38 protein-coding genes and 1 pseudogene (1 of these 39 running past the window's edge) are annotated in these 47322 nt (G+C 60.5%); 22 read left to right on the top strand and 17 right to left on the bottom strand.

What is annotated here, in order from left to right; genetic code table 11:
* The first annotated feature begins 401 nt into the window (after positions 1 to 401).
* The 3 genes from RYH80_RS19815 to RYH80_RS19805 all read left to right on the top strand — a co-directional run bounded on the left by RYH80_RS19815 (position 402) and on the right by RYH80_RS19805 (position 2730).
* On the top strand, positions 402 to 1259 hold the full coding sequence (locus RYH80_RS19815; RefSeq protein ID WP_370905852.1) for an ABC transporter permease: 858 nt from the start codon (positions 402 to 404) through the stop codon (positions 1257 to 1259).
* Positions 1260 to 1261: 2 nt separating this feature from the next.
* Positions 1262 to 2107, top strand: a complete 846-nt coding sequence (locus RYH80_RS19810) for an ABC transporter ATP-binding protein (RefSeq protein ID WP_370905851.1) — start codon at positions 1262 to 1264, stop codon at positions 2105 to 2107.
* A 170-nt stretch (positions 2108 to 2277) separates the two neighbouring features.
* The gene (locus RYH80_RS19805; RefSeq protein ID WP_370905850.1) at positions 2278 to 2730 is read left to right on the top strand and encodes an ArsR/SmtB family transcription factor; all 453 of its coding nucleotides are present in this window, start codon (positions 2278 to 2280) and stop codon (positions 2728 to 2730) included.
* Between the two features lie 11 nt (positions 2731 to 2741).
* Here the strand turns inward: RYH80_RS19805 and RYH80_RS19800 are convergent, their stop codons facing one another.
* From RYH80_RS19800 to RYH80_RS19775, 6 genes are all read right to left on the bottom strand, one after another.
* The gene (locus tag RYH80_RS19800) at positions 2742 to 3602 is read right to left on the bottom strand and encodes a hypothetical protein (RefSeq protein WP_370905849.1); all 861 of its coding nucleotides are present in this window, start codon (positions 3600 to 3602) and stop codon (positions 2742 to 2744) included.
* Positions 3603 to 4528: 926 nt separating this feature from the next.
* Complete coding sequence (locus RYH80_RS19795) at positions 4529 to 5335, bottom strand: transcriptional regulator TbsP domain-containing protein (protein WP_370905848.1); 807 nt, start codon at positions 5333 to 5335, stop codon at positions 4529 to 4531.
* A gap of 709 nt (positions 5336 to 6044) precedes the next feature.
* Entirely contained in the window at positions 6045 to 6614 is a 570-nt protein-coding gene (locus RYH80_RS19790) for a hypothetical protein (protein ID WP_370905847.1), read from the bottom strand.
* Positions 6611 to 6979 carry a hypothetical protein gene (locus RYH80_RS19785; RefSeq protein WP_370905846.1) on the bottom strand — a complete coding sequence of 123 codons (369 nt, stop codon included), beginning with the start codon at positions 6977 to 6979 and terminating at the stop codon, positions 6611 to 6613. Before RYH80_RS19785 ends, RYH80_RS19790 begins: the two co-directional genes overlap by 4 nt.
* 110 nt (positions 6980 to 7089) lie before the next feature.
* Complete coding sequence (locus tag RYH80_RS19780; protein ID WP_370905845.1) at positions 7090 to 7821, bottom strand: bacteriorhodopsin; 732 nt, start codon at positions 7819 to 7821, stop codon at positions 7090 to 7092.
* 12 nt (positions 7822 to 7833) lie between these two features.
* Entirely contained in the window at positions 7834 to 10137 is a 2304-nt protein-coding gene (locus tag RYH80_RS19775) for a methyl-accepting chemotaxis protein (protein WP_370905844.1), read from the bottom strand.
* A 498-nt stretch (positions 10138 to 10635) separates the two neighbouring features.
* Here RYH80_RS19775 and RYH80_RS19770 point away from each other — a divergent pair, with 498 nt between their 5' ends.
* Entirely contained in the window at positions 10636 to 11202 is a 567-nt protein-coding gene (locus tag RYH80_RS19770; protein WP_370905843.1) for a DUF7342 family protein, read from the top strand.
* Positions 11147 to 11623 (top strand): toxin-antitoxin system TumE family protein, encoded by a 477-nt coding sequence (locus RYH80_RS20190; RefSeq protein WP_489753341.1) that lies wholly within the window; start codon positions 11147 to 11149, stop codon positions 11621 to 11623. The genes RYH80_RS19770 and RYH80_RS20190 overlap by 56 nt, the downstream gene beginning before the upstream one ends.
* 145 nt (positions 11624 to 11768) lie before the next feature.
* On the opposite strand, the gene RYH80_RS19765 is transcribed toward RYH80_RS20190, so the two are convergent.
* Together RYH80_RS19765 and RYH80_RS19760 are read right to left on the bottom strand one after the other, a co-directional pair.
* The gene (locus RYH80_RS19765) at positions 11769 to 13121 is read right to left on the bottom strand and encodes a cytochrome P450 (protein ID WP_370905842.1); all 1353 of its coding nucleotides are present in this window, start codon (positions 13119 to 13121) and stop codon (positions 11769 to 11771) included.
* A 74-nt stretch (positions 13122 to 13195) separates the two neighbouring features.
* A complete protein-coding gene (locus RYH80_RS19760) occupies positions 13196 to 14977 on the bottom strand; it encodes an L-aspartate oxidase (protein WP_370905841.1) in 1782 nt (593 codons plus the stop codon).
* Positions 14978 to 15149: 172 nt separating this feature from the next.
* Between RYH80_RS19760 and RYH80_RS19755 the strand changes: the two genes are divergently transcribed.
* Positions 15150 to 16631 carry a lipopolysaccharide biosynthesis protein gene (locus RYH80_RS19755; protein WP_370905840.1) on the top strand — a complete coding sequence of 494 codons (1482 nt, stop codon included), beginning with the start codon at positions 15150 to 15152 and terminating at the stop codon, positions 16629 to 16631.
* Positions 16632 to 16695: 64 nt separating this feature from the next.
* Here the strand turns inward: RYH80_RS19755 and RYH80_RS19750 are convergent, their stop codons facing one another.
* The 5 genes from RYH80_RS19750 to RYH80_RS19730 all read right to left on the bottom strand — a co-directional run bounded on the left by RYH80_RS19750 (position 16696) and on the right by RYH80_RS19730 (position 21529).
* Complete coding sequence (locus tag RYH80_RS19750) at positions 16696 to 17580, bottom strand: NAD(P)H-binding protein (RefSeq protein ID WP_370905839.1); 885 nt, start codon at positions 17578 to 17580, stop codon at positions 16696 to 16698.
* Positions 17581 to 17797: 217 nt separating this feature from the next.
* Positions 17798 to 18601, bottom strand: a complete 804-nt coding sequence (locus RYH80_RS19745; RefSeq protein ID WP_370905838.1) for a transcriptional regulator TbsP domain-containing protein — start codon at positions 18599 to 18601, stop codon at positions 17798 to 17800.
* 192 nt (positions 18602 to 18793) lie between these two features.
* The gene (locus RYH80_RS19740) at positions 18794 to 19162 is read right to left on the bottom strand and encodes a cytochrome P450 (protein ID WP_370905864.1); all 369 of its coding nucleotides are present in this window, start codon (positions 19160 to 19162) and stop codon (positions 18794 to 18796) included.
* A gap of 47 nt (positions 19163 to 19209) precedes the next feature.
* The gene (locus tag RYH80_RS19735; RefSeq protein WP_370905837.1) at positions 19210 to 20481 is read right to left on the bottom strand and encodes an RNA-guided endonuclease InsQ/TnpB family protein; all 1272 of its coding nucleotides are present in this window, start codon (positions 20479 to 20481) and stop codon (positions 19210 to 19212) included.
* Positions 20482 to 20551: 70 nt separating this feature from the next.
* Positions 20552 to 21529 (bottom strand): cytochrome P450, encoded by a 978-nt coding sequence (locus RYH80_RS19730; protein WP_370905835.1) that lies wholly within the window; start codon positions 21527 to 21529, stop codon positions 20552 to 20554.
* A 403-nt stretch (positions 21530 to 21932) separates the two neighbouring features.
* On the opposite strand from RYH80_RS19730, the gene RYH80_RS19725 reads away from it, so the two are divergent.
* On the top strand, positions 21933 to 22976 hold the full coding sequence (locus RYH80_RS19725) for a hypothetical protein (RefSeq protein ID WP_370905834.1): 1044 nt from the start codon (positions 21933 to 21935) through the stop codon (positions 22974 to 22976).
* A gap of 83 nt (positions 22977 to 23059) precedes the next feature.
* Complete coding sequence (locus tag RYH80_RS19720) at positions 23060 to 25291, top strand: hypothetical protein (RefSeq protein WP_370905832.1); 2232 nt, start codon at positions 23060 to 23062, stop codon at positions 25289 to 25291.
* A gap of 49 nt (positions 25292 to 25340) precedes the next feature.
* Here RYH80_RS19720 and RYH80_RS19715 read toward each other — a convergent pair whose 3' ends face one another.
* Positions 25341 to 26147: a transcriptional regulator TbsP domain-containing protein gene (locus tag RYH80_RS19715; protein ID WP_370905830.1), complete on the bottom strand. Its 807-nt coding sequence runs from the start codon at positions 26145 to 26147 to the stop codon at positions 25341 to 25343.
* Positions 26148 to 26263: 116 nt separating this feature from the next.
* On the opposite strand from RYH80_RS19715, the gene RYH80_RS19710 reads away from it, so the two are divergent.
* The 6 genes from RYH80_RS19710 (at position 26264) to RYH80_RS19685 (ending at position 32270) form a co-directional block, all read left to right on the top strand.
* Positions 26264 to 26974, top strand: a complete 711-nt coding sequence (locus RYH80_RS19710) for a hypothetical protein (protein ID WP_370905828.1) — start codon at positions 26264 to 26266, stop codon at positions 26972 to 26974.
* A 119-nt stretch (positions 26975 to 27093) separates the two neighbouring features.
* The gene (locus RYH80_RS19705) at positions 27094 to 27849 is read left to right on the top strand and encodes a double zinc ribbon and FHA domain-containing protein (RefSeq protein WP_370905826.1); all 756 of its coding nucleotides are present in this window, start codon (positions 27094 to 27096) and stop codon (positions 27847 to 27849) included.
* Between the two features lie 39 nt (positions 27850 to 27888).
* Positions 27889 to 29064 carry a vWA domain-containing protein gene (locus RYH80_RS19700; protein ID WP_370905824.1) on the top strand — a complete coding sequence of 392 codons (1176 nt, stop codon included), beginning with the start codon at positions 27889 to 27891 and terminating at the stop codon, positions 29062 to 29064.
* 33 nt (positions 29065 to 29097) lie between these two features.
* Positions 29098 to 30435: a protein kinase domain-containing protein gene (locus RYH80_RS19695; RefSeq protein ID WP_370905822.1), complete on the top strand. Its 1338-nt coding sequence runs from the start codon at positions 29098 to 29100 to the stop codon at positions 30433 to 30435.
* Positions 30436 to 30437: 2 nt separating this feature from the next.
* Positions 30438 to 31688: a PP2C family protein-serine/threonine phosphatase gene (locus tag RYH80_RS19690; protein ID WP_370905821.1), complete on the top strand. Its 1251-nt coding sequence runs from the start codon at positions 30438 to 30440 to the stop codon at positions 31686 to 31688.
* A 33-nt stretch (positions 31689 to 31721) separates the two neighbouring features.
* Complete coding sequence (locus RYH80_RS19685) at positions 31722 to 32270, top strand: CAP domain-containing protein (RefSeq protein ID WP_370905819.1); 549 nt, start codon at positions 31722 to 31724, stop codon at positions 32268 to 32270.
* Between the two features lie 38 nt (positions 32271 to 32308).
* On the opposite strand, the gene RYH80_RS19680 is transcribed toward RYH80_RS19685, so the two are convergent.
* Positions 32309 to 33502, bottom strand: a complete 1194-nt coding sequence (locus RYH80_RS19680) for a protein kinase domain-containing protein (protein WP_370905817.1) — start codon at positions 33500 to 33502, stop codon at positions 32309 to 32311.
* A gap of 121 nt (positions 33503 to 33623) precedes the next feature.
* Complete coding sequence (locus RYH80_RS19675; RefSeq protein ID WP_370905815.1) at positions 33624 to 34703, bottom strand: FHA domain-containing protein; 1080 nt, start codon at positions 34701 to 34703, stop codon at positions 33624 to 33626.
* A 130-nt stretch (positions 34704 to 34833) separates the two neighbouring features.
* Between RYH80_RS19675 and RYH80_RS19670 the strand changes: the two genes are divergently transcribed.
* Both RYH80_RS19670 and RYH80_RS19665 read left to right on the top strand, forming a co-directional pair.
* On the top strand, positions 34834 to 35472 hold the full coding sequence (locus RYH80_RS19670; RefSeq protein WP_370905813.1) for an outer membrane protein assembly factor BamB family protein: 639 nt from the start codon (positions 34834 to 34836) through the stop codon (positions 35470 to 35472).
* Positions 35473 to 35531: 59 nt separating this feature from the next.
* Positions 35532 to 36893, top strand: a complete 1362-nt coding sequence (locus RYH80_RS19665; protein ID WP_370905812.1) for an outer membrane protein assembly factor BamB family protein — start codon at positions 35532 to 35534, stop codon at positions 36891 to 36893.
* Between the two features lie 18 nt (positions 36894 to 36911).
* Here the strand turns inward: RYH80_RS19665 and RYH80_RS19660 are convergent, their stop codons facing one another.
* Positions 36912 to 37739, bottom strand: coding sequence for a hypothetical protein (locus RYH80_RS19660; protein ID WP_370905810.1), 828 nt, complete (start codon positions 37737 to 37739; stop codon positions 36912 to 36914).
* Between the two features lie 301 nt (positions 37740 to 38040).
* Between RYH80_RS19660 and RYH80_RS19655 the strand changes: the two are divergent.
* From RYH80_RS19655 to RYH80_RS19630, 6 genes and pseudogenes are all read left to right on the top strand, one after another.
* A pseudogene (locus tag RYH80_RS19655) lies at positions 38041 to 38250 on the top strand (cold-shock protein); the annotation flags it as partial.
* Between the two features lie 276 nt (positions 38251 to 38526).
* Positions 38527 to 39084: a metallophosphoesterase gene (locus RYH80_RS19650; protein WP_370905808.1), complete on the top strand. Its 558-nt coding sequence runs from the start codon at positions 38527 to 38529 to the stop codon at positions 39082 to 39084.
* A gap of 232 nt (positions 39085 to 39316) precedes the next feature.
* Positions 39317 to 40252 (top strand): ATP-binding protein, encoded by a 936-nt coding sequence (locus RYH80_RS19645; RefSeq protein ID WP_370905806.1) that lies wholly within the window; start codon positions 39317 to 39319, stop codon positions 40250 to 40252.
* Between the two features lie 5 nt (positions 40253 to 40257).
* Complete coding sequence (locus RYH80_RS19640) at positions 40258 to 42147, top strand: VWA domain-containing protein (RefSeq protein WP_370905804.1); 1890 nt, start codon at positions 40258 to 40260, stop codon at positions 42145 to 42147.
* Positions 42148 to 42150: 3 nt separating this feature from the next.
* A complete protein-coding gene (locus RYH80_RS19635) occupies positions 42151 to 46701 on the top strand; it encodes a HEAT repeat domain-containing protein (RefSeq protein ID WP_370905802.1) in 4551 nt (1516 codons plus the stop codon).
* A 122-nt stretch (positions 46702 to 46823) separates the two neighbouring features.
* On the top strand, positions 46824 to 47322 hold the 5' portion of the coding sequence (locus RYH80_RS19630; RefSeq protein WP_370905800.1) for a hypothetical protein. The gene runs 74 nt beyond the window's last position; the window shows 499 of its 573 coding nt (coding positions 1-499); its start codon is at positions 46824 to 46826; its stop codon lies off the right edge, out of view.

The raw sequence follows: 47322 nt of genomic DNA, 5'->3' as shown, positions 1-47322 counted from the left end.
ATGTGACCGTGCGGGGGCTATGAGTAAGCCAGTTTTTGCGTCCCAGTTAGCCTCTTTATTACCAGGCCCGTTCAACTCCGAGCGTGTCGAACCACAATCCAAGATACTATCGGAACCGTATCAACCCGAACCCGATCGCGATGGAGTAACGTTCACCTGGATGAGTGCGGCGCCACCCAGAGCCCGGAGTACGAGCTCGTGTGGCCCGCCACCCAGTCGTATTCATGCGCGAAAAGTCACACGAGGTAAGCGCTTGAATTCCGGAGGATCCGGTCAACGCATCTGTCCCGAACCACCTGCGTAGACATAGACGGAACGTACCATGACTGCCCTGGGGAACGCTAAAAACTCGTTTTACCCTATCCAAGGCGCCTTGCAACACCCTCCCGTTCGATAAAGCGATGGCAGATCAATCACTCACTGGTTCCGACACCGGACTCGTCGGGACCCGTGCTGGAAGGAGACGGTGGCTTGGACAGGCTGGTGCGTTCGCCAGACGTCACCTGCGAGTAACGATCAGAAACAAGATTGCCGTCGCGTTACTCATCGGGTATCCAGTCGCGTGGTTCGTCTCAACGCTGTGGTTGTTTCTTGATGACCCCGCAGCAGCTGCTGTCACCGCGCTTGGTGTCGGCTTCGGGTTGTTCGGGGCCTTGACCGCAACGCTCGCGGTTTTCGCCGGCGCATTCGCTCGCGACCTCCAACGCGATAGATACGCGAAGTTCCGTGCGTTGCCACACGCCCCGTCCGCAGACCTTGCCGGACGGTTTGCTGCCGGCACAGTTGTCGGATCAACGTCGTATCTCGTGACGTTGGCTGCCGCAGCCGCCGCCGGTGGGACGTTCAACGGATGGGCTTCTCCCGCGGTCTTGGGACTGGTCTCGTTGACGTTGTTGTCGTTTTGTCTGATCGCCACATCATTAGCGATCTTAATCGGGGCCGCGTTGCCAAAACCTGAGTACATGACCGTCCTGTCGATTGTGGCTGCGTTGATCGCGTTTTATTTGACCGGACAAAATGGGATGGTCCCGTGGATGATCGTCGGTGATGGGCAGTACGTTAACTGGCTGCCGAACTCGTTGGCGACACGATTGCAGGTCGTCGGGTGGGTCGAAGCCAGTGGCGAAGGGACAGATTTCCTAACGCCTCCGAAGGCTCCGAGTCTGGTTCAGCACGGCGGTATACTCATCGGTGAGATGGTGTTGCTCGCCGGTGCCGCGTTCGGCGTCGTCAGATCCGTGGCGTACGGGGGTGACTGACTATGGTTCTTCTCGAAGCGACCGGGGTGCGGAAGACGTTTGAGGGGAGACCGGTCCTTGACGGGATTGATCTCAATGTCGGTCGCGATGAGATTGTCGCGTTGCTCGGTCCCAATGGCGCTGGCAAGTCTGTACTCCTTTCGTGTTTGTCCGGTGATTCGTCTCCAGACGGCGGCCATGTCCAGGTGTTCGACCAGTACGCCCCGTCAGAGCGGCCGGTCCGACTCCAAACGAGCGTTCTACCGCAAGGACGAACTGCCGATCCAAACCTCACAGGACGTGAGAATATCGCGTTCTACAGCGACCTACATCCCCAGTGGACAGATCGGTGGCAGGAACTCGTCGAACGGTTCGACATCGCGGCGGAGTTAGATCGGCCTGTCGCCGAGTACTCCGGCGGGATGGTTCGCAAACTTGAGTTGACAATCGCGCTGGCCCCCGACGTACCATTATACCTGCTTGACGAGCCGACCGCAGAGCTTGACCTCTCAGTGATGGCGACGGTTCGAGATGTGCTCGCCGGACTGCGGGCCGACGGGCGGACGATTATTCTTGCGAGCCACGCGCCCCAGGACGCGGAACTCGCGGATAGGATCGCTTTTGTTACCCAGGGAAGTGTCGTCACCGAAGGCTCACCGGAGTCGCTGCGTGAGGCTGTCCCGCCGGTCGTCCAATCCACCGGCGACACCCCCATTGACACACTCATTCCCGAGGATCGGATCTTCGCCGACGGGTCACAACGGCGCGGGTTCCTCGACAAGATGGGGACCGACGCCGAACAGAACGTGACTACCGTTGACCCAACGTATACAGACATGTTCAATTACTACGCACATGTTATAGACTGATCTTATTATTCTGATGTCTTAACTTCTTATTTCCCTGGCTATTCAGGTGCGAATTCACCATCGCTTGCGCGTACGTCCAGCATCGCCCGCTCAAACTCGCCGGCGGCGTAGGTTCGAAAGGGTTTGAACCAAAACAACCAGATATTTGTGTTCCGTTCCTTGGGGTGGCTATGGGGCTACTCGGAGAACGACCGGAACTCACGATTGACCGTGACGAAGACCCACGACTGCTTTGTTTAGATGACGAGTACACCGAGGAAGTACTTCGACAACTCTCCTCGGAGACGAGCCAAGCGGTGTTTCGCGCGGTGAACGAGGAACCGTTGTCGGCACAAGATGTCGCGGAGGAACTGGATATGTCGGTTCAAAATGCGATGTACCATCTGGATAACCTCGAAGAAACGGGGTTAATAACGGTGCTGGACACACACTACTCCAAGCGAGGCCGAGAAGTGGACGTTTACGGACCGCCGGATCAACCGCTGTTGGTCTTTCTGGGGCCCTCACGAGACTGGCCCGGACTTACTGCCGCGTTTAAAGAATTCGTCAGTGCCGTCGGCCCGGTTGCGATTCCGTTGGCGATTGCACAACTCCTGAGCCGTCTGCTGGGTGCCGACGAGTGAGATCGTGTCGGTCAGTGATCGACGACACTCCGGAGGTAAATCTGTGTCCCAACAGCGAACCAGACGATATATAATAACACTTGCATGATGGCCCCGATCACGCTCGGCACGACAAGCACGTTTTTAGATCCGATCGTAGCCAGTGCGTTCGCGAGTAAGTCTCCACCAAACACTGTAGCGGCAAAGCCGACAACGACGATCAACAGCCGGAGCCGGTGAGTCGGGGTGAGCGACCAACTCAATCGAAGTGCCGCCACCGGGCCATAGCCGCCGCCAACACAGATCTCGGGAGCCAACCAGAACTTGAACGCCGCAAGGGCCATCACAGACCCGAACATGAGCGTCGCAGATGCACCGGTGAACACACTGTCGTCTACCAGTGTGAGTCCAGTCAGCGCCCTGACGCCGAGAGCAAGTGCGAATAGAACCGTAGCACCGACAGACGCTACGCCGATGGCGGCAAACGAAGCAGCAATGATGCCAACAAGCGTTGCACACAGTGCTGGGAGGCGACTGACACAATACTGGATCGACTCCCGAGTCGAAACCGTCTGATCGCTCACTGACGCGGTAAACAATGTCACGGCGTACGCTCGAATCCCGACCGATAGTACGCCAAAGAAGAAGATTGCCTTCGCAGGCACATCTACGACCGGCACCGGTTGACCGATGCGAGTCCATAATGGATCAAGCAGTCCAGTCACGATTAGCAATCCGAGAGCCGCGACGACAACCGACGGATGTCGTTTCGTTAAAACGGCACCCACTAACAGGTCGCCGCCGACTGACTGGCGGATCAACTGCGCATCGACCGATCGGCACCGAACACAACCACAATTGTGAGTGTCTTCTCGGCGCCTGATCGGCTCCATACCCATCGTTTCGACAGTAAGTACTTCAACTTGGCCCAACCACCAGCACGAGACTAGATGTACGCATTCAGGCGTGGTTAAGCCGACAGAACAACCGGTGTAGACGTTGTAATTCTAACATCCTAGCTGGGATTCCAGCAGAAGCTTTCAACTATTTAGTAAATTAAAATTTAATAACTACAGTATGTTAGGAACTGACCGGTCACGTACTCGTGATTCGGGGGGGAAAACGTGCAGGCCATATCAGCTCATTGATAATTGCTCGTCAGCTCTCATCGTGAACAGACCCATTGCGGGTGAAGTGCCCTATGCCAGAGATCACGCACTGTACAGCATTCCAAGGAGTCGTTCAAGCGCCTTTCGACCACGGCTGACGTACGTTCGGAAATCACGAATTGCATCGTACGATTTCACCAAATAGTACACGAGTCGTGCGATGTCAGCCAGAGGGTGGCTGTCAGATCCACTACGTCCGCCGTCAGTATAAGCAGACATCGTCGGAACGCCGCCAAGACAGGCACCGCGGTCGTTCGGCGAGATGGTCGAACAGGAATTGCCGAACACCGGTCTCACAGAGACCCTCTCGGGAGCGATGTATAGGTGGGTGCCCGACCCTGACGGGCGTGTGCTGTAGCTGGAATGGACGCTCACCGGATCCGATTTCGAGTCGTATGGCCGGGCACGCGACGCGGAACTTCGTCTGGCGTTCGACTATGCAGGTGTCACCGACGGAAGTTCACCGGAGCCGGTCAGCTGAATCTCGGGTAACTGGCGAGTGACAGAACGACGGGCCACCTATCGGCGACGGCACCGTGATCATCGCCGCGACGGCGGCCGTCCTCAATGAGTCCGTCCTCACCCAGAATGGTAACGACTTCGAGCGTCTCGGTGTCGAGGTCGAGACCGACTGATCGCGTCTGAGTCGCCTACAGCTTTTCTTGTGCAACCGTCGCGAACGCGTCTACGTCCGCTGCGGCGAGCTCGTCGTCAGCGAGAAGCAGTCGCAGTCGCGGGCGGCCTACGTCAGTCGGCACCTTCTCGGTAGTGATCAGGACAGCGTTCTCAAGTTCGGTCTTCATCCGTGAGAACGTGGCTCGCGAGGCAAGTCCGACATCCTCGCCCCAACGACTGATCGTATAGAGTTGGGCCTCGTTGCGGGCAGTCACCAACAACGCGAGTGTCACCTCGTCGATCGTCTCGTCGGTTACCTCCTCGAGTGTGTCGAGAATGGCCTCGAAGTCCTCACGGACAGCGGTCCCGACATCAGCGCCAAGGCGGTCAAGGGCACGCGTTCGCCCTGGTGTCCGGAGATTGAACGACTCCGCCTCGCTGAACTGCTCACGGGAGGTCGCACACACGTCAGCAGTCACGCTTGTATCATCCTCGGGGAGCGCTACTGGGTCAAGCCCCTCGCCAACGATGATTGCGTGCAGTGTCTCTGGTGTCGCGAGCAGCGTCGTCTCGGGTGTGCCAGTGAACACCCGCAGAGTGAGGCGATCTGTCGAGACGTGATCAGCCAAGTCCGACGCGATCAGGAAGTCGTCGCGGACAGTCTTCAACACGCTCTCCCGTGCCAGTACGTCCAGCGTGGTCGGGAGCACGTCCGTTTCGACGTTCCCAAGTGCAGCGAGCAGCGACGCTGATGGATCGACAAGGATCGCGTCCTCATCTACCTCGGTAAACAGTTGCGTGAGTAGGTCTTCCTCAGTCTCTGCATCGATATGCGTTGACATATACAGCCTTGCTAACAACTCTGGTACTTATGATTGATGTTGTGCTTGGAAATATGTTGTATGCGGTAGTATCAGCTGGTCATATTGGAGGTGTGAAAGACCACATAGGGCTAACCAACAGTGCGTCACATTGTCTGGACTGTTGGTTAGCCCTGTCAGTTTGGGACTCTGAGCATCGGTGTGACCGGGTGGATCGTCAACCTGTGATACTGACGGCGGAGGGGCCACTGACGCCTTCCGGGGCTGGAGATGTTCCACTCGAGTCACGGTGGCAGAGCGTGCGTCACCTTCTGGACCGGTGCGTACGTTCGCTTCAGCCGTTCTTCCGACCGCTTGCCGAGGTCGTGGTGGGTGGGTTTCTGGAGCAACAACTGGAGGTCCGCTCAGTAGGCGGGTCCAAGCGTGTAGGAGCGCACTCGTCGTACGATTCACTACGTGAACCTAGAGCGCAAAGCACACGTTAGGAACCGGCTCGGTTCTCAGTTGTAGCCCTGCTATCAGATCGATAGCTTAGCAGACTCAAAAAGGCCGAAGCTATCCAGTGACTCCACGAACACCGCAAGCCAAGGCGTGCAGCGGCGTTCTTGTGAGCGCAGCGAACGAGGGCTAGGGAGACGTAGTCTCGTGCGGCCACAGGATGCAGAGCGGCCGAGAGCGTTCGGATATCGTCGCTGGCGCTGTGTGTTCGGCGTCGCCACTCGGAGATCAGTTACTCGTCGAGATGGCGAAGCAATTGTGTGACATACGGACTATTCTCCCAGCTCCGATATTGACTAATCGTCGTGATCAGCGTCTGAGCCTCTTCGTGGGTTAGGTGTCCGTTTCGAGCGTAGTCGACCATGAGCCGTGGTGTTGGGATGATCCGTGGCCCTTGCAGCACGGCGTGGATGAGTGGGAAGTTCGTCCCACCGAACTCGTCAGTGAGAAACCCATCGACATTGAGCGCGTTCGCGAGGACGATCCCGTCGGTTTCGCCGTCGTCGAGCCCGAACGTCGGCCGCGAGTCTGGTGTATCCTCACACTCGTACGGGTCTGTGACCGTGTAGTAGCTGCGGGCTGTGAGGACGTTGCTTGCGGCAGCCCCATGGATATCTTGATACTGCGTGATGTCACGAAGCTCTGAAGCGACTTCCGACGGCACGAGCACGTCACACGACGTGAGCAGATACTGAAACGGGTCAGGAGCATCGGTACCGACAGTTGCATCCGCACGAGGTACAGCGAGACTGACGAGCGCACTAGTGTCGGCGACGGCCGTTCGCAGTCGCCGGCCGCTCATTGCTCGTCGTCAGGCGTTGTCTCAACCGCCGTTGCGTCACCGTCGTAAACGTTGACATCGTCAGGAGCAGCGAGATCAAGCGGCTCATCTTCAAGATCGGCTTTGAGAAGACGGAGTCGCTGAGCAGTCTCAGCGCCGACGAGTTGCTTGACCGTCTCGAATGGAAGCTGATCGTTGTAGTACTTTGTTGCGACAAGCTCTTGGAAGGTCTCGCTATCGGTGGTATCCTCGATGTACTCGCGGATCGCCTCGACGAGGAGATCCGTTCGGTCCGTGTCGAAGAGTTCCGCAATCGCATCCAGTCGGTCAACAAGATACTCTGGCGACTGAAAATGAACCCGTCGAGGGTCATCACTTGCACTCATCCTATGTGCACAGTCTACACATAGACTCATAATCGTTCCGCCGTCTGCACAGACCTTGCACATCAACGTTATTTTCTTGTCTGAAATCCCCGCAAGAGTCAGAGCCTTCGCTACTGTGCGGCCGGATCGTCAGCCACCGCTCCAACAAGCCGGTCAACCACGCCAGCCGTGTTTACGACGATCGCAATCATCCCGACCTTGGCGGTCACATCGAGGTAGGTGATGATCACCGCCGTGGTCACGATGTCGGTCAGACCGAGCGCAGCTGGACTGACCGCCCAGACGATCGGATACACGAACCACAACACACCGATCAGATTCCGCAGCTTCGCGAACAGCGCGTACTGCTCGCGCGTCCGGGCCTTTGCAGAGTCCGTCAGTGGCCCGAAGAGGTAGTATACGAGCCCGAGGTACGCGGCCGTCGACAACACAAAGCCGACCCACACGAGGATACCCGTCACCAGAAGCGCTCCAAAGCCGATCAGGATCATCAGCAGATCCGCAATGATCGCGCCGGCGACCTCCCGCTGGGACGCCCCGCCAGCATACGCGATGAAGCCGATGATCAACGGTGTCGACAGCGCCCAGTCAAGATACCGGATTGACTCGACATAGGTGCCGTTCTGAACGAAGTCACCGATACCAAGTGTCATCACGAGGTATGCAACAGCGGCGACACCGACGAGTCCCGCAAGCATTCCGTAACCACGGGCGTCGAACGGCGCGTTATCGCCGCGGCCGAACCGCCATCCGACGAGTGTTGTCACCAGTCCGAGCGTCATCAGTACCGTTCCGAGTCCGTACACCAGCGGTCGCGTTAGCGTGAGTCCAAGGATGCTCATATCTGAGTACCTCTAGTCGTCGTCTGTTGTCGCAACCTGTTGGTCTGTGAGGGCGTGTGCATCGCTCGCCCGCACAGTGTCCGCGCCGCTCACGGAGAACTGGGCGAGCGACTCTTGAAGCGTCTCCGCTTCATCGCGAAGCTGTCGCGCACGATCCGTGACGGACGCAACAGCTTCGGACTGTTGGACAGTCGCGGACGTGACACTCTCGGCTTCTTCGGCAGTCGCCTCTCCGAGCGTTCGTACCTCATCGACGGTTGCAGATGCTGTCTGTGTCGACTGTGCCTGATCCTCAGTCGCGCTGCTGATTTCCGTCACGCTTTGATCAGTCTGCTCGATGCGATCGGCGATTGTCTCGAGTTCCGAGAGCGTGTCCTCAACGGTCGCAGACGCCGCCGTCACCTCGTCTTGGGCATCAAGGACCTCTGCGACTGCCGTGTCGGTCTGTGCCTGTACAGCGTTGATCTGTGCCTCGATGTCGTCGGCAGACTGCTTCGTCTCTTCAGCGAGGTCTTTCACCTCGTCCGCAACGACAGCAAAGCCCTGTCCAGCGTCACCGGCGCCGTCATTACCGTTCGCCCGGGCAGCCTCGATCGAGGCGTTGAGTGCCAACAGGTTCGTCTCGTCCGCGATGTCCCCGATCAGGTCCGCCACTTCCCCGATTTCCTCCATATCCTCGTCAAGCTGTTCGATCGTCTCGGCTGTCTCCGAGATCACCTCAACGACGCGGTCGATCTGCTGGATCGCCTCGCCGGCTGACTCCGCGCCGGCCGCGGCCGCTGACGCTGCCTCCGACGAGGTTGCCGACACGTCGTTACTGGACGCAGCGATCTCTTCGGCCGTCGCAGACAGACTCTCGATTTCCGCGCCGAGGTCTTGGAGTTGTGCCGTTTGCTCGTCGACATCCTCTGAGATTTCCTCGATAGCTGTCGACACGTTCTCGGCGGCCTCAGACGCCTCTGCAGCCTCTGTGGTAACGCTATCGGCACTCTCCGAGACGTTCGCTGCGAACTCTTCGAGCGCTTGGATAGACTCTTCGAATTCGGTGAGGACCTCATTCACCTCCGTCCCGACATCCTGCATCACCTTCCGACGGCCCTCCGTCTCGAGTCGACGAGTCAGGTTGCCTTCACTGACATCGTCAAGAACGATTGCGTATTCGGCAGCTGTCTGTTGGAGGTCTGTCGTCAATTCCTCGGCCTCCTGTTGTGCCTCTTCAGCCTCTGCACGAGCCGTCTCCACCTCGCTGATTCGATCTTGGAGGCTAGTCCGCATCGTATCCAGCGACGCGTACAGGTCGCCAAACTCGTCTGTCCGACGGGTGGAGAGATCCACGTCCAGGTTTCCGCCAGCCATCTCTTCAGCCTGTGCGCGCAACTGGCGGAGTCGGATGACCGTAGAGGAACCCACAGTGCCGCCGACAATCGCGAGGCCTGTCAGGCCAAGCAAGATGCCGCCGAGAATCGTCGCTTGAACGTTCTGTGCGACCCCGAGTGCGGCCGCTCGCGGCTCGTGGACCATCACGGTGTACTCGACACCCGACACCCCAGCGAACGCCATGAACATCTCCTCGCGCTCGCCACTATGGCCCATCTCCATCGTCATCACGCCACCAGATTGCTCACCGGCCGCGACGGCCGGGATCGTACCGCCCATTTTCCCGTGCGTCGAGCCAACACGGTCAGTCATCGACGCACCAACGATCTCCCGTGAGGAGTCAACCAGCACGATGTTCCCGTCGGTTGCACTCCCGGTGAGCTCACTAATGAACGCCGATGGTGCCACGTACGTCACGACCGCAGCGTTTGCTCCTTGAACCGGCGCAACGAGGGCGAGTACGTCCCGCTCTGCGAAGGGAACATTCACGAGTTCTGAGTGGCCAACATCACCAGCCGACGTCGCAGCGGCAGTGTCTCGGATCGCGGGCCCAGCCTCCCCGACGCGGTCGCCAGCGCCGATAGCGGCGACAGAAGTGGGTGTATCAGCCAGTTGGACGTACTGAACAGCGACAACGCCGTCATCAAGTCCGCCAGCCTGCAACTCGCCAAGTCGGCGTTGTACTCGATCCACCTCCCCAGAAGACGCGGCCGTTGAGGCAGCAACACTCCGAGTTTGTGCCTCAACGTTGTTGAACCAGATCTCAAGGGCTTCTCCGGTCTGGCCCGCGTCCGTCTGCAGTGTGTCGGTTGCAGACTCGCGGACAGCATCAGTCGTTTCAGCAGTCGAGATAATGGCGTATCCACTCACCACGCCGATCACGAGTGCGAAGGCAAGCCCGAGCTTTAGCGCATAGCTTTGTCTGAGTGTCTGAATCACGGAGCGAACAACCATACTCTGTACAATATTACGTCAGTCTCACGGATAGGTCTGACGGAGTAGAAACACCATTGTGAAACCCTCACACCACCGTTACCGGGCAGTACGGCGATTCGAATGTCATAAAGGTAGTGTGCTTGTGAACTACAACACACAGGCGTCTGTGGTACCAGGATCACAGGTCAAAATCTCGAATACTCACAACAGGATTTTTGTCGTTGGTGTGGCTGTCGACACGACGGCAACTGTCGTGATGCGGTGCTGGTAGTCGACACCCAAGACGAACAACTGACGTGTTCACAGAGTACACGCAAGGTTGATCAAGTATGCACTGTCCACTACTCGCGTTTACACAATTTCCAAACTAATATACAATATCGAAATAACCTAGTCGACTTCCACTTCCACTTCCAGCGACCGAGCCGTGCCTCTCGGACCACTTACCGAAATTATTCAGGATCCAAGAGATTCTTCACAGAGCAGCTTGTTACTGGGAGTATGGACATCACCGACACACCGGACAACATCCCCGCGTCCGATGAAGACCCCCCTGATTTCAGCGAATGGGATGACCCTGAAGAGGTGCTGAAAGGGGGCTCGACCAGAGAACGGCTACTGGATGTGGTCCTCCAAGTCCGTGAGCCGACAAAGGTAGCCGCTATTGCTGACCGTGCTGACTGCGACACTGAGACGGCTCGTGACTATCTTGAGTGGTTCACTGAGATGGGTATTGTTCGTGAACACGCCGGGCGGCCGGTACGATACGAACGCAACGAATCATTTCTCCAGTGGCGGCGAGTTGAGTCAATCCGGCAGGAGTACACTCAGTCTGAGATAATCGAGCGACTGCAAGAGACAGTCGAGCAAGTCGCCACGTACCGGGAACAGTTCGATGCTGACTCACCAGACGAGGTGTCGCTCGCCGATAGCGACAGTGGTGAAGCCGTCGCCAGTAGGTGGGAGGCCCTTTCACAGTGGTACACCCTCGAACAGCGAGCGAAACTCCTTGATGCGGCACGACGGGACACGACATCCAGCCAGCCAACAAGCCAGGTCGATGCCTGAGAAGGACGTATCCGGGACTGGCAGAATCGATGTTGACGTACTTGATCAAATTGCCCGCAGCCTTCGTGGGAACGTTCGGTTTGAGAACATCGAAGTTCGTCCAACGTACGCTCCAAACTCAGTTCTGACTGACTTCGATACTGGGTACTTCCCCAGAGCCGTTACCCGTGCGTACCTCCGTCTCCGGTGGTATGAGACAAACGACTTCAGCATTCACTATTCCGAGCAATATCAAGACGACAATCATTGGGAGGTGCGTTGGGATCGTCATCCGAACGACCACAATACGAGAGGCCATATCCACCCACCACCAGATGCGAAAACGCCCGGCGAGAATGCGGAGTTTGCCGATGATTGGCGAGACGTACTCTCGACTGTACTATCGCGACTCACAAAGCGGATTCGATCGTTCTGGCAGTGACCAGAGAGCCACCGTAGCTAAGCATAGCTCGGGCAAATTGTTGGATCCTTCGGCACCGCAACCGATAGTGGAGTATTAGTCGCTTCCCTAGCGATATGAGCCACTAAACTGTGTTATCGTCTACTTCATTCTGACTAACCACCAGTCACTCCCGCCGAGACACACCAGCAGACAGCCCGCCATACAACGCGAGCGTTGGCCCGCCGGAAACAACGAGGTCGTCACTCGGTGTGAGCCGATAGCGACTGCAGATCAAGGCGACCGCTGTCCGAAGCACGCGATTGGCCATCCGACGGCCGAGGCAACTCCGTGGACCGGCACCGTACGGCGCGTACGCGACAGCCGGACGATCGGAGTCAGTAAGCCTCCTCTCTGCGCCGCTCTCAGCGTCGTCACGAGCGTCCAGCCACCGCTCCGGGCGGAACGTCTCGGGGTCGTCCCAGAACTCCGCATCGTGGTGATACACCCACGGCGCAACTACGGTCGGCGTACCAGTTGACACTCGATACCCGCCGAGCGATACGTCGGTCACCGGCTCTCGAAACAGGACATACTGCGGTGGGTAGAGCCGAAGACTCTCGCGGAGGACTGCATCCAGCCGTCCACACGCAGACAACGAGGCGTCCGCGACCGACTCGTCGTCGACAGTCTGGAGAAGTGCCTGCACCAGCGATGCCTGCTGATCAGGGTTCGCCGCGAGCAGCCCGAGAGTACACGAGAGAGCAGTCGCGGTCGAGTCGAATCCAGCAAAGAGGAACGCGATCAACTCGTCACGAATCGTTTTCGTTGGGACGCCCGCAGCGACGAGTGTCCCCAGAAGGCCGCCGTCGTCGCCACTGTCAGCGCTATCTGCGCGCTGCTGGTCGACGATCGCGTCAAGCCGATCGTGTAGGGTCGCAACGGCACGCTGGAACCGGCGGTTGGTCGGCGTCGGTACCCACTCCGGGAGGTACGTCGACGGAGAATCGAGTCGGAGGCGAGCGAGAATGTCCGCAGCGGCAGCATGGATCGGCGTGTCTCCGCCCGTGAGATCCAGCCCGAACAACGCCCGTGCGAGCACGGCGAGTGTTAGGTCACGCGCCGTTGCTTGGAGGTCGACTGTCCCGTCGGACGGCCAGTCAGTAAGTACTCGGTCTGTGTGTGCCGCAGTGATGTCGTCGACGGCCGCGACTCGGTCGGTCGTGAACGCCGAGGTGAGCATCTCACGCCGCTCACGCCACGCGTCACCTTCCAGCAGGACGAGACTCCCGCCCTGGAGCGTGCCGAGCCGATCACGGAGCAACGCCGCTTTCCGATAGTCGTTCGGCGCGTCGACGAGGACCTGCCGGGCGACACGCGGGTCTGTGATGATCACCACCCGTCGCCCGGCGACCGATGCAGATACAATCGGATCGTCAGTGGTGCCCCACCGATCCAGCGTCGACAGCGGAGATCGAAGAAACGGGATGGTGTGTCCGACCACTGGCCAGTAGCCTGGCGCTCGCGGCGGCTGTGACACGGTCGACCTCTCGCGTGCCAGTCAGAAGTACGTGTGGTTACGACCAAGCACAGTCGCTCACGCGAGTGTGGCCGTTACTCCAACTGGTGGTAGTCGAGCTCGTGGCCCTCGTCGAGTGCCGCTTGGACCGCTTCACTCGGCTCACCGACGGCCTCTGTTGTCGTAGTCACGCCGACATCCGCGGCGTGGTAGTGGATATTCTGACGCCATTCCGGGTCACGCTCAGGGAAGTCCGTTCGGTAATGTGCCCCACGGGACTCCTCACGGTCGAGCGCTCCACGTAGCACTGTCTCCGCAACCGTCAGTGAGAACCCAACATCGATCGCGAACTCGAACGACCGACTCCCCAGCGGGCCGACAGCCATGTCATCGGCGGCATTGCGGACAGCCTCGAGTTGCTCCAGTCCTGCACGGAGCTGGTCGCCATCTCGGAGGAGTCCCGCGTGCTCCCACATCAGTGTCTGGAGGTCTGAGAGCACCTCACGTGGCGTGTAGTCGCCACTACTGTTGGCCAGCGTCGAGAGCCCGGTGATGTGTGGCTCAACGAGCGAGTCACGCAGTGTCGACGGCACGGTCCCCGGTTCAGGATCACGAGCAGCGATTTGCTCGCCTGCGACGGCACCGAACGCGAGCGTCTCCGCGAGACTGTTACCGCCCAGACGGTTGGCGCCATGGACGCCTGCCATCGTCTCACCGATCGCGAACAGGCCATCAACATCCGTCTCACCGTGGTCGTCGACGGCAACCCCACCCATCCCGTAGTGGGCTGTCGGCGCTACCTCGACGGGCTCCTCTGAGAGGTCGACACCCAGCTCCTGGAATCGCTCGTACATCCGCGGCAGTCGTTCACGGACAAACGACCGCTCGCGGTGTGAGATATCCAGGTAGACGCCACCGTTCTCCGTGCCACGTCCCTCTCGAACCTCCTGTGCAATGGCACGTGCAACGACATCGCGAGCGTCCAACTCCATCTGATCCGGCGAGTACCGCTCCATGAACCGCTCACCCTCGGCGTTGTACAGTCGACCGCCCTCACCGCGAACGGCCTCCGTGACGAGTCGGCCACGCCACGGCTCCCACTCAGGGTCTGATTCGTCGACAGCCATCCCAGTCGGGTGGAACTGGACGAACTCCGTGTCCATCAGCGACGCGCCGGCATCGAGTGCCAGCGCCGGACCATCGCCGTTGTTCTCGTCGTCACGCGATGTATGACGGTCGTAGATTGCGGCATAGCCACCGGCCGCGAGCACCACCTGTGAGGCTTCAATTAGCGTCGGCTGTCCGGTGTCGAGATCAACCGCGACGGCGCCATACACCTCATCGCCGTCAGCGACGAGCTTCGTTACCATCAGGTTCTCACGATATGGCACCGACAGTGACTGTGCTCTGGCAACGAGTGTGTCGAGTAACGACTCACCAGTATGGTCACCGGCGAAAGCGGTTCGACGGAATGATTGCGCACCGAAGTACCGCTGATCAATCTCGCCGTCGTCTGTTCGCGAGAAGTCCATGCCCCAGTCATCTAGTTCACGGAGATGCTCGGGCATCGCTCGCGTGACCGTCTCCACTTTCCCGGGATCGTTAACGAAGTGGCCTTCCTGAAGCGTATCCGCAGCATGGATCGCCCAGTCGTCGTCTGGGTCGTGTGTCCCGAGTGCGCCGTTGATACCACCGCGAGCCCATGTCGTGTGGGCGTCGCCGTGGCCGCGTTTCCCGAGCACAAGTTGATCCGTGACACCACGCTCCGCGAGTTCAATCGCTGCTCGAGCGCCTGCCGCGCCAGCCCCGATCACGAGGACACCAACTGACTCTGTCTCGTAGTCACTCGCATCTGCTGTGTCGTCTGATGTGCTCACACGTATTGTTGGTGTCCAAGCGGGATATATTGGGGTCGCGCGTGCGCGTGCACGCACACGCGACCCCGACCAGCGAGCAAGCTGTTCAACTCACCCGGGTCGGCACCGACTACCAACGCAGCAATCCACTGTCGGCACGTGCGTTTTGTCGCTGGAGCGCTTCCTGTAGATAGTGGTCGAAACCAGAGACGGCGACGAAATTGATCTGCTTGATTCGTCCATCCGGACAGGCGGGGGTGCGATCGTCTCGACGACTCTGTACGTCCTGACGGGTGTGGTCTACGCTGCGGTGACGAGCCCCGCTGCGACTGGAACGTATTTTTTTGCAGCTATCGGGATTGCACTGCTGCTCCGCCCAGTTCGTGGACTCAGCCAGACACTCCACAAAATCGGTAGTGAACCCGGCGAAGATGCGGCAGCATATCTTGGTGTGACCGTTCTGTTCACGGTTGCGTATCTCAGTATCGGCGGGCTTGTCACCGGGCTAGCGCTTGACGCACTCACAGCGCGGACGGTCCTCGAACCTGGGCTGCTCGTCCCGGCGGCACTCCTGGCCGTGTCGACCGCTGTCTCGGTCGTCACAGACAGCCTCTTTGGCGCGGTCGGGTACCCGAGCTACCAGACCTGGTTGAATGCTGGGCAGTCTGCCCTCCGTCTTGGAGTCCTACTCGCACTGAATCCATTTGTCTCGACTGCCGGCGACATCATGCTCGTCGTCGCAGCGGCTCGTGGCGTGACGCTCCTCCCTGTGTTAATACTGCTTGGTGTCCGCCCGCGTCTGCCGACGCGTCACCACATCCGACGAGCCTGGGACTTCGCGAAGTGGAGTGTCCCAGACCAGATTCTCGATCGGTTCTCGTACAATATGCCGACGTTGGTGCTGGGCATCGTGGCAACACCGGCAGCTGTCGGTGTGTATGAAGCAGCAGATCGCTTCGCCGATCTCGGAGCGACGATCTCGTGGCGTCTTTCTGCGCCACTGTTGAGCAAAGTGAGCGGTGATGCCGCCAGTGGCGAGTCAACATTTGCGTATCTTGACGGTGCGATCACCGGTGGGACCGGGGTCACCGTCATCGTGTTCGGCTACCTCCTCGGTGCGCACAATGTGGTCGCGCAGATTGCGTTCGCAGACGTGCCTACAGTGTTTTCGACGACAGTGCTCTTAGTTGGTGGCGTGAACGTTTTGCGTGGCTTCTGGACGCTGTTGTCACACGCAATTGAGGGCGCTAACCGGCCAGATCTGAGTTTCCTAACGAAAGTAGTGGGACTCGCTATCGCCACACCGATCCCGGCGGTGTTTGGTGCAAAGTATGGAGCGGTCGCCGGTGCAGCAGGGTACGTGGTGATGAACCTCGCCATCTTCGTGGTGGTCGCATACTACAGTCGGACGACATTCGGCCGAGTACCTCGTGATACACAACTCGTGGTGCGTCTTACGCTGACTTTCGTAGCGGCCGCGCTTGCGACTGTGGCGACGACACAGTTCCTCTCTCGTGTCGGCGTTGGACTGACATCCATTGCTATCAGTGCTGCGCTCGTCTGTCTGATCGTGTTTGTCGGGGTCCTCACAGCACTCTCACCCCAGACACGCCGAACGGTACAACGTGCCTATGGGTTAGGGACGCAGTGGGTCAAAGCCACACTCGAACCGTGAGCGGTCTTGCAGTTTTCTGGTTCCGACGGCGATGTTCGAGAATTACTCGATACCAACTCTTTCGTCACTTTTCGGCGAGCGCCCGCTGGACTGCAGTCTCAACGGACGTCTGTTTGATAGGCACGACTGACTGCAGGTCTCGTTCAGGATCAACAGTGACTGGGTGGCGCATACTTTCAGCCAGTGGCCGTGCAATAGCGTACTGCACATCCGTCGTGAGCCGGAGCCAGTGTGATGAGAGCCCGGGAGACATCACCGGCACCGGCACGATAAGCACACGCTTCCCCTTCTGCTCGGCGGTGACGCGCAATAGCGACTCGTATGACCACACGTCGGGTGCGCCGATGTCGTAGATGCTACCGCGAGTCTCGTCAACATCAAGGACGCCGACGAGGTAGGCGATCGCGTCGTCGATACCGATCGGCTGACACGGCGTCCGGACCCATTTCGGGACCGTCATCACTGGCAGTCGGTCGGTCAGATCGTCAACGATCCGGAAACTCGCGCTCCCAGGCCCGACGATGATCGCTGCCCGGAGTACGGTCAGATCGAACGTACCCGCTTCAAGCACCGACTCAACCTCGCGGCGAGATGCAAGATGTGGCGACAGGTCGCGTTCATCGCCACTAATCCCGCTCAGATAGACGACCCGATCAACACCAGCGGCTGAGGCCAGTTCGCGAAATCGACGCGCATAGGTCCGATCCAGGTCAGCGAAGTTCTCCGCTGTCAGCGAGTGGATCAGGTAGTACGCAACGTCAACTCCGTCACACAGGCCGTCCAGCGTGGCCGGGTCCTCAAGATCTCCTTCGAAGATTTCGATATCCTCAGCGAATGTCGATTGGCTTACACTTCGAGAGAACGCGACGACATCGTGGCCGGCGGAGTTGAGCGTCTTAACGAGTCTTCGACCAACGAATCCAGTGGCACCGACAACGAGAATACGCATTATCACTCATATGCACCGTGGTGGGAAGGGTGTTCGGCTCACAGCGTTTCACGATATGCTGATCAAGTATTCTCACAGCCCCACAGCGTGGAAGTGATGGTAGTACCCTGATTTACCTGGCGTTTTATAATCTGTTCAGTCAATAGAATAGTTTATAAATAAAATAATATGTTCAATTAGAGATGTTTATTAAGTGCAGAAGATCGGAGGAGTGCTATCAGATATCCGCGAGCTTCTCTTCAGCGACATCCGCAAATGCCTCGATATCTGCATCAGTCAGATCGGCATCATCGAGCAACAGCCGAAGGCGTGGTCGTCCCACATCGATCGGTACCTTCTCGGTGTCGAGAAGATCAATATCCTCAATGTTGGTCTTTGTTCGCGAGAAGGTTGCTTTTGAGGCGACGCCCGTATCCTCACCCCACTTCGATATATCGTAGAGAAGTGCTTGGTTCCGGGCGGCGACCAGAATCGCGAGTGACACCACATCAACGGTATCGTCGCTCACCTCAGTCACACTCTCAAGGATTGCCTCAAAGTCCTCTTTCGTCCCTGTTCCAACGTCCGTCTCCAACCGATCCAGTGCACGAGCTCGCCCTGGCATCCGAAGGTCAAACTGCTCTGCACTCTCGAATAGGTCGTTGTACGCGCCGAAGACATCCCCAATGACGGACGCATCGTCAGCAGGAATTGCAACCGGCTCCAGTGCGGCGTTGTTGACTATCGTATAGAGTGTGTCTGCAGTCACAACGAGTGGTGTTTCACCAGCGCCAGCCAGCACTCGCAAGCTGAGCCGGTCCGCTTCAACATGGTCCGCAAGGCTTGATGCGGTGAGGAAGTCATCTCGTGCATCCTTGAGCGGCTCCTCTTGAACAAGTGCATGAACCGTCTCCGGTAACACGTCGGTATCGAGACTTGCAAGTCCGTCTAACAGAGCAGGTGACGGGTCAACGAGGAGTGTTTCACCCTCTAGCTCTGTGAAGAGGTTTGTAAGTAGGTCCGTCGGCGTCTCAGCGGTCACATGTTCCGACATGATACCTCTGACTTGTTGGGTGGTGTATTTAGCATTATCGTTGCAGCTTTGCTGGTGTAAGCCACTACTGTCCATACATCTACGCTCTGAGAACACAGGCATGCTATCTATGATCCTAACTCAACAGCAACAGCTATCTAGTTGAATCCTCAGTTCGGTATCACCCGCCTGGTTACAAAGTCACCGTTTCGTGAACCGGGCGTGTACTGGATCCGCTGGTTGAGTCGTCATTTTTGGTGATACGACAAGATCATCCGGTGCGGTGACGCGATACTGGTTGCAAAGCGTCGCGAGCGTCGCTTTTGCCTCTAGTTGCGCAAAGTGGCGGCCAATACAGATTCGTGGCCCGCCACCGAACGGGATAAACGCATATCCGCGATCCCGTGGATCAGTATCGGCCCACCGGCTTGGATCGAACTGAAGCGGCTTGTCCCAGAAGCGTGGATCACGATGCAGACTCCACACACTACACAAGACCGGAATCTCTGCCGGCAGTGTGTAATCTCCGACATCAACCCGTTCAGTCGTCATGCGAGGAATCGCATGAATCGGTGGGTGAACTACAACGGGCGCGGTGGCCCGTGGTTTCCCGTGGATTAGTCTAACACACCCGCGACACCATCGGCTTGGTGGCCTGTAGCGGTGTCGTGGGTCACGGTCGGCTGGTTCACACAGCCCGATGCCTGCCGTCGCATCTTCCGCACGTTGGGAAGCGTCTTGAGAGCAGGCACATCTCGATTCAGTTTTTCCAAGCCTTTCTTGGCGACGTTGATGGCCGCATTCCGGTCGGCGTGGTCTTGTCGCCCACACTTCACGCACTTGAATCGCTTCTTGTTCCGGTTTGCACGAGTTGTATGCTTACACTCGGTGAGCGAACACGACTGACTCGTATATTCAGGGTTGATTTCGTCGGACGGGATACCTTGGAATGCAGCTTTGTACGTGATGAACTCCCGAAGTTTACGGAACGGGAGCGAGTGAAGGCGACGGTTCATCCGGGTGCCATAGTCGATACTCTCCCGCATCTCTTTGAGGTCTTCAAAGACGATGACAGGCTTCTCGAACCGTGACACCCACTCCACGACTTGCCGAGAGACTTTGTGGAGTTGGTCGTGGACGAATCGTTCTTCTTGGTGCCCGAACGCTCGGTCAAACGATGACTTCCCGTTGTTCTGCATCCGTTTCCGCATCGTGAAGTACCGATGCCGTTTTTCCTTTATTTCTGGGTAGTCGATGACCACCGAGTCAACGATGTCGTCTTCGTGAAGTACAGCGAGTGCAACGCAGTCTTCGTTGATGTCCACCCCAACAACTGTGCGTGAGTCCTGTTTGTCTCGAACTTCAGCCTCGGTGTGAGTGATGTTAATGTGGAGTTCGTAGTTGCCGTTCCGTTTCATCGCTTCCGCCGTCCCAACTCGCCACGTCTCGGACTCGATGGACGTTCGGAGTTGTTCGAGGGCGGCTACCGACCCCTGAAGCGTGCCCTTCACTGGGTTGTACGGTTTCGCGCTGATGCGGTAGCGGATTGAGTCGTCTTCGAGGAACAGGTTGTAGCCTTCCTCGTAGTTTGAGCGAAGCGGATACGCGCCGTCTTTGGTGTGGCTGGGTTGGTTGTAGTCGTCGTACTCATAGTAGTTCTCCATCGCTTCAAGCGATTTCTTCACGACGAGTTGCGCGGTATTGTTTACGAGGTCGGCGTCGGATTCCAAGTCTTGCCGAATCTCGTCCCAGTTGTCACCGTTCTTCGCCCGGCGAATGGTTTTGTTGTACACCACACGGGATTCGAGGAAGGCGTCGTCCAGAAGTTGCTGACCAGACTCGTCGGGGGCAAGTTGGAAGACGAGTGTTTTGGTCAGCGACTTCTTCATAAGTAAATTATGGTACTGCGGTCCTGTAAAGGTATTGACTGCGGTTAGTAGGTTGGCGAAGTGTCGGGCTTCACCCCCGACCACGGTGAGTCGGGGTACTCGCCCTTGTTCTTCTAGTATAGAGTCGAAAAGTCTCGTTGAGAACCTGATCCAGGTACTCGAGCTGTCGGAGATCAGCAGGTGTTGGTTGCCCGTCAATTACGGCGTCGAGTTCAGCGTACACCCGCTCTGCAACAGTCGGATGTGAGCCGATCTGATGAAGCGCATACGCCATAGTGAGCGCGGTTGTCTCGTGGCCGGCAAACACCATCCCGACAACTTGATCGAGCACCTCCGACTCGGTGAATTCTGAGTCTGGCGCATCACGCAGTGCTGCGAGTCGGGCAAGCAGACTCTCGTCGGCATCTTTTGTCTCCCCATCGGACAGCAAGGTCTGTGCGATGCTGCGGAACTCTGCGGACCCACGCTGAAACCGTCGCCGTGCCGGGGTTGGGAGCCATTCAGGAAGAGCCCACGAGGATGGCTTGAACCAGAGGTTGAGTGTGTTTGCTGTCTCGACGAGTTCAGTGAGTTGTGGCTCGGACACTGAATGACCGAGAACCACCTCAAAGAGATTCTCAAGTGCGATTGCCTGCATCAGCTGATCGATTTGGATGTGTTCCTCATTCCCCCAGTCGGCGATCCGCGCAGCAGCGACACTCGTCATCGTCTCTGCATGCTCGGCGATTCGAGCCGGCGAGAAGAATTCCTCCATCGCGTGACGCTGACGCTGCCACTGGTCACCATGGACTGAGAGTAGTGCGTCTCCAAAGGCGATTTTGAAATCATCCAGCTTGACAAACGTATCTCGATCCAACAGCGCGGTTTCGACATACTCTGGGTGGGCCAAAATATACACATCCTTCCCGAGCAGCTGCATGCGAAATACATCGCCAGTGTCCGCGACAGACTCGCGGACGAACCCCAACGGATCACGAACGAAGTCAATCGTATTTCCAAGAAGCGGTAGTCCACGTGGTGTCGGCGGTCGTTGATTCGTCTGTGACATTTACCAATCAACTAGCGGCCTACTCACAAATATATTGGTTCCGTGGCACAGCTTCGTTGCCGGGTCACGACACACACAGTGGCTAAGTGACTCACTCAATGCCGGTCCTCCATGGAAAAGTCAGTGTGCAGGTCTGTGCTGATACCGTATATGCTCACCTCGACCAGTCGGATATACTCCGACGTGTTCACCGGCGATACGAGGCAGATGCCCCGACCCTTGAGGTCGGGGAGGAAGCCAACACTCGATGACACAACCCACGCATAACATAGCGTATTAAACAGTACCTAAGTGTACTGAATGAAGAATCGCAGGCTAAAACATCAGGCATAGTCTAATGTTGGCTGTTACAGTCAACAATATTACAATACATAGATGTCTCGCTATTCCCTTGGTGTATTGAATGCCAGAAACGGTTGACGGTCAAAGCATCTGTGAATCATACTCACAATACAAAGAGGATGAGTTCCAGTCTAATATTCCAGTTGGAATCTCTCCGAACTTGAGCGACACAGACAGAAGTAGTGATGAACAGCCACAGCGTCCCTACGGCCACATTGATCTGTATCAATCTCAGCCAGAATCTGAGGCTCTGATAGCTTGTAGTGAGCGTCTAAACTATTCGTTGTTTGGACAACTGTACACGTCTGCACGTCTGTTTGACCACGACCGAGAGTTTCTCCGACAACAATTCGAAGCAGGTAGCGACCTGGCAGCAGACGGTACTACTATTGATTCGGTTCACCGGTCAAGCGTGGATCAGCGACAGATCAAAAAACCGGTTGAAGACTTCAACCTGCGTGTTGCGGTGACGGCACTGCACGATGAAGCAGGACCACTCGTCCGCGCATCTGAATATCTAGATGTGACTGTTGAGCTCCTTGACGACAAGTGGAACGAAGTCACATCTGACCAGCCAGCTTGGACCCTCAACTCTGCCCCTGACCACGCAGTGGATCCTACCGAACGGGACTTGACAACGTCCATAGCGAATCGATCACAGGTGCTCCAGTCAGATGAGAAGCGATCAATGTTGCTCGGACTTTCACTCGATCACAGTCAAACCTCTATTTATCCCAGCGTGAGGGTTTCTCGTGACAGCATGGGAGGTTCATCCACTACCCCCATCCGAGCTGATGCAGTTGCAGTCGCCAGTGATGCGTCTGAGGTGTATGTGATAGAATTCCGAAAGCACGGTACCTCTCCTGACGCAGCATACGCTCATGGGGTTGGGCACGCTCTCGCAAAAGCCGGGCTGTTTGAGCTTGAGTTCGGTGTCTCAGCCACTCCTATCGTCGTCTTCGACTCAGTACCACGGATTGGCCAGTACTTACAGCAGGGGTTACCTGCCGCAATCGAATGGGATTCTCTCTGGCCAGCAGTGATCAGCGTCAACAGACGGGGTAATAGTTTCATTAGTACCGTAAGACGGTCTTTCGAGAACTAACACGCCCCTGTCATAATATAAGGTAGTCCGAGAATCTGACGAGTACATAATATTGATACCAACCCAATTGACATATACGGTTCGTGAGGATCACGTGGAATACAGATGAGTTTCAGGTTCACGATGCAGCGAAGAGGGTCCTACAGGTTATCACAGATGGATGGAGCGACTGTACCGATCCACCGTCGGTTGCAGCAGCACTTGCGAACCTGACAACTGGACCGTCGGATCCGACACTGACAATTTCTGGAACCACGAGCGGCTTGACAGTCCCTACTGTTCGCCTCACCGCAATTCCACTCGATGGGGGAAGTCGGACGGAATTCAACTATGATGGATTTATCGAGTTGGACTCATCGGCGTACGTGATCCGAGTCGATGCGAACATCCGGATGTTCATTCGCGTCGACGGCCCCGTCCGATTCCACGATACAGAGCCAGACCAGACGCGAATTGAGTTTGGGCGTGAGCGACCGATCGAGCTCGCGTTTGAGAGCCGGATCGATGACGGTGATGAGAGTATTCAGCTTGAAAAGACACCTGCGGCAGTTGCGAGGGGACTCACCACACTGGCTGCCGGGGCTGAAACAACGACACCTGACCGGACGTGGCCCACGATGCGGACTGCCCCTCCGCAGATCACGTTCGGTGCGGAGACGCGAATTCCGTCGGCCGTTGCTGATGAGACACCAGAGACAGGCATCGAGTTGACGGTCCCACCGGATCTTGCGTACCTACTCCCGAGTGCATCGCTTGTGTACTATCTCGGTGCCGACGTGCACACACAGACAGGTTGTGATCCCCACCTCACGGTTGCAGATCGGCGCGTTCAGCTCGGGACTGGACAGGCGTACGAGACAGCGATTGCGAAGCTGCTCAAGCGGGTGTTCTATCTCGATTGTGTGGCACGGACCGCAGGCCCACACGAAGACCACTTATCCGTTCTCACGGAGGTAGACGTACTCAACCTTGATATTGAGCAGCTATACGAGGCACCGCTTGCGACACGCGTCAAACAGTATCTCGACAGCCAGTTCGAATCGGTTGCAGATGTTTTTCCACCGTGGCATCTGACGATGCACTTACCGGCAGACTACCAGACGCTGGAAACCATTCCCCACTTCGTCGCGAACGTGCCATTTTTTGTCACACCGCGATCGACGACCCTGACGGAAGCAGCCTGGCTCGAACGTGCGTCGGCGCCAGAGTACCCCACACAGTCAACAGTCTGGCGCCCAGAGTCAGGATTTGAACCGCGATCTACAGGGCCCGAGTCGTCATTGACGCCAGAGCAGTCGCCGACCCCGTCCGATGTAACGACGGAGGCTGACGTGCAGCTGAGACAGACGAGCAGTGACATCTCGACGGTCGATCTTGTCGAGCCCGAGTATGAGAGCGGACGGACACACGGATGGCTTGGTGATGGTGTTCCGCTTGGCGCATTCACAGCACTGCCTGAAGCGTATCGAAATCGCAGCAAGTACATCGAAGAACCGGATGCAGAACTGGCAGTCACTGTCGTTGCAAACACAACACCGCCAGATGACGCCGGTAGAGGGAGTGGTGTATTCGAGCGTGAAACGACTGCGATCACCAGTCAGTACGAATCCGAAGCTGCCGGGTTGGACGTGAACCTGACGCTCAAACAGAGCCTTTCTGTGTCAGAGCTCGCCCGCACGTTCAAGACCAAGACCGATTTGGTGCACTTCATCGGACACCACAGTGACGACGGTCTCGTCTGTCGTGACGGCGCGTTTCGTGGCGACTCGATCAGTACGTCGAATGCCCAGACGTTCGTCTTGAACGCCTGTGGGTCGTTTCCGGTCGGCCGAACACTCGTCGAACGAGGGAGTGTCGGCGGTGTGGTCACATTTCGTGATATCCTCAACGAGGATGCCGTCCGGGTTGGAGCCGCATTTGCGCACCTAATCATGAACGGCTTCTGTATCCAGCGGGCGTTAGCATACGCTCGCGGCCAGGCAATGATGCCGAAGGACTACGCTGTCGTCGGTGATGGGACACACGTCCTGACACAGAACAACTCGATCGTCCCCATTGGGATATTTCTCTCAGAGAACGGTGATGGAACGGTCACGATGACGGTCGAGCAGAGCGCACCGTGGATCTGCGGCGGAAATATCTATGATCCCAACGAAACCCGTGACGATCTCTCGCACTTGTTCGGGACCACACGCGAGTACACGCTCGATACCGCCGCACTCCCAGAGTATATGGACGGGCACCACGGTCCAGTGATATACGAGGGGACCCTTCATTGGGCAGAAGGCATCATCGCTCACTTCAGCGACGACTGACAGGGTGTTACACCACGATATTGGAGTCCAGTGAGGCGGCCTCGATCGCCTACAGTTTTTCTCGAGCCACGGTCGCGAAGTCAGCAATATCAGTACTCGCTAATTCATCATCGGCCAAGAGGAGTCGAAGCCGGGGGCGGCCGACATCGATTGGCACCTTCTCTGTTGTGACAAGACCGGTATCCTCGATGTTCGTTTTCGTCCGGGAGAAAGTCGCTTTCGAGGCAACACCCGTATCCTCGCCCCACTTCGAGATATTGTAGAGTTGGGCCTCGTTGCGAGCTGCGACGAGCAGTGAGAGCGTCACAGCATCAATCGTGTCGTCGCTCACCTCCTCAAGCGTGGCGAGTACGGCCTCGAAGTCGTCGCGGACGGCCTCACTCACATCAGCACCGAGCCGTTCCATTGCTCGTGTGCGCCCCGGCGTGCGAAGACTGAATGACTCAGCCTCGTCGAACCGGTCCTGGTAAGTTGCGTAGACATCGGCGATGACGGTGTCGTCGCCTGCGGGGATTGCGATGGGCCGGAGCTGTTCGGTATCGAGGATGGCAGAGAGTGTCGTTTCAGTCGCAAACACTGTCGTCTCTCTGGTCCCCGTGAGAACACGCAGGTCAACACGACCAGCTTCAACGTGGTCTGCGAGGTCTGAGGCAGCGAGGAAATCATCGCGGACTGTCTTTAGTACGTCCTCCCACGCGAGGATGTTCAGCGTCTCTGGGAGTGCGTCCGTCTCGAGGTGTCCGAGTGCCGCCAACAGCGAGGCTGGTGGATCGACAAGTAGTGCGTCGCCGTCAGAGTCGGCAAACAGTGTTGTGAGTAGGTCTGCTCGCGTCTCAGCATTAGTGTGGCCTGACATGTCAACTACTAGTTAGAAGCTGCGACATTTACTATTATCGATGGTAGTGTGATGGTGTAGCACAATTAGCTTGCTGTAATTATCCGACTAGCACGTATGAGTACGTTGGGTATAGTATGATTGTTCAGCCTGTTGAAGCGCTCACTCTGTATCTCGAGTCACTACACGGTATATCGATTCTCCGCCTACGAATGGCACGGGCCGGTCAATATATCATAGAGGGCCTCGAGACTGCATCCATGTCGTCTCGCGCGATTCCAGTGTCGACAGTTCGTAATTGCCTCGAACGATTAGATGACGTCTCTGTCGGGGACCACGAGACAGCGGGATTCACACATACTGGCTCAACACTCAATCTTAATGCCGTCGCGATCGGCCTCGGACTCGAGAGCGTCCGATACCAGCCAGATACATTCCCCGGACTCGTGTACACACTGGATGAGCCAGAGCTGACTGTTGTCGTCTTCGGGTCGGGTGTGCTAGCGACCGTCGACGCCCCCCAAGCCAAGGCGGCGGTGGCTGCCTTCGAGACAGTGAGAGAGCGAATTGATGCTCTCGGACTCGGTGGTGATTGGACAGACGACGGCGCCGTTGTGCCGGCCGAGGAAATACCCGTCCCAGAACCGGACTGGACAGAAACCGTGACGGACAGCACGCAGATTGATCACCCGCTGCAAGAAGGGACCGACGGCACATGTTCGGCGTGTGGTGACTCTCTCACCGGCGGAGAAAACTACTGTCCAGCATGTGGAGCCCCCGTTGAGGATGGCCCGTCCTCGGGAGACGATGGTGGATCAAACACACAGGTATACAACCCGTCTGAGTGACACGTACCGGTTGGCACGATAGTTCCTAGTCGCAACTGGACCCTCTTCGAACCAGCGATCCAGCAAATCGAGGGTGGGCACATACCTTTTAGTATGTGCGATATGTCCACGCAGACGTTATGTCCTCGACCCCAGACACCGTCGAGTGTCAGATTTGCGAGGAGTCATTCGATCCAACTGCCTCCGCTGGGTACTGCACGAACCCAGAGTGTGGCGAGTGGAAATGGGAGCCGGAGGAGAGTGGTTCCGAGGAGGCTTCGGAGGACGACGATATCGGCGAGGCCGAGGAAATCGAGTGTCCACACTGCGGGACGACAGTTCCAGACAAGGATTTCTGCCTGGACTGTGGGGAATCACTCGACGAAGAAGAGACCGACGACGAAGAGTCAGAGGCAGCGGACGACGATCCGACGTGTCCGAATTGTGATTCAGATGTCGAGTCCGATTGGGCAGCGTGTCCCTACTGTGGGGAGAGCCTGGAGAGTGACTCCGAGACCGACGAGACGGACACCGGAGCCGACGACACAACGAGTGACACCGACGGCCCAGACGACACCACGACGCACGTTCCGCCGGAGCGGGTGATCGTTGAGGTCGGTGACGTCGAGATCACAGCAGAGGATGGGGACTCGATCGGCCGGAAGGTCCGCTCTGCGTACGTTCGTGACGGTGCAGACGAAGAGGAGGCCCAGTACATTCACCGCGAACACGTCACCTTCGAACGGGATGGCGGCGAGTTCTACATGGTGAACGAGGGTCGCAACGGAACGAAGCTCAACGGAGAGGATCTAGCACTCGACGAGCGTCGGCGTATCACGGAGGGGGATACGATCGAGTTCTCTGACCGTGCTACCGGCGAGATCAGCTTGGAGTAGATCGTTCGCTAACCACTACTACCCAACACAATCGTAATCATGAACATCTCAACAGACGTCGACCGACCATTCCTGCCACCACAAGACAGCGCTCTCACCGGTGAAGTCGCGATCGATCCTGGCCGGCAACAGGGAGCGACCACACGACAGATCGCGATCGTCGTCGACACGAGTGGCTCGATGAGTGGCGAGAAGATCGACCGTGCGATCGAGGGTGCGAAGTACGTCCTCGGCTATTTGGAGGACGACGACTACCTCACGCTGGTTGGATTCGACGCAACGGCGACGACCGTGATCGACGCCGAACAGTACGGATCGATGACACGTGACTCGGTCGTCGACCAGATCGAAGCGTTGTCGACAGGTGGCGGGACAGACATCTACGCGGCGCTCGAGCAGGCCAAGGAGCAACTCGACTCGCTCCCGGGCGGTCCCGACACAGCCAAGCGGATCCTGCTGTTGTCCGACGGGAAAGACAATCGTCGTGGTCCTGAGGACTTCGACGAGCAGGCCCGACGGATCGACGAGAGTGGTATTCGAATTCGCGCGGGTGGGATCGGCTCCGACTACAACATGGAGACGATCCGGACGCTCGGCACTGTAGCCCGTGGCGAGTGGGAACACATTGAGCAGGCGAGCGAGATTCAACAGTTCCTCGGCCGCGGTGTCGAAGAGGCGGCGACGGTCGTCGGAACCGACGCCGAACTGCGGATGGACATCGCAGAGGGAGTCGAGTTCACGGAGGTGTACCGGGCACGCCCGCAGGTACAGGAGGTAGACGTAGAGTACGAGGGAGACAACCTCGCCGTCGTCAAGCTCCCCGACCTCAAAGATCGCGAGGATCAAGAGGTCCGGATGAAGATCAGAGCCCCGGGTCACGATCCCGGGGAGGAGGTGACGTTGGCCGACGTGACGCTGAACGCAGCTGGCGAGACTGCGGAAGACGACATCACGGTGGAGTACACCGAGGACAACGACAAGCTGGGTGTTCGCCGTGAGGACGTGAGTATCGGGCTCGACGAGGTACGGACGCGGATCGAGGCCGGTCGAGGGAACGTCGAAGAGGCACAGACGCAGGTCGAGAACATGCGAACCAAGTACGGTGATGACGCCGCGAACTTGGACGACCTCGAAGACACGGTGACGGAAGTCGCCGAGGGTGGTCGAGCGGAACAGTCGGGGGCGACCAAGATCGACGACGGCGACCGGCTGTAACGTCCCCGAGTGGACACTCGCGAACACGGACACATGTCAGACAACAACTGGGAACCCACACCCGGCGACGTGATCGATAACCGGTACGAGGTCAGAAGTCACCTCGGAGAGGGTGGAATCGCGAAGGTCTGGGAGGGGTACGACCAACGGACTAACGAGGGGGTCGCGATCAAACACCTCCGGTTCGACTCGGACAACTACCGGCGGGCCAAGCAGACGATGGAGCAGATGTTTCGCCGCGAGATCGAGGCACTCCGCGGCGTGCAAGACGCTGGCGGCCACCCGCACATCATCGAGTTAGAGACGGCGACCTCGGTACAGGGGACACAGTTGGCTGTTGTGGAACTCGTTGAGGGTGACGAGTTGGATGACGAGAATCTGTCCGTGTCTGTTACGGAGGCCCGTGAAATCGCTCGTGACCTCGCCGACGCGATGGCGTTCCTCCACCGGAACGAGATCATCCTCCGAGACCTCAAGCCCGACAACGCGATGATCCAGTCGAACGGGGAACCGAAGCTGATTGACTTCAACACCGCGAAGGAGTTCGACACAACAGTCACGGGAACGCCGACGTGTCCCAACTGTGGGCGTCAACTCGGGACCAGCGACTACGTCTGTCCAGGTTGTAACGAGGACCTGACCGGCGGCATGGACACGGTCGTCGGGAGCGGTGCACGCGACACCTACAAACCACCCGAGTCGACAGAGGATATGGCCCATCTACGTCAAGGTCCGTGGTCAGACGTTTACTCACTCGGGAAAATCCTCCACTACCTGTTGGCCGACGACAGTGCGATCCCACCGAAAGACGGGGCGAACCCGGAGGATTTCAACGTGTCTCTGCGCTCGTCGAACGAGTACCTGGGTGAGATCGTCGAACGAGCGACCGCCGAGGATTACGAGCGTCGCTACAGCAATGCGAACGTGTTCGCGACCGTCATTGAGAACGAGACGCCGGAGCCACCACAGCAAGCACGGCTGGTCCACGACCAGACGGGCCGAACGTACGACATCAGCCCGGGTGACACGATCGGTCGACAGGGAGCCGAGGGTCCCGCCGCGACGATCACGATCGACGATCCAGGTGATAAGAACTTCATCTCCGCCGTGCAGGTACAGCTCGACACGACGGGGCGTGATCAGTGGTTGCTCCGCGACCGGAGCCTCAACGGCACCTACGTGCAGAACGGGAACGGGTGGCAACGGGTGCTCTGTGAACAGGGTCGCCGCCGACTCCAGAACAAAGGCCATGATCCGACCGACCGACACGGGAACGTCCCACCCGAGTCGCTGGAAATCAATGACGGTGCGGTCATCAAGTTGGTCGACACGACGTACGATGTCACGTTCAAATTCGAGGAGGTAGCCTAACGATGCACTACGTTACGACCTACGACGTTGGAGACAGGAAGCGGTCGCAAGACGGGATCAACGAAGACAGCGTCGCGGTCACGACGCTTGAAGGCGGGCACAGAGAGGGGTTCAGTCCTCCCGGAACCGACGTGTCCCCGACGTACGACACTGCTGCAGCGTCACCGACCGTCCACGGTCCTCGTGACACTCCCGACGACACAACCGAGACGGCCGAGACGAGTGGCGACGAGCCCACAGCCGAAGACCAGTCGCGGGTCGAGAACGAGGCGACAGATGTCTTCACGGTGGGTGACGAGCGCCAGACTCGGCCACGAAACAGGGACGCGGGAATCTTCGTGCTGGCAGACGGCGCGGGCGGTGAACAGGCCGGGGATATCGCCTCGTACATCGCGACGACGGTCGTCACCGAAGAACTGAGTGGCCCCGTTCACCGCGCCTGTCGGAGACGAACCGACGGGTTCGGCTTGGACGTCGACGAGGGTGCGTTCGGTGACCCACCAGATGCGGCGGCACTCGAGACTGCGATCACGGAGGCGGCCGTCGCAGCGAACGAGGCGATCGTCGAGTACGCCCGCAAGGCGAATCTGGGTGGGCTGTACACCACGCTCGTCGTCGGTGTCAAAATCGGGCGACAACTCCACTACGGCTGGATCGGCGACAGTCGCCTGTACGTGGTCAACGGCAGTCACGAGGAGATCGCGGCGCTGACGAAAGACCACGCGAAGGTGACACGGTGGGAAGACGAGGGACGGATCGACGCGGTTGAGGCGCACGTGCACCCCGAGGGCAACGAGATCTCCAGTGCACTGGGTGGGGGCGCGGACACGACGATCGACGAGGCGGCAGCACGTGCCGAACGCGACGTAGAGACGAATACCGTCCCTCTGTACCGCGAGGATCAGATCCTGCTGACCAGCGACGGGTTGATCGACGCACAGACCGACGCGATGGAACTCTACAGACGCTACGTCGGCTCCGATCACGACCCAGAAGTCGCCGAGGAGGTCCTCGATGCTGTCGTCACCGACGAGCTCATCCGCGACGTGGTTCTCGAGGCTGACACACTCCGTGACGCAGCCGACCGATTCGTCACGCTCTCGAACGAGAAAGGTGGGAAAGACAACATCTCGATCGTCTTGGTCTCCGACGACAAACTCCCAGCCGCACCAGACCCCGACGAGAGCGGACTCCCGACACGTGCCGTCGACCCTACAACGCCGTTGGAGGATCGTGATACGGTCGTGCGGTGACGTGTGTTGGTGACGACAGCGGCGTGACTACCGATGGATCGGACACGACTCGAGCGCCGTGTTCACGCGGCGGTCAACGAGACACGCGAACGACACGGGCGTCGTGGTGTCGCGTACGACCCAGACCTCCGTCCAGTCGCACGGTATCACAGTCGACGGATGGTCGCCAAGGGAGAACTGTTCCACGAGGCACCCGACGGCGAAGACCTCTCGGAACGACTCGACATGTTTGACTACGACTTGATTGCGAAGGGGACCGGTCAGCGATTCTGCCACGATTGTAGTAGTGATCTCCGTCGCTTCGCAGCCCCAGCGTACTGTCCAGCCTGCGGGACAGCAACGCTCGATTCCACGCTGGAATCTACACGGGCTGGTGAGAACTTGGCTGTCAAACGGTATGTTCCCCGTCCCGTCGGTACAGACGAAGAGACGGCAGCAACAGCCGTCGTCGACGGGTGGCTTGAGTCACCGGGGCACCGTGACAACCTACTCGAACCGTCGTTCGAGCGAGAAGCGATCGGCGTGGTCGTCACGGACGAACGTCAACGAGTCTGCGTGTACGTCACGCAAGTCCTCTCGTAACGGCACGCCGCGGACACGAAGTATCCACAAGCGAGGGGTCAAGGGTCGAACTGGAACTGGATCGAGTACGACGGGTCGACCGGGGTGAGGACCCGTCGGCTACGGAGCCTGGCAGCCGTGTACGGCTGCTCGTCTGGAACGTCGACACTGGCTTCGGACTGGAGACGCCGGTAGCCGTCTTCGCTGAGGAGCCGTTCCCAGTCTGACCCAGTGTCGAGGTACGTCCCGTTGAGACTCTGGTCTTCGACGATCCAGTCGTCTTCGTGACGGAGTTCGAACTGAACGGGCGAGACGTACCGCTGTGGATCTGCAACTGCGACAGTCGGGAGTGCATCGTCTTCTGCGACACGACCGACAGTGTCTCCGGCTCGGACTGGACAGGCGACGCCGTTCCGCCCGTCGGTGAGTGTCGCGACGGAGCCGTCACGTCCGAGTTCCTCGTACAGTGTTGTCGCGAGTCGTGTCGCAGTCTGTGGACGTGCCGCGGGAGCGGCACTCGTCGCCGCAGCGATGATGTCTGCCAGACCAGCAGGGACCGTTTGATCGTGGCGTCGCACCTCGATGCCGTCGGCTGGCGTCTCGGCCGTCTTTACCGTTTGACCAGTCGTCAGATACACCAAGAGCTTCCCGAGTCCGTACACGTCCGTCCACGGCCCAGACGGACCGTCGCGACGACCGTCGGGGAGTTGCTCCGGTGCCTTGTACGCATCCTCGTGGAACAGCGTCTCCGTCTCCGTGGCAGACTCGGCCGTGTTGAAGTCGATCAAAACGGGCCGGTCGTGGGTCGTTCGGACCAGCACGTTCTCGGGTTTCAGGTCCAGATAGAGGTAGCCGTTCTCGTGGAGGAAACTCACGGCTCTCACGATCGGGAGCCCGTACCGTTCGAGCAGCCGCGTGCCGGGAGTCGTCGTGGCCGACGAGAGGTCGGTCCCGTCGACGAACTCGGTCACGAGGTACATCGGATCGCGGCGTCGTCCGTCGACGAAGTGGACGAGTGAGGTCGGGTGCACCCCGTCTCCGAAGCTCTCGAGTGTCCGGTACGCGCGCTCGAATCGGTCCTCGACGATGCTCCGGTCGTTCGACCCGTCGTACCGTGGGAACTTGACCGCCACGTCGGGACCACCCTCCTCGTCCGTCGCACGCCAGACGTTTGCGAACCCGCCGCTCCCGGCCCACTCTGTGATACGAAACCGGTCACCGACACGTCGCCGCCGTGGTGTGTGTTCGGACATGTGTGTTTGTTCGGAATCGACTCGTTGTGGTCGTCACGTCCCGGGTCGCCGTCGACCGCCTCCACGCGGACGGGGGAGTTCGTCCGGGGACCCGTCCGTCGCGTTCGGCTGATCGGTCGGCTCAGTCGTACTGGACGACGAACTTCACGCGACTGTCGGCGAGCGTGACACGGTCGGCCTGTTCGAGAGTGTGTCTCTCCCCGTCTCGGAGGTCCGTTCCGTCGACTGCCGTGCCGTTGGCACTGTCCGCGTCCCGCAGGGAGATAGTTCCAGCGGGTGTGTCACGTTCGTTCGAGAGTTCGACGTGTTCACGAGAGACGTACGGGAGGTGATCGTCGTCGACGACCGACTCGAACGCACTCCTGCCGAGGGTCGCAGTCGCCCCCGGTGGCAGGTCCCGAGTGACTGTCCCTCGGCCACCACGCTGTGCGGTCAGATAGATCGTCGTCGCCGTCTCGTGCGTGTGAACCTGCGTCTCGGTGTGATCTCCGGTCTGTCCGTACACCTCCGTCATCGTCTCCGTCTCTGGGTCGACGAGTCGTGTGTCGTCGTCCGCGGTCGTCTCGTCGACGTCCGCGACAACCGTGGTGTAGGTGTCGGTGACCGTCGTTCCGGCCGACTCTGCGATGGGCACCATCAGCAGTACTTGGAGGAGTGCGTCCTCGAGGGCAGACGACTGTGAGTGGTTGTGGAAGGTCGTGTACACCACTGTCCCGTCACCGTGTGAACACTTGTACGCGATCACGGAGTCACGGTCTCGTGCCCGTAAGAGCGGCTCGGCACCGTCCGGGAGCCGTGTCGGCTCTTTGATCGCCGTGTCGAAGTCGAGTGTGAGTTGCTCTCGGCCCAGCAGATCCGCCAGTTCGGCGTCGACGACCTCCGCTCGCACCTCGTCGCCCCAGTTACCGCTCCCGAACTCGGCACTCGTGAAGTGTGACACCGCTCGAGCCGTGAGGTCGGAGGCCATCAACGTGTTTCCGCGTTCGACGAACTCCGCGAGGGCGTCTCTGTCGATCTCGTCGTCCCACGAGAACGAACAGTTGAGCATGACGACGCCGCGGTCCTGTTCCGACAGATCGACCGGGTCGACCGGTGAGTGTTCGACACCGAGTCGGTCGAGTATCGCACCCATGTCGTCGTAGTTCGGACTACTCACGAAGATCGGTGGAACGTCACTCGTATCGAGGCCGTCGGTGCTCACGGGTACGCCGGTCGTACCGCTGCACAAAGTTCCTTGCGACGTGTCCCTCCTCGCGACGGCAGATCGACACAGTCGCGGGGGATCCGACGCCGGGCGTGGATTTATCCGCCACTACTCCGTGGGGAGACGCGTGCCAATCTCTCTCGACTGGCAGTACGAGACTGACGGCCGTATTCGCTCCGCTCCGACCGTGTCCGACGGGACGGTGTACGTCGGAAGCGACGACCACGCGATCCACGCGATCGACGCCACCACCGGTCGGTTGGAGTGGCAGTACGACACGCACAACGTCGTACGACCCGCGCCGACCGTGATCGACGGAACGGTGTACGCGGGGAGTGACGACCAGAAACTGTACGCGATCGACGCCGACACCGGGACACTCGAGTGGACGTTCGGTGCCGACCGTCGCATCTACTCGTCGCCCGTCGTCGTCGACGACACGGTGTTTCTCGGAAGTACGGACGGGTACACCTACGCGATCGACGCTTCGGACGGGACCGAACAGTGGGCGTTCGAGGCGCGGGGACGGGTCCGGTCGTCGCCGACAGTACTCGGTGACACGGTGTACGTCTCGGCTGGAGACCACCGAGTGTACGCGGTCGATCGTCCCGAGACGACACCGGCACCGACCGCCGAGACCACCAGTGGTGGCTCGAACACCAAGATCTTCGCCCCGGGCTCCGACTACTGCCCCGACTGTAGCGAGAATCTCACCGGGTACGGCGATCCGTCGTACTGCCCAGAGTGTGGAACCGACCTAGACTGACTTCACAGCGAATTCCCGAGACTGGGTGGCTTTATCGGCTCGGGTGTGTAGGTGTTACTATGGACTCCCTCTGGACTACGACCCTCGACGCACGGGTCGTGCGGATCGAACCGTACGACGAGGCGGGCGTGGTCGTGGTGACGACCGACGACGATTGGTTGCACTGTCTCGACGCGACGAGTGGGCACCGGCGCTGGACGACGGAGGCGACGCGGGTCGGGGACGTCGACGAAACGGCAGTCTATCTCTACTCGGACGGGATCGTACTGGCACTCGACGCACAGACGGGCGACAGACTGTGGCGGTACGTCGACGCGCAGGACGTTACGGATGTCGTGACCACGGGTGAGGTCGTCGGCGTTCGAACCTACGAGTCTGGCACCGACCTCGACGGCGATCACTTCACCGTTCTCGACGCAGAGAGTGGATCGGAACTCGCGTCGACCGTCGACGACTGTCGGTCCTCCTTCGAAGCGGACGGTGAACTGTATCTCGTGACGTACGACGAGGTGCAGCGGTACGAGCCGACTCGTGGACTGGTGACGCTGTCGGTCCCCGGTGACTCGGGAACTGTCGGTCCGATAGAGACGGACGTGTCGAACCTGTACTTGGGGTACGCAGCCGTACAGACGGGGACCGTGGCGATCGACAAGCAGACCGGTGTCCAACGGTTCCAGACGGGTGGGTACACGAACGACATCTGTCTGGCCGACACGACGCTGTTCACTGCGATGGGGACTGGCGACGAGAGTGCCGCAGTCGACGTCGAGACCGGGAACGAACTGTGGACACTCGACGACGGGGAAGACTTCACACACCACGTCGACACCGACGACGACACCGCGTACTTCGAAACCGACATCTCCGGGGAGTCCACGGCCCGCATCACCGCTGTCTCGAGAGAGTGGGGGACACGACAGTGGACGTGGGAGACCGACGCTGCGAGTGGTGTGACTGTGGCAGACGGGACCGTCCTCGTCGAGACGGACGGCGTCGTGGCGTTGGACGCGGAGTCCGGCGATCAACGCTGGCACTCGGAGACGATGGGGCGACTCGAAGTCGTGCACGACGAGGTGTACGTACTGGACAACCAGCGACTCCACCGACTCGACCCCGGGTCCGGTGGCGCAGGGTGGGCGGTCCCCGCCGACAAGTGGGCCGCCGACACGCACGTGTACACGGTCAGTGACGATTCTGTCACCGCGTACACCGACACCGAGACCGCTCCGCAGTCGACCGAGACGGCGGTCTTCGACGCTACCGACGACGGTAGCTCGGCGGGTGGTGGCGACACGGAGGTGTTCGAGACGGGCGAGACGACGGGTCCAGAGATCGCCTACTGTCCGGCGTGTGGAGCCGACCTCGACGGCTTCCCGAACGCCCAGTTCTGCCCGCAGTGTGGAACCGACATCGACGGGTGAGAGCAGACTGGACCCGTCTCACAGCTCCGTCCCACACTCGGGACAGAACGACACCGACCCGTACTCTCGGAGGTCCACACCACAGGCAGGACAGCGATTCTCGTCCGAAGCGTCCTCGCCGCCCCCGGTGAACACTCTCGTCTCTCGAGGCGCGTCCGCGTCCGTCGCCGTCTCGGCTCCGGTCGTGTCGTCTCCGGTGAACACGTCCGTTCCACTGTCCGCCGTCGGGTCAGTCTCTGTCGTGGTGGTATTGGCCTCTGTCGCGGTGGAGTCGGCCGTACCGGTCTCTATCGAGGTGGAGCCGGTCGTGTCGGTCGATCGACGGCTGGAGCTGGACCCCTCGTCTCGTGTGGGATCGTCGTCGGTGGTGTGTCGGCTGCTCGGCGAGCGTTCGGACGACGACTCGTCGACTGCAGTCGTCAGTCCGTCGACGATCGAGTCGACATCCACGTCGGCGTCGGAAGGCCCGTCCACTTGCACGTCGACGTTCGAGTCGGCGTCGGTGCGAACGTCCACCGAGACGGATCGACTGGTGCTGGTCTGGTGACCCGAGACGGTCGCCCCGGAGACTGGCATCCGGAGCACTTCGGTGTTGACCCCCGACTCGCTCACCGCCGCGTCGATCTGTGGCGCGACGACGGCCGTGTTGTTCGCACCGGTCAACTCGAGTGTGAGAGAGCCCTCGCCGTCGACGAACAGCGCCGCGTTCGTGCCACTCACCGTGATCGTGACCGACTGCAGTGTGGGAATCTCACACGTCACCGACGTGTTCGCACCGGACACCTCGACGTCCTGCTCGACGACGCCCAAGTCTCGTTCGACGTTGAGACCGTCGACTGTGATCATTCGTCGTAACTGGTCAACCGACCCAGATAAAGGTGTGGCGCTGCCGGACGACGACGTTCACTGACACAGGTGTCTCCTCCAAATCGTAGAGAGACTGAAACTACGAGGAACTGTATCTCTCCTGAGGGTCCGCTCGTGTCTGCTCTACTCGGTCGGATAGCCCCGTCTACAAGTGAACGTGAAGTGACAAGAGTGACGACTCTGACTGACAACGACGGACGAACGGCGTATGAGATCGGAAATATCTGGGGGTAGAGGTGTGGCCGATGGGATTATACCACGTATGAGTGTAGCGTGTGGTATGTCAGAACGGTCGCACGAAGCCAGAGGCACCGTCGACTTCTTCAACGACACCGGTGGGTACGGGTTCATCGAGAGTGATCAGGTCGACGAGGATGTGTTCTTCCACATGGAAGACATCGAAGGCCCAGATCTCGAGGAGGGACAGTCTGTCGCATTCGACATCGAGAGGGCAGCGAAGGGACCACGAGTGAGTAGTCTACGCCGAATCGACGAGAGTGGACACAGTGGTGACGAGGTAGAGGGCAACTCGTCCGATACCGACACGAAGGTGTTCGCGTCGACGAGTGGGGCGGGTGACGATCAGTCGGAGCCGCCGAACTTCTGCCCCGATTGTGGCGAACGGATCGCCGCGCAACCGGGAGACAGCTTCTGCAGCTACTGCGGACACGAGCTGTAATTCGACTCGAGAGGTAGTCTCACGACCCGTGTGTCACCGTGTCACGGGAGAGGTGCATTTAGGCGTCGGTCGTCAGTGCGTGCCGGTGTGGCTCGATACGTCGTCTCCGACCACCACTTCGGTCACGCGAACATCGTCGAGTACTGCGACCGACCGTTCAATTCCGTCGGGGAGATGGACCGGACGCTGGTCGAGCGACACTTCGAGGTCGTCGATCCGGGGGACACGGTCGTCCACTTGGGAGACATCGCGATGGACATGCGCGACGGGCACGAGGTCGTCGACCGGATGGAGGCACTCGGTGTCGATCTCCTCGTGCAGGGGAACCACGACATCGGGCTCTCCGACGGACAGGCGCCGAGCCCGGTCGTCGACCACTGCCTGCTCTCGCACGACGACTACCAGTTCCTCTGTGTTCACCGACCGGCGGACACGCCGGACTCGTGGGACGGGTGGGTGATCCACGGCCACCACCACAACAACGACCTCGCCACCTACCCACTGATCGACGCCGCCGCTCGGCGTGTGAACGTCGGTGTCGACGTGACCGGCTTCCAGCCGCTCGCTCTCGACGCCCTGACGGACGTACTCGAGGAGTGTTCCGACGAGGCGCACGTCGAGACGCTCTCGGAGCTCGACTCGTGAGCCCCGGCGTGTCCCCTCGGCCGGGGTCGCTCCGAGACGGCGAGAGGTGGTGTCGCGAGGGGCGGACACTTATAACAGTCGCCACCACACCAGTAGGTATCACTCTGACTCGCTCGTCGTCCTCGTACTGTCAGTCGTCGAGGCGGCGTCCGTCGTCACTGTCCCGTCGCCCTGCGGGAGCCTCCGTCGATGAGTACCTCCGACAGTCGCGGCACACGTCCGACACGCACCGATGACACGAGACGACACCGACCACACGATCGGCGATCGAACCGTCGCCGGCGACCCGACGGACGAGCAGTTCGGTCGGTTGACCGTGTTGGCCGACAGCGGTCACGAGAAGACTCCCGACCTGGACGCCGACGCGTACTACCACCGACAGGTCACCGGTGACCGAACGGATGTCGAGGTCGTGACGCACGCGCTCGAACTCGGGATGAACGTCCTGTTGAAGGGACCACCGGGTGTCGGGAAGAGTTTCCTCACACGGTACCTCTGCGCGATGACGAACCGGCCACTGTACCGTGTCACGCTCTCGGAGACGACGTACCGAGAGGACTTGGTCGGACACCTCCACCTCGTCAGTTCCGAGAGCGGCGAGACGATCACGGAATGGGTGGACGGACCACTCACCCGTGCGGTTCGAGAGGGTGCGGTGCTCTTGCTCGACGAGATCAACGCGGCCGACGCGAACACGGTCGCCGCACTCAACGCCGTGATGGAACAGCGAGCCACGAGGTCACTGACGATCCCACAGACCGGCGAACAGATCACGCCACACGACCAGTTCCGTGTCGTCGCGACGTCGAACCCAGGGTACCAGGGTACGTACGAACTGAACGACGCATTCGAGGATCGGTTCCGACACGTCGAACTCTCGTACCTCCCGGAGGCGGTCGAAGTCGAACTGCTCTTCGACCGGACGGACCTCGACCGTGGCCGAGAGTCGGACGTCCGGGATCTCGTGTCGTTTGCCGGGCGACTCAGGGAAGCATACGTGGACGGCGAGTTGTCGACGCCGGTCACGACACGGGAGTTGGTCCGGATCGCCCGGTTCGTCGAGGACGACTTCATGACACTCCGTGAAGCCGCCCGGAGTGAACTGGTCGCCCGCGTCGACGAGTTCGACGAGTCGCTGGTCCGAACGCTCGTCGACAAACGGTTGTGACAGTCGTGCACCTGACAGACGACACGACCCACGCCGAACTCACGGCCCTGTCGACACCGTCACGGGGGTCCGAGGAGCGCCGCACCGAACTCGAACGGCTCGCCTCGCTGTGTACCGACCGAGACACGAGTGTGAGTGTCGTGTTCGACGACGACACCGCGCTCGCACGGCCGGCGGACGGGACCGACGGGTACGAGATCGTCGTTCCGACACAGAAGTACGAGCAGCCCGGCTCTGCAGTTCCGCCGGCGCTGTGGGATCGCGCGATCCAAGTGGCGTTTCTCTTCCACGAACTCGGTCACGTCCACTACTCCGCGTTCGAGCAGTTCGGGGAGCGACTGGAGACGGTCGACCCGCGGTGGCGCGAGGTGTTCCGGACGGTGTACAACGCCGCCGAAGACGTCGCCGTCGAGACACAGATCGCGGACGAGTTCGAGGTGGCCGCCGACTTCCGACTCTTGAGCACGGTGCTCTCGACACGTGCCGATCGGCGACACACGGAGTACGTCGATCTGTTCGACCTCACGACCGCCGACGGGCGGCCGCGACGATCGTACACGGTCTTCGAAGCAGTCACCGTCGGCCTCTTCGATCGGGGGTTCGTCGACAGCGGCCGCTTCGCGGAACTCCTCGATCCGGCGGTCGACACGCGGGTCGTCCACGGGGACCGGCGAGACGTGGTCGCATCGCTCGCCCCCGCGATCGATGACTTCGTCGTAGATATGCTCTCCGAGCCGGACGGCACGCGCCGGGTAGAGCGTGCACACGAGTTCTTCCGACGGGTCAGAGACAGCCTCGTGTCACTCCCCCCACGGCAGAGTGGACGAGTACAGACGGCTCCCGTGCGGCCACCGGACGCCCGTGCTGTCTCCGACTGGCGTGCCGCGCCGGCCACCGGTCTCCCGGACGAGGAGTCGGCCCGCCGACACGTCGAGGGCGACTCCGACGGCGGTGGACGGTGGAAGCACACGGGTGACGCCGACGGTGCCGGTGGCGGTGCAGAACGGCCACCGGGGCCACTCGACGACGAGATCGTCCAGCGCGCCACTCGCCGTCGAACGGGGTCGCGGACTGGGCACGCCGACACTGGGACGGACCCACTCGAACGGGAGGCTCGACGACTCCTGACGGTGATCGACGACGACACGACGGATCTCGACGACGTGATCGTCGTCGATCCAGACGAAGACGGTGGTGACGCCGGCCGCTGGCGACGGGCCGTCGGGCGTGCTCGTCGGCTCGAGCGCGAGCTAGCGACACGGCTCCGCCGCGAACGGCGGCCGCGTGACACGAGTGGTCACCGGACGGGACGGCTCGACGGACGCCGTCTCGTGGCGGCGAGTCGCGGGAACCAGCGCGTGTTCACACGCCGAGAGTCGGGGACGCTGACGGACTACTCCTGTCTGCTCGTCCTCGACCGCTCGGGATCGATGGACGGCGCGAAGGTCGAGACGGCCGAGACGGCCACCGCACAACTCGTCAGTGCGCTGTACGGCGCCGGTGTCGACACGTCCGTCCTGTCCGTCTGGCGAGGATTCCCGTGTCTGGAACTCCCGTTCGGCGGCCGCCCCGCCGACCACGTCGACCGACTGGTGACCGGCCGTACCGGCGGCGGCACACCGCTGTCTGCAGCCGTCTCGGTCTGTCGACACCGTGTCGATCGTGGCTCGGGGACGACGCCGTTCGTGGTGGTGATCACCGACGGGGAACCGGACGACCCGGACGCCTACCGGACGGCGCTCGAGAAGTGTACGTTCCCGGTGTTCGGCGTCTACGTCGGGGCGACGCCGGGACGACACACCGAGTACTTCGATCGAATCGTGTACACCGAGACGGACGCTCTCGAACACACACTCCGGCAACTGGTCAGACGGGCGTTCGGGTCGGGGGTGTGATCCGTGTCGCGCCTGCGTCCACCGCACCTCTTGCCGGCCCTCACCGCGGGGCGAGTCGACCCTGCCGACGCGATCGACGCTGGGATCGACGCACTCGACGCGGCGTCCGATCCGATCCGGGAGTGGGCACTCGAGACGCTCGTTGAGGCGACACGCACCGAGCCGGACCGGATCGCAGACGTGGCCGACGCGGTCGAGACGTCGTTCGGCCCCGGACGAAATCTCACGGACAGCGAACTGACGGCGCTCCGTGCTCTGGGAGTCAGGCGTCCACGTGCGTTCGAACCGTCGGTCGAACGTCTCGGAACGGCTCTCGCTACCCCCGACGAGACAGGCCTGGACCTCGCTCTCGTCGCTCGGTTCCTCGGCGACATCGGGGCAGAAGCCCCCGGCGTCGTGAAACCCGTCCTCGGGAGCCTCGTCGACCTCGTCTCGCACCAGGAGCGTGACGTGGCGACGACCGCCGCGTGGGCGGTGGTGAGGGTCGCGGCGGCCGATCCGGCGATGCTCCGTCCGGTCGTCGCCGGTCGTGTCTGGAGTCTCGACGCAGACGATCCGACGACGGTCGCGACTGCCCTCGAGACACTCGGACGAGTGGGGGCGATTCTCCCGCACCGACTCGCCGGTGTCGACCGGATCGTCGCGCTCACCGAACACACCGTCCCTGCCGTCCGTGTCGCCGCGGTCGAGGCACTCGCCGAGACAGCGGGGACGACCGACGACGGGCTCGGTGTTCCGGCTCCAGAACGTGTCTCCGAGTTCCACGACGAGATCACCGCGCTGCTCGACGACCCCGTCTCCGACGTTCGTCATGCGGCGTTGGACGTACTCGAACAGTGTGGCGACTCGGATCCGGCGGTCGTCCACGACCGGATCGACGACGTCGTCGCTCGCACGACGGACTCCGACCCCGCGGTTCGGCGCGCTGCGCTCGACGCCCTGTCGAGTACACTCGACCCCCGTGTGGTCGACGTGCGTCGACTCGTCTCGCTCGCGCTCACGCGACTCACAGACGAGGAGACAGAGGTGGCGGCCGTCGAACTCCTCGTGGCACTCGCCGACGCGTTGCCCGACGACCACCTGGAGACAGTGCTCGTGACCGACGCACTGATCTGGTACGAGTTCCTGTCGAGCCCGCCGTTCGGTGCGCCGGCACCACTCGACGCGGTCGAAGGGGCAGGTGACTCCGTGCCAACTCCGTCACGGTACCTCGACGTGGCGACCTCACTTCGTGACGCCGACACGGAAGAGTACCGACACGGCTCGGTGCAACTCCTCGGCCTCGTAGCGCGGTGTACCCCCCGTCGTCGACTCCGTGCGATCGGGTCGCTGCAGGCCGCGCTCGCGGACGAGACGGCGGCGGTCCGTCGGCGGGTCCTGTCCGAGTTCGAAGCACTGGTCGAGGCCGCTCCGGCCGTCTCTCCGGTGATCGCCCCCATCGCCCAATCGGTTCACGCGTACGATCCCCAGGTGCGGGACGCGGCCGCGTCGGTGTTGGTCGCCTGCGATCGGATCGACGCCGACCGTCTCGAACGCGCGACAGCGGTGCAGTGTGACATCGTCGCCCGGGAGCTACGCTCGGAGACGGAGCCCGACGACGGCGACGGACTCGACAGTCTCGTCGACGAGGCTCTGTCCGGGGAGTCGTCCACTGGGAGTGGCGTCGACACGCTGCAGACACTCGTCAGGGTGGCACCACGGCCAGTCGCGGCTGCGGCACCGTCGCTCCTCGACGCCGCCGATCCCGACAACGAGGCAGTCGAAGCGCTCGCACTGACGCTCGCGAGAGCCACCGCGACAGCAACGGAAGCCGTCCCGCCCCCCACCGACGTGGTCGACGCGATGATCCAGTCGTCCGACGCGTCCCCTCGACTCGTTGCACGACTCTCAACACTGCTCATCGTCGGCAGTCACGACGACGAGACACGCTCGCGAGCTGTCGACCGCCTCCACTCGGTATTCGAACGACGCGGGGGACCCGCGGCGACGGGGTGTCTCGAACTTCTCGCAGCACACGAACCGCGCGTCACCAGTCGCCTCCTCGTGACGCTGCCACCGCTCCAGTCCGTTCGTACTCACGTCACCGAACCGCTGACCGAGTGTGTGACGGGACACCCACGTCTCTCGCTCCAGTGTCGGGATCGAACGGGTCCGTACACACCCCGACAGACACGCCGAGATCGATCGGTCGATCCCGACACTCTCGCCGAGATTGCAGCCGACGCACCACAGACTGTCCCTGCGACCGCCACAGCCCGAGACGGACTCTGCAGCGGTGACGGGGGGGTGACGGCGACGCTCCTCCGCGCGACCGGCTCCCTGCCATCGATCCCGAACACCGACGAGGCCGTGTGGACACGTCACCCGAACGCGGAGACACGACGTGTCGCTCGCGACCGTGTCGACTCACCAAGTGGGTCCTCAACGACACCGCCACAAGCTTCCCCCGAGATACGGCCTCGCTCCGTGGGTGTCGACTCACGAGGGTCAAACTCGGAGCCGGCCGGCGATCCGAAGCACGGTGACAACACTGTAGTCGATCCCACATGTGCGACGCGGACCACCGTCGACGAACTCGCGACACGGGTGGCTGCGCCGCAGCGTGCAGTGTCACAGACGGCAAGTGAGCGACTCGTCACGATCGGGGCTCGACGCCCCGCGCTCCGTCCGTACGTCCGGCAACACCTCCTCGCGAGTGTCGGTGGGCTCGAGGACGTGGTCACCCGTGAGTCCGTCCTCGGTGCACTCGTGACGCTCGCGCCACGAGGACCGTCTGATCTTTCGACGACGGCCGACTCGTCACCGGCGACGCGCGACCGCCAGGACGGAGACACGCTCGGGTCGACACTCGTTCAGTACGCACGGTTCGGGACCCCGGCGACTCGCGACACGGCACTCTGTGCGCTCCAGACGGCTCTCGGCTCTCTCGTCGGCGCCGTCGACACGCGGGTCTTCGTGGAGCGTCTCCGCGACCCGGACGATGTCGTCCGTGCGCGGACGGCTCGAACACTCGCAGACCACGTCGGCGATGGAGTCACGGTCACCGACTCACTGGTGGACGCCCTCGTGGACGCACTTGACGGACCACGTCACGTGGCCATCGCCTGTTGTGTCGCACTCGGTCGTGTCGGAGTCGTTCACCCACCTATCAGGGACCGAGTCGTCGCAGCACTCGAGCGACACCTCACGTCCCGCGCACGTGGTGTCCGACGCGCGGCAGCCACCGCACTGGCACGTCTCGGACGCAGCGACCCAGGTTCGCTCCGTTCCGCGTCCGACACCCTCGTCGGACGGCTCCGGGAAGACGACGCCGTCCAACCCGAAATCGTCCCTGCGGTTGCGACACTCCCGCAGGAGACACTCCCGCGACCCGACTGGTGGGTTCGTCGACTCTTCGACGTGTTGTGCGATACCGAGGACGCGGGCATCGGGAGTGTGGCAGGGCAGACGCTCCGGTCACTCGCCGACACGTCACCGAGCCCCGTCGCGCGGCAGCTCGAGGGTGTCGCGGAGCAGTTACACGAGGAGTACGACGAGGCCATCGTCTCGGGGATCGACGCCACGAGTGCGACCCGATCGACGCTGTACTGGCTCCTCCGTGTGGCGGCGAGGTGTCACCGTCACGCCGTCGAGGGCGTACCACTCTTCGGCTGGGTACTCCCCGACGTTCTCGACGGTGCGACACCCAGCTCGTCGCGGTTCGCCGAGTCCACGTCGATTGCGGGCGGCCGGGTGAGCGCCCACGGACTCGCACGGATCGCGGCGCGTGTCGCTGCACTCGGTGGGGTCGACTGTTACGAGACGGTGCTCGACGAGTGGCCGGGACACCCACGAGTGCCAGACCCGGAGCCGGAGACGGTCGTACGCTACCTACTCGCCGCCGAGACGGGTGTCGAGTCGATCCCCCTCGACACTGTGGTCGACAGTACCTCCCCGCCGTCCTCAGAGTCTGTCGTGGAAGCGCTCTTGGGTACGACACAGCCGACGGCTCGGAGTGAGCGGTTCTACGACGTTCTCCGAGTTCTACTCCCGCACACCGAATCGACCGCGCTCCACCGGCGTGGGGTGTCTCGACTACTCGACACCGTCCGTGACGACAACTGGGCGGCCCGACGCCGTGCAATCGACACACTGGCACGACTCGGAGAGACACACGTCGTCGCGGCCGACGAGGCGCTCGCTCACCTGATCGACGCGACCGACGGTGGACAGCGAGGCCAGAGTCCGGCCGCGTCCGCACTCGTCGACCTCTTGCCCCACGCAGAGGTGGACGCAGACTACGTCTTCGGTGCTGCCGTGACACGCTGTGAGCGGCGTGCCGCGGCGCCGAAGCGAGTCGAAAGTGCCGTCCGCCTCGTCGGACAGCTCGCCTACCGACACGAACGGTTTCGGGAGCGTGCCGCGACGACACTCGTCGACGTACTTGCAGACAGTGACCGGTGGACTCGTGATGCCGCCGCGACGGAAATTGAACGGCTCCACGGAGTCGATTCGGCCGTCTTCGGCCCGTACGAAGATCGACTCGCCCGACTGGACGACTCGTTCGACGCTTGAGGGTGAATACTGACACGAGTCGAGACGGAGCGCCATTCTCGACGCGGTACGTTCAAGTTCCGACCGTCGGACACACGTCCCGTGAACAGCACTGGAACGTTCGGCGAGGCGAGTTCCTGACCATGGCACTCGTATCGAAGTACCACACGAACCCGTGGTTCGCGTCGAGTCGGAGTTCGGCCAACGAACGACTCGTCGACGCCGTGAGCGAAGGCGACGAAGTCACGATCGAACTCGACCGTGTCGTCTACACCAGTGAGTTCGGTTCGACGACGCCGATGGACGGTGAGCGGTTCACGCTTACGTGTCTCGACGCGACGACGGACTACGTCGCGTTCGAACACCTTCCGGATGAGACAGTTCGGCGAATCGAGGCCGGAGGCGACGAGGTCGAGGAACTCCACTGTCGCGTGACCGAAGTGAATCGAAAGGCAGTCGGAGAGCCACTGTGGCTTGAGCCGACTGAGGAGGGTGGAGACACGGAAGTGTTCGGCGCCGAGACGGACTCCGAGACGGAGGTGTTCACCGGAGAGAGTTCGACCCAGAGTTCGGTGTCGTCTTCCGGGAACACGTCGAGTGGCGATACGACTCGAGACTCGTGGGCGACGTTCAATTTCTGTC

This window comes from Halobaculum sp. MBLA0147 (genome assembly GCF_041361345.1).
Taxonomy (GTDB): Archaea; Halobacteriota; Halobacteria; order Halobacteriales; family Haloferacaceae; genus JAHENP01.
The sequence above is the reverse complement of the archived record's forward strand: the minus strand, read 5'-3'. Positions and strand labels throughout refer to the sequence as shown.

Coding starts and splice junctions, on each gene's coding strand:
- RYH80_RS19735 (WP_370905837.1), bottom strand. CDS start 20,481: ATGAAGAAGTCGCTGACCAAAACACTCGTCTTCCAACTTGCCCCCGAC.
- RYH80_RS19690 (WP_370905821.1), top strand. CDS start 30,438: ATGCACTACGTTACGACCTACGACGTTGGAGACAGGAAGCGGTCGCAA.
- RYH80_RS19785 (WP_370905846.1), bottom strand. CDS start 6,979: ATGAGTGCAAGTGATGACCCTCGACGGGTTCATTTTCAGTCGCCAGAG.
- RYH80_RS19685 (WP_370905819.1), top strand. CDS start 31,722: ATGGATCGGACACGACTCGAGCGCCGTGTTCACGCGGCGGTCAACGAG.
- RYH80_RS19795 (WP_370905848.1), bottom strand. CDS start 5,335: ATGTCAACGCATATCGATGCAGAGACTGAGGAAGACCTACTCACGCAA.
- RYH80_RS19705 (WP_370905826.1), top strand. CDS start 27,094: ATGTCCTCGACCCCAGACACCGTCGAGTGTCAGATTTGCGAGGAGTCA.
- RYH80_RS19730 (WP_370905835.1), bottom strand. CDS start 21,529: ATGTCACAGACGAATCAACGACCGCCGACACCACGTGGACTACCGCTT.
- RYH80_RS19665 (WP_370905812.1), top strand. CDS start 35,532: ATGGACTCCCTCTGGACTACGACCCTCGACGCACGGGTCGTGCGGATC.
- RYH80_RS19725 (WP_370905834.1), top strand. CDS start 21,933: ATGCCAGAAACGGTTGACGGTCAAAGCATCTGTGAATCATACTCACAA.
- RYH80_RS19660 (WP_370905810.1), bottom strand. CDS start 37,739: ATGATCACAGTCGACGGTCTCAACGTCGAACGAGACTTGGGCGTCGTC.
- RYH80_RS19815 (WP_370905852.1), top strand. CDS start 402: ATGGCAGATCAATCACTCACTGGTTCCGACACCGGACTCGTCGGGACC.
- RYH80_RS19805 (WP_370905850.1), top strand. CDS start 2,278: ATGGGGCTACTCGGAGAACGACCGGAACTCACGATTGACCGTGACGAA.
- RYH80_RS19680 (WP_370905817.1), bottom strand. CDS start 33,502: ATGTCCGAACACACACCACGGCGGCGACGTGTCGGTGACCGGTTTCGT.
- RYH80_RS19780 (WP_370905845.1), bottom strand. CDS start 7,821: ATGAGCATCCTTGGACTCACGCTAACGCGACCGCTGGTGTACGGACTC.
- RYH80_RS19810 (WP_370905851.1), top strand. CDS start 1,262: ATGGTTCTTCTCGAAGCGACCGGGGTGCGGAAGACGTTTGAGGGGAGA.
- RYH80_RS19715 (WP_370905830.1), bottom strand. CDS start 26,147: ATGTCAGGCCACACTAATGCTGAGACGCGAGCAGACCTACTCACAACA.
- RYH80_RS19700 (WP_370905824.1), top strand. CDS start 27,889: ATGAACATCTCAACAGACGTCGACCGACCATTCCTGCCACCACAAGAC.
- RYH80_RS19695 (WP_370905822.1), top strand. CDS start 29,098: ATGTCAGACAACAACTGGGAACCCACACCCGGCGACGTGATCGATAAC.
- RYH80_RS20190 (WP_489753341.1), top strand. CDS start 11,147: ATGCGGCACGACGGGACACGACATCCAGCCAGCCAACAAGCCAGGTCG.
- RYH80_RS19770 (WP_370905843.1), top strand. CDS start 10,636: ATGGACATCACCGACACACCGGACAACATCCCCGCGTCCGATGAAGAC.
- RYH80_RS19750 (WP_370905839.1), bottom strand. CDS start 17,580: ATGCGTATTCTCGTTGTCGGTGCCACTGGATTCGTTGGTCGAAGACTC.
- RYH80_RS19710 (WP_370905828.1), top strand. CDS start 26,264: ATGATTGTTCAGCCTGTTGAAGCGCTCACTCTGTATCTCGAGTCACTA.
- RYH80_RS19800 (WP_370905849.1), bottom strand. CDS start 3,602: ATGGAGCCGATCAGGCGCCGAGAAGACACTCACAATTGTGGTTGTGTT.
- RYH80_RS19790 (WP_370905847.1), bottom strand. CDS start 6,614: ATGAGCGGCCGGCGACTGCGAACGGCCGTCGCCGACACTAGTGCGCTC.
- RYH80_RS19645 (WP_370905806.1), top strand. CDS start 39,317: ATGACACGAGACGACACCGACCACACGATCGGCGATCGAACCGTCGCC.